Source organism: Variovorax sp. 10N412, assembly GCF_056394985.1.
On record NZ_JBFTIO010000010.1, the window covers coordinates 1 to 55010 of the forward strand.

Consider the following 55010-nt stretch of genomic DNA (forward strand, 5'->3'; position numbering starts at 1 on the left):
CCATGACGATCCACAACATCCAGCCCGGCCCGCAGGTGATGACCAGCAACCCCGAGCTGTTCTGGGGCCTGATCGCCTCGATGTGGATCGGCAACGCGATGCTGATCATCCTGAACCTGCCGCTCATCGGCATGTGGATCAAGCTGCTGACGGTGCCCTACAAGTTCCTGTTCCCGGCGATCGTGCTGTTCTGCGCCATCGGCGTGTACTCGACCAACAACAACACCTTCGACGTGTGGATGGTGGCGGCCTTCGGCTTCATCGGCTACCTGTTCATCAAGCTCAGGACGGAGCCCGCGCCGCTGCTGCTGGGCTTCATCCTCGGGCCGATGATGGAAGAGAACCTGCGGCGCGCCCTGCTGCTGTCGCGCGGTGCATGGAGCGTGTTCGTCACGCGGCCGCTGTCGGCGGGGCTGCTGGTGGCCGCGGTGATGCTGCTGGGCATCGTGCTGCTGCCGGCCATCAAGGCCAAGCGCGAGGAAGCCTTCGTCGAAGAATAGGCCCGCCACCGGGGGCAACACCCGAGGCCCGGCAAAGCGGTTCCTCGGTGTTTCTGGAAGAAGCCCCTGGCTCGGCGCCTGGGGCTTTTTTCATTTCAGGAACGCGTCGTACGCCGTCTTCAGGATCAGCGCGCTCACCACCACGATGAACACCCCCCGCACGAAGCCGGCGCCATGCTTGAGCGCCACGCGCGTGCCCAGCAGGCTGCCGGCCACGTTGGCCACCGCCATCACCAGCCCGTAGTGCCACCACACGTGGCCCTTGGCCGCCAGCAGGATCAGCGCGGCGCCGTTGGTCAGGGTGTTGATGATCTTGGCGGAGGCCGAGGCGTTGAGGAAGTCGTAGCCCATCCAGCGCACGAACAGGAACACCAGGAAGCTGCCCGCGCCCGGCCCGAAGAAGCCGTCGTACAGCCCGATCGACAGGCCGATGGTGCAGGCCGCCAGCGTTTCGGCGCGGCCGGTGAAACGCGGCGCGTGCAGCCGGCCCATGTCCTTGCGCGCCAGCGTGTACAGAAGCACGCCCAGCAAGATGACGGGCAGCGCCCGGCGCAGGAAGTCGCCGGGAAACATCGTGACACCCCAGGCGCCCAGCATCGCACCGGCGAAGCCGAGCAATGCGGCCGGCCAGAGGGCCCCCCAGCGCATCTGCACCCGCTGGCTGAACTGGGCCGCCGCGGCGGCCGTGCCCCAAATGGACGCGCTCTTGTTGGTGCCCAGCAGGGTCGCCGGTGGTGCGCTCGGAAACACGGCGAACAGCGCCGGCACCAGGACCAGCCCGCCTCCGCCCACGATCGAATCGACAAAACCCGCAAGCAGCGAGGCACCCGTGACCACCAGCATTTCCATGGCGGCGATTGTCTCACCCGGAATGCTATTAAAAAAGTAGCGTCACACGCAGGTATGACAAGCGTATGGGGTGCATTCAGCTTGAGAAAAAAGGCCGGGCCGCGCCCTTCGGAACAGGCAAAAAAAAGACGCCGACCAGCGGCGTCTTTCAAGTTCGAAACAGGCATCTCGTACGGAGCCTTTGAAGATTTTTCTTGTTGATCGGGAAGTTGTCTCCTCGGACCCTCGGCAGTACGAGCAGGGCCCGTTCGCGAGTGGGCAGACTTTAGAGCGTGCACCGCGTCAGTGCATTGGGAATTACCCGCTTTGACTCAGGTCCGACACACGATTTGCGAACGAAAGTGTGTCGATGAGTTAACAAGGTGGCACGACTTGTGCACGTAAGGCAACAGTCCACAACTCGAAGAAGACAACGGCCATGGCCTTGGCAACGCACGCCTCCATCAGCGCGGCAGACACCGCGTGGATGATGACTTCGACCGCGCTGGTGCTGCTGATGACGCTGCCCGGCATCGCGCTCTTCTACGCAGGCATGGTGCGCCGCAAGAACGTGCTGGCCACCATGGCGGCCGTGGTGGCGATTGCCGCGGTGGTCTCGCTGACCTGGTTCGCGCTGGGCTACTCGCTGGCCTTCACGCCCGGCTGGCCCTGGCTGGGCGGGCTCGGGCGGTGGGGCTTCTCGGGCTTCGAGTACCTGAAGGAAGCGGGCCAGGTGGCGGTGAGCCATGTCGCGCCCAACGTGCCCGAGTCGGTCTACGCGATGTTCCAGCTGACCTTCGCGATCATCACCACCGCCCTGGTGCTGGGCGCCTTCGTCGAACGCATGCGCTTCTCGGCCATCCTGTGGTTCGCGCTGCTGTGGAGCGTGCTGGTGTATGCGCCGGTGGCGCACTGGGTGTGGGAGCCGGGCGGCTGGCTCGCGCAGATGGGCGCGCTCGACTTCGCCGGCGGCTCGGTGGTTCACGTCAACGCGGGCATCGCGGGGCTGGTCTGCGCCTATGCGCTGGGTCCGCGCAAAGGCTACGGGCGCGAGGCCTTCGAGCCCTACAGCCTGGCAATGACGATGATGGGCGCCGGCCTGCTGTGGGTCGGCTGGTTCGGCTTCAATGCAGGCTCGGCCGTGGCAGCCGACGGGCGCGCGGGCCTGGCGATGCTGGTGACGCACATCGCGGCGGCGGCCGGCGCCATGAGCTGGATGATCGGCGAGTGGATCGTGCGGCGCAGCCCCTCTTTGCTGGGCCTGTGCTCGGGCCTGGTGGCCGGGCTGGTGGCGATCACGCCGGCGGCCGGTTTCGTCACGCCGCTGGCGGCGCTGGCCATCGGCACCATCGCGGGGCTGGCGTGCTACTGGGGCGCCACCGGGCTCAAGCACATGCTGGGGGCGGACGACTCGCTGGACGTGTTCGGCGTGCACGGCATCGGTGGCATCGTGGGTGCGCTGCTCACGGGGGTGTTCGCCGATGCGCGCATTTCGGGCGTCACGGGCGACGTGCTGACGCAGGCCGTCGCGGTGGGAAGCGTGGCCATCTACAGCGCGACGGGGACGGCGGTGGTGCTTTGGCTGGTGCATGTGCTGGTGGGCTTGCGCGTCGACGCAAACAGCGAGCTGCTGGGCCTCGATCTTGCACAGCACAAGGAACACCTGGGGAGTTGATCTACCGTCGGAGGAACCATGCCATCCATGTCCGAAAGCGAACGCATCGCCCTCGCCGCCCGCCTTCATGTGGCGCTGCGGCGAAAGCATGGGCGCGTGACCGACACCGAGTGGATGGCAACCAACGCGGAGTACGCCGCCGAGATCGTGCGCATGACGCGCGCGCACGCCGCCGAAACCAAGGACGAGGAGCTCGACCAACTGGCCACGCGGCTGGAGCAGGCGATGGAGCCGCTGGCGCGCGCTGCCCGGCTGGCGGCGCGGCAACCCGACGGGCAGCCGCCGACGCCGCCGCCGCGGTACGTGGGCGGGTTGCGCTGAACGAACCCCGCCCCCCGATGCCGATTCCCGAACTCAGCCCGCAGCCAACGCCGCCTTGCGAATCGACTGCAGCGTGCTCCCCGGGGTGATGGCCTCCGGGTCCAGCAGGCAATGCAGGATGGCCGGCTTGCCGCTCGCTCGCGCGCGGGCCAGCGCGGGGCCGAACTCTTCGGTGTTCGTCACGCGCTCGCCGTGGCCGCCGAACACCTCGGCATAGCCGCGGAAGTCGGGGTTCTTCAACTGCGTGGCGCTGATGCGGCCGGGGTAGTGCTTTTCCTGGTGCATGCGGATGGTCCCGTACATGGCGTTGTCGAGCAGCACCACGAGGATCGGCAGGCCGTACTGCACGGCGGTGGCGAACTCCTGGCCGTGCATCATGAAGTCGCCGTCACCGGCAAACACCACCACCTCGCGCTGCGGCCACAAGCGCTTGGCGCCGACACCGGCCGGCAGGCCGTAGCCCATCGAGCCGCTGGTGGGCGCCAGCTGGCTGGCGAACGCGCGGAACGGCCAGAAGCGGTGCACCCAGGTGGCGAAGTTGCCCGCGCCGTTGCAGAAGATGGTGTCGGCCGGCAGCACCTCGCGCAGGTGCTGCATGACCTCGCCCATCTGCAGCGGACCCGGAATGCGGATCGGCGCCGGGTCGCTCCAGCGCAGGAAGTCTTCGCGCGCGGTCTTGGTCTCGGCCTGCCACGCGGGCGTGGATGCGGGGCGCAGCGCGGTCACCGCTTCGGCAAAAGCCTGCGGCGTGGCGTGGATGCCCTGCGCCGGGCGGTAGAGCTTGCCGAGTTCGTCCGCATCGGCGTGCACGTGCACCAAGGCCTGCTTCGGCTGCGGAATCGCCAGCAGCTCGTAGCCTTGGGACGGCACTTCCGACAGGCGGCCACCGACCAGCAGCACCAGGTCGGCATGGCGGATGCGCTCCAGCATGCGCGGGTTGGCGCCCAGGCCCAGGTCGCCGGCGTAGCAAGGGTGCTCGGCGGACATCAGCATCTGGCGGCGGAACGAGCAGTACACGGGCAGCGAGAACGCCGCCGCGAATTCCGCGAACTGCAGCGCGGCCTTTTCGGACCAGCGGCTGCCGCCCAGGATGACGACCGGGCGCAGCGCCTGCGCCAGGCGCTGCTGCAGTTCGGCGACCTGCGACGCACCCGGATGGGTTTCGGTCACCGCGTAAGGCAGCGCGTTCGCCACCGTCGCGGCCTCGGTCAGCATGTCTTCCGGCAGCGCGATCACCACCGGGCCGGGCCGGCCCGAGGTGGCGACGTGGAAGGCGCGCGACACCAGCTCCGGCACGCGCGCCGGGTCGTCGATCTGCACGACCCACTTGGCCATGGTGCCGAACACGGCGCTGTAGTCGAGTTCCTGGAAGGCCTCGCGGCCCAGCGCCTCGCGCGCGACCTGGCCCACGAAGAGCAGCAGCGGCGTCGAGTCCTGGTGCGCGATGTGCACGCCGGCCGCCGCGTTGGTGGCGCCCGGGCCGCGCGTGACGAAGCAGATGCCGGGCTTGCCCGTGAGCTTGCCCTGCGCCTCGGCCATCATGGCCGCGCCGCCTTCCTGGCGGCACACGGTCACGTCGATCGATGCGTCATGCAGCGCGTCGAGCACGGCAAGAAAGCTTTCGCCGGGCACGCAGAAGAGTTGCTGCACGCCATGGGTGATGAGCTGGTCGACCAGGATCTGGCCGCCGGTGCGGGGTGAGGTCATGCTTGTTCCAAAGGGCTGAAGGTATGGGGTGTTGCTCCTTCCCCCTCTGGGGGAAGGCTGGGATGGGGGCAAGCGGCGTTGGTCAGGCCGACAGCAACTGACATGCCGCGAGCCCCCACCCCTRCCCTCCCCCAGCGGGGGAGGGAGAAATGCGGGCTTGACGAAACGAAGACGCAGGGTATTGCTCCTTCCCCCTTTGGGGGAAGGCTGGGATGGGGGCAAGCGGCGCTGGTCAAGCCGACAGCAACTGACATGCCGCGAGCCCCCACCCCTACCCTCCCCCAGCGGGGGAGGGAGAAATGCGGGCTCGACGAAACGAAGACGCAGGGTATTGCTCCTTCCCCCTTTGGGAGAAGGCTGGGATGGGGGCAAGCGGCGTTGGTTGAGCCGACGGCAATTGACATGCCGCGAGCCCCCACCCCTGCCCTCCCCCAGCGGGGGAGGGAGAAATGCGGGCTCGACGAAACGACGACGCAGGGTATTGCTCCTTCCCCCTTTGGGGGAAGGCTGGGATGGGGGCAAGCGGCGCTGGATGAGCCGGCAGCAATCGACATGCCGCGGGCCCCCACCCCTGCCCTCCCCCAGCGGGGGAGGGAGAAAGTCAAAGTCATTCGAGGGCGTTGCACGCGGCAATGATGCGACTGCACGCCTCTTCCAGCTGCGACATCGCCGTCGCATACGAAATCCGGAAATACGGCGCCAGCCCGAACACGCTGCCTGGCACCACCGCCACCTCGAAGTCCTGCAGCAGGTAGCCGCAGAAGTCGCTGTCGCTCTGCAGCAAGGTGCCGCCGGGTGTGCGCTTGCCGAGCACGCCCGCGCAACTCGCGAAGGTATAGAACGCGCCTTCGGGCACGCGGCAGTGCAGGCCGGGCGCGCGGTTCAGCGCGGCGACCACGAAGTCGCGGCGCGCCTGGAAGTCGGCGCAGCGCTCGGCCACGATGCCCTGCGGCCCGGTCAGCGCCTCGATGGCCGCGGCCTGGCTGATGGACGACGGGCACGAGGTCGTCTGGCTCTGCACCACGGCCATGGCCGCGATGAGCGCGCGCGGCCCTGCGCCGTAGCCCACGCGCCAGCCGGTCATGGCGTAGGCCTTCGACACGCCGTTGACGGTCAGCGTGCGTTCGCGCAGCCGCGGCTCGACCGCCACCGGCGTCGCAAAGGCGTGCCCGTCGTAGAGGATGTGTTCGTAGATGTCGTCCGCCAGCACCCACACCTGCGGATGCCGCAGCAGCACTTCGCACAGCGGCTTGAGTTGCGCCGCGCCGTAGGCCGCGCCGCTCGGGTTCGACGGCGAGTTGAGGAACAGCCAGCGTGTGCGCGGCGTGATGGCCGCGTCGAGTTGCGCCGCATCGAGCCGGAAGCCGTCGGCTTCGGAGCAGGCCACCACCACCGGCACGCCGCCGCAGATCCGCACGATGTCCGCGTACGAGGTCCAGTACGGCGCGGGCAGGATCACCTCGTCGCCCGGGTCCAGGCTGGCCATCAGCGCGTTGAAGATGACCTGCTTGGCGCCCGCGCTCACGCTGATCTCGTCGGGCGCGAAGTCCAGCGCGTTGTCGCGCCTGAACTTCAGCTGCACCGCGGCCTTCATCGCCGGGCTGCCGTCGAGCACCGTGTAGCGCGTCTCGCCGCGTTCGATGGCGCGCACCGCGGCGTCGCGCACGTTCGGCGGCGTGTCGAAATCGGGCTCGCCCGCACCCAGCACGATCACCGGCCGGCCCGCGCGCTTGAGCGCGTTGGCGTGGTCGGTGATGCGCAGGATTTCCGAGACGCCGATGGCGCGCACGCGCTGCGCCGGCAGGAAAGCAACCGTGTCCAGGCTCACTTGGCGTAGGCCTCCAGCGGCTTGTCGTTGGGCTCGGCCATCAGCTGCTTGAGCGCCGGGCTCATCGGCAGGTTCAGGCTGGTGTTCTTCGGCGGAATGGCGGCCACGAACCACTTGGTGTAGATCTTCTCGAGGTCGCCGCTCTTCATCATGCGGCGCAGCGAGTCGTCCACCGCCGCCTTGAAGGCGGGGTCGTCCTTGCGGAACAGCAGCGCGATCGGCTCGGAGCCCAGCGCCTCGCCGACGATGCGGTACGACGCGGGACTCTTCGAGTTCGCGATGATGCCGGCCAGCAGGTTGTCGTCGAGCACGAAGGCATCGGCGCGGCCCGACTCCAGCAGCAGAAAGCTTTCGAGGTGGTCCTTGCCCAGCATGGTGTTGTAAGACACGTTCTGCGCGCGCTCGCGCTTGCGCAGCAGCTGCACGGCGGTGGTGCCGGTGGAGGCCGACACGTTGCGTCCCGCCAGCTGGTCGAGCGTGGCGATGCCCGAGTCGACCTTGGTCGCCATGCGCACTTCGCTCACGTACGTGGTGAGCGCGAAGGCCACCTGCTGCTGGCGCGCGGTGTTGTTGGTGGTGGGGCCGCAGCCGATGTCCAGCGTGCCGTTCTGCACCAGCGGAATGGTGTTCTGCGCCGTCACGGCCATGTACTCCAGCCTGGCCTGCGGCGCGATGTCCTTCAGCACGCGCTCGCACAGCTCCACGTGGTAGCCCACGTACTTCTCGCCCGCGCCCAGCATGTAGGCCATGGGCGGCGAGGCTTCGCGCACGCCGAGCACGACCTTGCCGCTGCTCTTGATCTTGTCGAGCGTGCCGGGGGTGGTCTGCGCGGCGGCGCCGCACGCGAGCGCGAGCATTGCGGCTGCGATGGCGGTGGTTGTGGCGGTCTTGAAGGGAATGTTCATGGTCTCTGTCTCCTGCTTATGGTTGTGGTGAATGCATGCGGCCGCCCGCCTGCCACCGCAGCAGGGCTGCTGCGCGGCAGGTTCGAACGAACCGGGAAGGCGGTCAGTCGCCGATGTCGAAGGTCACGCCTTGTGCAAGGGGCAACGCGGTCGAGTAGTTGATGGTGTTGGTCGCGCGGCGCATGTACGCCTTCCAGCTGTCCGAGCCCGCCTCGCGCCCGCCGCCGGTTTCCTTCTCGCCGCCGAAGGCGCCGCCGATCTCCGCGCCGCTCGGGCCGATGTTGACGTTGGCAATGCCGCAGTCAGAGCCCGCGCTCGACATGAAGCGCTCTGCCTCGCGCACGTTGAGCGTGAAGATCGACGACGACAGGCCCGCGCCCACTTCGTTGTGCCATTCGATGGCCTCGTCGAGCGTGCCGTAGCGCACCACGTACAGGATGGGCGCGAAGGTCTCGCGCAGCACCGGGCCGGCGTGCGACTTGAGCTCCACCAGCGCGGGGCGCACGTAGTAGGCGTCCTGCGTGCCGATGCCGTCCACGCGCTGGCCGCCATGCACCGTGGCGCCGATCTCGCGGCTTTCGCCGAGCGCCTTCTGCATGCCGTCAAAGGCCGCGCGGTCGATCAGCGGCCCCACCAGCGTGCCGGCCTCGCGCGGGTCGCCGACCTGCACGTTGCCGTAGACCTTGGCCAGCTTGGGCACCAGCTGGTCGTACACGCTGTCGTGCACGAACAGGCGGCGCAGCGTGGTGCAGCGCTGGCCCGCCGTGCCCATGGCCGCGAAGGCGATGCCGCGCAGCGTGAGGTCCAGGTCGGCCGACGGCGTGACGATGGCGGCGTTGTTGCCGCCCAGCTCCAGGATGGCGCGGGCAAAGCGGGCAGCCAGCTTCGGCCCGACCTGGCGGCCCATGGCGGTGGAACCGGTGGCCGACAGAATGGGCACGCGGTGGTCGTCCACCAGCACCTCGCCGATGTCGCGCTGGCCCAGCAGCAGGCCCAGCAGGCCTTCGGGCGCGTCGCCGAAGCGCTCGACGGCGCGCTGCGCGATGGCATGCACGGCCAGCGCGGTCAGCGGTGTTTTCTCGGACGGCTTCCACACCACCGAGTCCCCGCACACCAGCGCCAGCGCCGCGTTCCACGACCACACGGCCACCGGAAAGTTGAAGGCCGAAATCACGCCGCACACGCCCAGCGGATGCCAGGTTTCCATCATGCGGTGCTCGGCGCGCTCGGTGGCCAGCGTGAGGCCGTAGAGCTGGCGCGACAGGCCCACCGCGAAGTCGCAGATGTCGATCATTTCCTGCACCTCGCCCGCGCCTTCGGACGGGATCTTGCCGGCCTCCAGCGTGACCAGGCGGCCCAGGTCGCGCTTGGCGACGCGCAGCTCTTCGCCCAGCAGGCGCACCAGTTCGCCGCGGCGCGGGGCCGGCACGTTGCGCCAGGCCTTGAAGGCGTCGTGCGCGCGGCCGATGGCGGCGGTGGCCTCCGCCGGCCTGGTCTGCCGCACCTGCGCGACCACCTCGCCGGACACCGGCGAGCGCACCGTCAGTTCGCCGCCGGTGTGGGCCTCGCGGGGCACGCCCAGGCGCTGCAGCAGTTGTTCGACTTCGGCGGCGACGGACGCCTGGGAAAGAGGGGGGTGGGCTTCGGACATGGACGCGCTCCGGGAGGGAGGAGAAAGAAGGAAGGCAGGAAGGCGGTACGGGGGTGGAACCCGGCCAATATCAGCGAACTGCGCGCGATTGGCTAGTGAAAAAATGGAAGGACCTGATGCGTTTCAGGAAGGATGATGGCGTGCGCCGCGCATCCGACGGGCTGCGCGCCTACGCACAAGGCGCAAGGCCGCATCCAAGATGCGCCACCCCCACTTGCCCGACCGCCATGAAGACGATCCTCTCCCTCTACGCCGCCCTCCACGCGCTGACGGCGTTCGCGTTCGCCGCAGCGGCCGTGGTGCTGATCGTGGTCGCGGGGCACGCGGGCTTTGTCGCCGTCATGCAGGGCATCGACATCTCGGCGGCCGAAGCGGTGATCGAGGCGGTCGGCCTGCTGGCGGCCGCGGTCGTGGCGTTGCAGATCTCCCAGACCGTGCTCGAAGAAGAAGTGGTGCGCGACGCCCACATCGGCGCGCCGACGCGGGTGCGCCGGTTCCTGTCGCGGTTCATGGTGGTGATCGTGGTGGCCGTGGCGGTCGAGGGCCTGGTCGCGATCTTCAAGGCCCGCGAGACGCCCGAGCTCATGCTGTACGGCGCCGCGCTGCTGAGCGCAGTGGGCCTGCTGATGGCGGGCTGGGGCGTGTTCATCCGCCTCAACCGCTACGCCGAAGAGCTGGAACCCGAAGCGATGCAGGAAGCCAAGAGCGAAGACATCAAGCTGAAGGAGTGAACATGCCTTTTTCGAGCTTCCTCAAGCCCACCCTGGCCGCGCTGGGCGTGGCCCTGCCGCTCGCGGCCGTCGCCGCGGACCGCAACCCGCTCGTGGCCGAGCGCTGGAAGACGCGCCCGGTGGTCGTGGTGGTGCCGGCAGAAGGTGACGCGCTGCTGCGCAAGGTCGAGTCCGCCCTGCGCCAGACGGCCACGCGCGAAGCCTTCATCGACCGCGAGATGGTGCTCTACACGGTGGTCGCGGGCCAGGGCCGCCGCAACGCGCAACCCCTCGACGCGGCGCAGACCCGCGCGCTGCTCGCCGCGCTGAAACTCGATGGGGCGGGCCCGCCCGCCTTCGTGCTGGTGGGCAAGGACGGCGGCGTGAAGATGACCGAAGGGCCCGACGTCGACCTGCAGGCGGTGTTCGCGGAGATCGACAGGATGCCGATGCGCCGGCGTTGAAGCTGGCGTTGTCGATGCGCTGGCGTTGAAGCCGGCGTTGTCGATGCGCTGGCGTTGAAGCCGGCGTTGTCGATGCGCCGGCGTTGAAGGCTCAGGCCTTCCCCGGCCCGGGCGGCTCCGGCAGCTCGATCTTCTGCCCCGCCGGCGAACTTGCCAGGCTCTGCGCCGGCCGCCGCAGCGTCGCGTCGAACGGGTTGATCTTCGGCCCGATGGCCGCGGCCTCGCGCTTGAGCAGTTCCACCACCGTCGGCATGCGGTCGGCATTGAGCCGGTCGGCGATGGTGCCCACGCTCAGCGCGGCCACCGCGCGCCCTTCGCGGTCGAGGATGGGCACCGCCACGCCCGCCATGCCTTCGAGCAGCCCGGTGTTGCGCCCCGCGTAGCCCTGCTGGCGCACGCGCTCGATCTCGGTGCGCAGGTACACCTCGTCGTACACGCCGTACTCGCGCACGCGCGACAGGTTGAAGCGGATCACCTCTTCACGCTCCGCCTCCGGCAAAAACGCCAGGATGGCCAGCGCCCCTTGCCCCACGCCCAGCGCAATGCGCCCGCCGATGTCGCCGGTGAACGAACGGATGGGAAACGGCCCTTCGCTGCGGTCCAGGCAGACGGCGTCGAAGCCGCTGCGCGCCAGCAGGAAGATGCTGTCCCCCAGGCTCGCGCACAGCCGCAGCAGCACCGGCCGGCAGATGGAGCGCAGGTCGCCGGGGTTGCCCGCACTGGCCGCGAGCGCAAAGAAATCGATGCCCAGGCGATAGAGCTTGGTGCGCTCGTCCTGCTCGACCATGCCTTCGGCCATGAGCGACTGCAGCAAACGGTGCGTGGTTCCCTGCGTGAGGCCCACGGAACGTGCGATCTGCGTCACACGCCCGCCCTCGGCCTGCACCGCGCCGAGCGCCCGGATCACCGAAAACACGCGCGGCACGCCGCCGCTGGACGGGGCGGTGGCCGGTGCGGCGTCCGAAGTGCTTTCCATACCTTGCTCCTGTGGAATTGTCTTGATTACTCCCGGCCATCATATTCCATTGAACGGAATAAATTGAAGAAAGATTCTGATTAATGGAATACCCGAGGCGATCTGGCGCAATCGTTGCAATAGAGTGAATCGAACGCAGCAAGCTGTCCATGGCCCGCACCAAGATGAATCCAGGTGCCCGGAGCCATCTTTTCGCTCCCGCAGAAAGGCAAGCCTCCATGTCATTCCTCCGGCTCACCGACGTCACCAAGTTCTATGGCGCCACCCGCGCGGTGTCGGCCATGAACCTCACGGTGGAAAAAGGCGAGTTCGTCTCGCTGCTCGGCCCCTCGGGCTGCGGCAAGACCACCACGCTGCAGATGATTGCGGGCTTCGAGGCGGTGAGCAGCGGGCGCATCGAGCTCGCGGGCAAGGACATCACGCATGCCAAGGCCAACACGCGCGGGCTGGGCATCGTGTTCCAGACCTATGCGCTGTTCCCGCACATGACGGTGGCCGACAACGTGAGCTTCGGCCTCGAGATGCGCAAGATGCCCAAGGCAGAGCGCAGCGAGCGCGTGAAGCAGGCGCTGGCGCTGGTGCACCTCGAAGCGCACGCCACGCGCTATCCGCGCGAGCTCTCGGGCGGCCAGCGGCAGCGCGTGGCGCTGGCCCGCGCGCTGGTCATCGAGCCGCCGGTGCTGCTGCTGGACGAGCCGCTGTCCAACCTGGACGCCAAGCTGCGCGAGGAGATGCAGTTCGAGCTGCGTCAGATCCAGCGCAAGGTGGGCACCACCACGGTGATGGTCACGCACGACCAGAGCGAGGCCATGTCCATCAGCGACCGCGTGGTGGTGATGGAAGCCGGCTGCGCCACGCAGATCGACCACCCGCAGCGCGTGTACGAGCATCCGAGCACGCGCTTCATCTCCACCTTCGTGGGCAAGGCCAACCTGCTGGACTGCCGCGTCTCGAGCAGCGGCGCCACGCGCACCTGCGTGGAAGTAGGCGCGCTCTCGCTCGACGTGGACGACACGGGCTTCCGCATCGACGCCGCGGCGCTGCTGAGCGTGCGGCCCGAAAAGCTGCAGCTGGTGCCGCCGGGGCAGGGCCGGCTCGACGGCGAAGTGCAGGAGCGCTTCTTCCTCGGCAGCCAGTGGCTCTACCGCGTGGCCACCGCCGTGGGCGACCTCACGGTGCTCAGCCCCAACGACGGGCGCGAGGCGCTCGAGGAAGGCGCCCGTACCGGCCTCGACTGGCCGGCGCACTGCATGCGGCTGCTGCCGGCGGAGAAAGCGGTCGCCGCATGAGCACCGCGCTGAAGCACAAGGCCACCCCGTGGTGGCTCAGCGCCCCCGCGCTGCTGCTGTTCACCGCGCTGCTGCTGGTGCCGCTGGCGCTCACGGCCGTGCTGTCGTTCAACGTGTACGACCCGGCCACCGGTCCCAAGGCGGGCGAGTTCACGCTCGCGCACTACGCGCTGGTGTTCTCCGACTCGTACTACCTGGGCATCTTCTGGCGCACCTTCTGGGTGTCGGGCCTGGTCACGCTGATCTGCGTGGTCGTCGGCGCGCCCGAGGCCTATGTGCTCAGCCGCATGCGCAACCCGTGGCGCTCGGTCCTTTTGCTGGTGGTGCTGGCGCCGCTGCTGGTGTCGGTGGTGGTGCGCGCCTTCGGCTGGAGCATGCTGCTCGGGCCCGAGGGCGCGGTCAACGGCCTGCTGGGGCTGCTGGGCATCGGCCCGGTGAAGATCCTGTACACCAGCACCGCCGTGGTCGTTGCGCTGGTGCACGTGATGCTGCCGTTCATGGTGATCCCGGTGTGGACCTCGCTGCAGAAGCTGGACCCGGGCGTGGAGAACGCAGCCCTGTCGCTCAACGCCACGCCCTTCACCACGCTGCGGCGCATCGTGCTGCCGCAGGTGATGCCGGGCATCCTCTCGGGCAGCCTGATCGTGTTCGGCCTGGCAGCGAGTTCGTTCGCCATTCCGGGTCTGCTGGGCGGGCGGCGCCTGAAGATGGTCGCGACCATCGTCTACGACGAGTACCTGAGCGAACTCAACTGGCCGCTCGGTGCCGCGGTAGCACTCGTGCTCCTGGTGGCCAACTTGGTGGTGATGCTCAGCTACAACCGCCTCGTAGAAGGCCGCTACAAGAAAGCGCTGGGCTGACATGACCCCCACGCTCCATCACTTCGTGTATTCGCTGCCCCCCGAGGGGGCGCAGGCCTCCCTTGGGGCGGCCCGGCGGGAGGCCTGAGCGATGAACAAGAACGGCCCCATCGCTCTCGCGTTCAACGCGCTCGTCATCACCTTCATGCTCGCGCCGCTGGTGGTGGTGTGCGTCGTGGCGTTCACGCCCGAGAACACGCTGACCATTCCGACCACGCACTTCTCGCTGCGCTGGTTCCGCGCGGTGTTCGCGCACCCCGACTTCATGCAGTCGTTCTGGAACAGCCTGTGGCTCGCGCTGAGTTCGGCCACCATCGCCACGCTGCTGGCGGTGCCGGCCGGCATGGCGATCACGCGCTACGCGTTTCCGGGGCGCAACTTCCTCAACGGCCTGTTCCTGTCGCCGCTGATCGTGCCGCACCTGGTGCTGGGCGTGGCGCTGCTGCGGCTGTTCTCGCTGGTCGGCGGCACGGGCAGCTTCGCCTGGCTGGTGATGGCGCATGCGCTCATCGTCACGCCCTACACGCTGCGCCTGGTGGTGGCGGCGCTGGTGGGCTTCGACCGCAGCGCCGAGCAGGCCGCGCTGTCGCTGGGCGCGAGCCAGGCCACGGTGTTCCGCCGCATCACGCTGCCGATGATCCTGCCGGGCGTCACGGGCGGCTGGATGCTGTCGTTCATCAACAGCTTCGACGAAGTGACGATGTCCATCTTCGTCACCTCGCCCAGCACGGTGACGCTGCCGGTGCGCATGTACATGTACGCCACCGAGTCGATCGACCCGCTGATGGCGGCGGTGTCGGCGCTGATGGTGGCCGTCACGGCCTTCGCGATGGTGCTGCTGGACCGCATCTACGGGCTGGACCGCGTGCTGGTGGGACGCAGCAAATGACGATCACTTCCCATGCATTGCTGCACCGCGTGGCCGAGACCACCGGCCGCGAGGCCGTGGCCTTCACGCTCGACGGCGCGCCCGCCAGCGCACTCGCCGGCGACACCGTGCTGACCGCCGTGCTCACGCAAGGCGAACAGCTGCGGCGCAACGAGTTCAGCGGCCTGCCGCGCGCGGGTTTCTGCATGATGGGCGCCTGCCAGGACTGCTGGATCGCCACCGGCGACGGTGACCGGCTGCGCGCGTGCTCGACCTTCATCGCGCCCGGCATGGCGCTGGTCACGGGAAAGATCGGCACATGACGGGCTCAGCCGACATCCGCCCCGTGATCGTCGGTGCCGGCCCGGCCGGCGTGCGCGCGGCGCAGACGCTGGTGGCCTACGGCCTGCGGCCCGTGGTGATCGACGAGGCCTCGCGCGCCGGCGGCCAGATCTACCGCCGCCCGCCCGCCAGCCTGGCGCAGCGCAGCACGCAAACGCTCTACGGCCTGGAGTCGAAGCGCGCCGAAGGCGTGCACGCCTCCTTCGACGCGCTGCAGGGCCGCATCGAGCACCGGCGCGACAGCCTGGTGTGGAACGCGCAGGACCGGCTGCTCGACGTGATGCACGGCCCCACGCACACCAACCACCGCGTGCCCTACAGCCACCTGATCGTGGCCACGGGCGCCACCGACCGCGTGCTGCCGGTGGCGGGCTGGACGCTGCCGGGCGTGTACACGCTGGGCGGCGCCCAGGTGGCGCTCAAGTTCCAGGGCTGCGCCATCGGGCAGCGCGTGGTGTTCATGGGCACCGGACCGCTGCTGTACCTGGTGGCATACCAATATGCGAAGGCCGGCGTGAAGGTGGCCGCGGTGCTGGACACCGCGCGCCTGTCCGACCAGCTGGCCGCCACCCCCGCCATGCTCGCGCAGCCCGCGGTGTTCGCCAAGGGCGTGTACTACGTCGGCTGGCTGCGCGCGCACGGGGTGGCGCTGCACAGCGGCGTGCGCCCGCTGCGCGTGCTCGGCGACGACACGCAAGGCCGCGTGACCGGCGTGGCCTGGCAGGACGGCCACGAGGAACGCACGCTGGCCTGCGACGCGGTGGGCTTCGGCTACGCGCTGCGCTCCGAGACGCAGCTGCCCGACCTGCTGGGCTGCCGCTTCGACTACGCGCCCATGCACCGCGCGCACCTGCCGGTGTGCGACGCGGCGGGCCGCTCCAGCGTGCAGTGCGTGTACCTCGCGGGCGACGGCGCCGGCATCATGGGTGCGGATGCGGCCGAGTGGGCCGGCGAGCGCGCGGCGCTGGCGCTGCTGGCGGACAACGGCATGCCCGTCGACACGGCCCGTGCATCGGCGCTGGAACGCAAGCTGGGCAAGCTCGTCGGCTTTCGCCGGGGGCTGGAGCGCGCCTTCCCCGTGCCGCAGGACTGGGCCGCGCACGCCAGCGACGACCTGGTGGTCTGCCGCTGCGAAAACATCACGGCCGGCACCTTGCGCCAGGCCGTCGCGATCAACGGCGCCGACGAAATGAACCGCCTGAAGGCCCTGTCGCGCGTCGGCATGGGCCGCTGCCAGGGCCGCATGTGCGGCGTGGCCGCGGCAGAAATCCTGGCGCACGCGACGCAGCAACCGCTGCAGCAGGTCGGGCGGCTGCGCGGGCAGGCGCCGATCAAGCCGATTCCGCTGCGGCTCGTGCCCGCCGAAGCGACCGCCGAAACAGTCGAAGAGGCCGGCAAGGCGACCGACGAAGGAACCGGCGAATGAGCGGCATCACCCCCCTGAAGACCGACGTCGCCATCGTCGGCGGCGGCATCGTCGGTGCGTCGGCCGCGCTCGCCTTGCGCCGCATGGGCCTGGGTGTGGTGCTGCTGGAGCGCGACCTGTGCGGCTCGCGTTCGAGCGGCGTGAACTTCGGCGGCGTGCGCCGCCAGGGCCGCCCGCTGAGCCAGCTGCCGCTGACGCAGCGAGCGCACCGCATCTGGGGCCAGCTGCCCGCGCTGCTGGGCACCGACGGCGAATACATCCGCTCGGGCCATTTCAAGATCGCGCGCAGCGAGGCCGACATGGCCTCGCTGGAGCGCTACCGCGCCATGAGCAGCGACTTCGACCTGGGCCTGGAGCTGATCTCCGCCGCGCGCCTGCGCACGCAATGCCCCTGGCTCGGCACGCGCGCCATGGGCGGCTCGCTGTGCCCGGAAGACGGGCAGGCCAACCCGCGGCTGGTGTCGCCGGCCTTCGCGCTGGCGGCACGGCGCGCGGGCGCGCAGGTGCTGGAGCGCCACAAGGTCGACGAGGTGGCGCACGACGGCGCCCTGTTCATGGTGCGCGCGACGCATGCCGAAGGCACGCTCGAAGTGCAGGCCCCGGTGCTGCTGAACTGCGCCGGCGCCTGGGCCGGCGCCATTGCCGCCCAGTTCGGCGAGACGCCACCCATGCGCGCACGCAGCCCCGTGATGGCGGTGACCGAGCCGGTGCCGCACTTCATGGCATGGAGCCTGGGCGTGGAGGGCGGCGGCATCTACTGCCGGCAGGTCGCGCGCGGCAACCTCGTGATGGGCGGCGGCACCGGCATCACGCTCGGCGCCGACCGCGCGCGCGCCGACCACGACGCCATCGCCATGCTCGCGATGCAGGCGGTCGAGTTGCTGCCCACGCTGCGCCACGCGCATTTCATCCGCACCTGGGGCGGCACCGAGGGCTACCTGCCCGACCGTGAACCGGTGCTCGGCCCGAGCCGCACCACGCCGGGCCTGTTCCACGGCTTCGGCTTCGCGGGCGCGGGCTTCCAGATCGGCCCGGCCGCCGGCGAGGTGCTGGCCGAACTGGCGCGCGACGGGCGCACCGACACACCCATCGACGCCTTCGCCATCGGGCGCTTCGACGAAGAACCCGTTTCAGTTTCCGTTTCCCACGCCTGACCCCTGCCCGAATTCCCACCCTGAACTTGATTGGAGAGCACACCATGTCCCGCACCGCCAAGTCCCCTTCCCTCCTTTGTGCGATCACCTTCGCGGCGCTGCTCGCCGCCGCCGGCACCGCCAGCGCGCAGAACAAGACGATCTACATCGGCATGAACGGCGGCACCATGGAGAAGGCGTACACGCAGTACGTGTTCCCGGCCTTCGAGAAGGCCTACGGCGCCAAGGTGGTGGTGGTGCCGGGCACTTCGTCCGACATCCTGGCCAAGGCCCAGGCCAACAAGGACAAGCCGCAGATGCACGTGATGTTCCTGGACGACGGCATCATGGTGCGCGCCATCGGCATGGGGCTGTGCCAGAAGCAGAAGCCCAACCCCTCGCTCAGCGAGATCTATCCGGCCGCGCGCTTCAAGGACGACATGGCCAGCGGCGTGAGCCTGGGCATGACGGGCCTGGCCTACAACGCGAAGATGTTCAAGGAAAAGGGCTGGGCGCCGCCCACCTCGTGGATGGACCTGGCCGACCCCAAGTTCAAGGGCAAGGTGGTGTTCCAGTCGATGTCGTCCTCGTCCTTCGGGCTGCACGGCTTCCTGATGTTCAACCGCATCCAGGGCGGCAACGACAAGAACGTGGAGCCGGGCTTCAAGGCCTGGCCCACCACGGTCGGCCCGAACGTGCTGGAGTACATCCCGAGTTCGGCCAAGCTCTCGGAGATGGTGCAGACCAACGAGGCGGCCATCTTCCCGCTGACGCCCACGGCCGTGGCCGCGCTCAAGACCAAGGGCATCCCGGTGGAGTACGCGCCGCCCAAGGAAGGCGCGGTGGTGCTCATGGTGGGCCAGTGCGTCATCGCCAACAACAGCGAGCCCGAGCTGTCGCAAAAGCTCGCCGAGTTCCTGCTGAGCCCGGTGGCGCAGGCCAATGTGCTGCAGTACGGCGCGCAGATTCCGACCAACCCCAAGGCGCCGGCCGAGGGCGAAGGCGCGGCGCAGGTGGCGGACATCAACAAGTGGATGAAGACGGCCGTCACCATCGACTGGGAGAGCATCAACGCCAATCGCCCGGCATGGAACGCGCGCTGGAACAAGACGATAGAGAAGTGATCCGTCAACCCTGCGCGCCGGTTCTCCGGGTTTTGCGCAGCAGCACCGGCAGGCACAGCAGATAGAGCGACGCCCCCGCCAGCCACACGATGCCCGGAAAGCGCGTGCGGAACGCGAAGTAGAGCGGGCTGATGAGCAGCGGGCCGAACACCGCCGCCAGGCTGGTGATGCTCGCGAGCACGCCCTGCAGCCGCCCCTGCTGCGCCTCGCCCACGCGCGCCGAGAGCGTCGCCTGCAGCGCCGGGGCGCAGACGCCGCCCATGCACAGGAGCGGCAGCATCGCGATGGCCATCCAGCCCTGCGTGGCGAAGGCAATCAGCGCATAGCCCGTGCCGTCGGCGATGGTGCCGATGGCAATGGCCGCGCGCTCGCCCCAGCGCTCGACCACCGGGCCGGCAACGAAGCCCTGCACCAGCGCGTGCAGCAGGCCAAAGACCGCGAGCGAGAGGCCGACCATGGTGCCGTTCCAGGCGTAGCGGTCCTGGCCGTAGATCACCCAGGTCGTTCCGGCGACCTCGCCCACCAGCACCAGCAGCAGGAAGACGCCGAGCAAGGGCAGCAGCGCCGGAAAGCTGCTGGCCCAGCGCAGCGGCGCGAGCGGATGCAGCACGCCGCGATCGAAGGGTTTCGTGGCGAGCGCCGGCGGGCGCGACTCGCGCAACACCAGCACACCGACGAGGAAGGTCACGCCGTTGAGCACCGCAGCCGCGACGAACGGCAGCCGCACGCCGTGGTCGCCGAGCACGCCGCCGATGGCCGGCCCGGCAATGAAGCCCAGCCCGAAGCAGGCGCCCATGCGGCCGAACCATCGCGCGCGCTGGTGCTCGGGCGTGAGGTCGGCAATGGCGGCGGAGGCCACGGCTGTGCTCGCGCCCGTCATGCCCGCGATCGCACGGCCCACGAAGAGCATCCACAGCGAGGGCGCGAAGGCCATGAAGAGCGCGTCGATGGCAGCGCCCGCCACCGAGATGAGCAGCACAGGCCGGCGGCCGAAGCGGTCGCTGAGCGCGCCGAGCACGGGTGCGCAGAGGAACTGCATCAGCGCGTAGAGCGAAAGGAAGGCGCCGAAGCGCCAGCCGAGGTTGCCGGTGTGGCCGACCTCGCGCAGCAGGCCCGGCACGATGGGCATGACCAGGCTGATGCCCACGGCGTCGAGCGTGACAATGGCCAGGATCACGGCATGCGCGCGGCCGGCGCCCGCCAGGGCGTCAGGGGAACGGTGGAAATTTATCATTGATAAGGAATTATCAGCGATAAATTCCTGGCCGTGAAGCGGCGGCGCGCGCCGGCCTGCGCATCAACATCTACATCGGTACACATCGGCATGAAACTGGACCGCGAAGCGATCCTCGAGGCAGCGCTCGCGCTGCTGGACGAGGTCGGCATGGACAAGCTCAGCACCCGGCTGCTGGCCGAGCGGCTGGGCGTGCAGCAGCCCGCGCTGTATTGGCATTTCAAGAACAAGCGCGCGCTGCTGGACGCAATGAACGGCCAGATCCTGCACGGCACGCACGAGCGCAAGCTGCCGCTGCCTGGGGAGACCTGGGACGCGTTCCTGCGCGAGAACGCGCACAGCTTCCGGCGCGCGCTGCTGGCACGGCGCGACGGTGCCCGGTTGCATGCGGGCTCGGAGCCCGACCCGGGCGACCTCGACATGGTCGAGGCCCAGATCGCCGCGGTCGTCGGCCTGGGCGTGCCGGTGGTGCAGGCGATGACGCTGCTGATCGCGCTGGGCCGCTACACCGTGGGTTGCGTGCTGGAGCAACAGGCGGCGCCGCCCGACGCGGCAGCGCAGCAGCAGGCGCTGGACGCCGCCGCGGCTTCGCGCCCGCTGCTGGCCGAGGCCTTCGCGAGCTACAGAAAGGCCGGGCCGGACGCGCTGTTCGAGATCGGCGTGGACTTGATGCTCGAAGGCGCGAAGGCACGCCTGGCCGACAGCGCCCGTGCGGACGTTGTGAAGGCCCCTGCGCCCAAACCTAGACCCAAAGCCAAACCCGTGCGCCGCGCCCCCGCCGGGCGCGGCTGAAGCCGCCTCAGCGCGCGGCGTCTTCCAGGATCCAGCCCGCCGCCTTCTCGGCCATCATCAACGTGGGGCTGTTGGTGTTGCCGCTGGTGATGGTGGGCATCGCGCCCGCGTCGACCACGCGCAGGCCCTGCACGCCGCGCACGCGCAGGCGCGCATCGAGCACGGCCATCGGGTCTGCGTCGGCACCCATCTTCGTGGTGCCCACCGGGTGGAAGATGGTGGTGGCGATGTCGCCGGCCAGCCGCGCCAGGTCTTCGTCGGTCTGGTACTGCACGCCGGGCTTCCACTCCTGCGGCTTGTACTTGGCCAGCGCGGGCTGCTCGGCGATGCGGCGCGTCACGCGCAGCGACTCGGCCGCCACTTGGCGGTCTTCGTCGGTGCTCAGGTAGTTGGGGGCGATGGCCGGTGCGTCCTCGAAGCGCTTGCTCTTGATGCGCACCGAGCCCCGGCTCGTCGGGTTGAGGTTGCACACGCTCGCGGTGAAGGCCGGAAAGCTGTGCAGCGGATCGCCGAAGGCGTCCAGCGACAGCGGCTGCACGTGGTACTGCAGGTTGGGCCATTCGCGCTCGGGCGAACTGCGCGTGAAGGCGCCGAGCTGCGAGGGCGCCATGCTCATCGGGCCGCTGCGCTTCATCAGGTATTCGAGGCCGATCCTGGCCTTGCCGACCATCGAGGATGCCATCACGTTGAGCGTGGGCGCACCGTCGATCTTGTAGACCGCGCGGATCTGCAGGTGGTCCTGCAGGTTGGCGCCGACGCCGGGCGCGTCGAGCACCACGTCGATGCCGTGCTGGCGCAGCAGGTCGGCCGGGCCGATGCCCGAGAGCTGCAGGATCTGCGGCGAGCCGATGGCGCCCGCGCTCAGCACCACCTCGCGCTCGGCGTACGCGGTGGTCATCTCGGTGCCGTTCCACACCTCGGCGCCGGTGCAGCGGCGCGTGCCGTCGGGCTGCGTCTCGAACAGCAGGCGCGAGACCTGCGCGCCGGTCCACAGCTCGAAGTTGGGCCGGCCGTAGCAGGTGGGGCGCAGGAAGGCCTTGGCGGTGTTCCAGCGCCAGCCGTTCTTCTGGTTGACCTGGAAGTAGCCCACGCCTTCATTGCTGCCGCGGTTGAAGTCGGTGGAGTGCGGCACGCCGGCCTGCTCGGCGGCGGCCGCGAAGGCGTCCAGGATGTCCCAGCGCAGGCGCTGCTTTTCCACGCGCCATTCGCCGCCCGCGCCGTGCATCTCGTCGGCGCCCAGGTAGTGGTCTTCGTGCTTCTTGAAGGCCGGCAGCACGTTCTGCCAGCGCCAGCCGTCGTCGCCGGTGAGGTCGGCCCAGTGCTCGTAGTCGCGCGACTGGCCGCGCATGTAGATCATGCCGTTGATGCTGGAGCTGCCGCCCAGCGTCTTGCCGCGCGGGTAGCGCAGGACGCGGCCGTTGAGGCCGGCGTCGGGCTCGGTGCTGTAGAGCCAGTCGGTGCGCGGGTTGCCGATGCAGTACAGGTAACCCACCGGAATGTGGATCCAGTGGTAGTCGTCCTTGCGGCCGGCCTCGATGAGCAGCACGCGCTTGCGCTTGTCGGCGCTCAGCCGGTTGGCCATGAGCGAGCCCGCGGTGCCCGCGCCGATGATGATGTAGTCGAAGGTGTGGTCGTTGTCTCTCATGGTCTTTTTGTTCCGTCTTCTTGCCGGGTGGCGTGCTGCGAGCGCAGGGTTGCGGCCCCTGCGTTCGCGCGCGCCGCTGGACGCATTTAACGCGAGCTTTGCCTTCGATGCCCTCGGTGCCCGGCCGCGCTCCCTCTCGCGGCCGGCCCGGCGCGGCTTACTTGGCCGTAGGCATCACGAACTCGGCGCCCTTGCCGATGCTTTCCGGCCAGCGCTGCATGACCGACTTCTGCTTGGTGTAGAAGCGCACGCCCTCTTCGCCGTAGGCATGCATGTCGCCGAACAGCGAGCGCTTCCAGCCGCCGAAGCCGTGCCAGGCCATGGGCACGGGAATGGGCACGTTGATGCCGACCATGCCCACCTGGATGCGGCGGCTGAATTCGCGCGCCACGTTGCCGTCGCGGGTGAAGCAGCTCACGCCGTTGCCGAATTCGTGGGCGTTGACGAGGTCGACCGCGTCCTTGAAGTTCGCCACGCGCACGCAGCTGAGCACCGGGCCGAAGATTTCTTCCTTGTAGATGCGCATCTCGGGCGTGACGTGGTCGAACAGCGTGCCGCCCATCCAGAAACCGTCGCCGCAACCCTCGCCGGCCTTGCTGCCGTCGAAGCCGCGGCCGTCGACCAGCAGCTTGGCGCCTTCCTTCTCGCCCAGGTCGATGTAGCCGGTGATGCGCTCGTGCGCGGCACGCGTGACGATCGGGCCCATTTCAGCGGCGAGGTTGGTGCCGTTGAGCACCTGCAGGGTCTTGGTGCGCTCGATGAGCTTGGGAATGATCTTGTCGGCCACGTCGCCCACCAGCACCGCCACGCTGATGGCCATGCAGCGTTCGCCGGCCGAGCCGTAGCCCGCGCCGATCAGCGCATCCACCGTCTGGTCGATGTCGGCATCGGGCATGACCACCATGTGGTTCTTGGCGCCGCCCAGCGCTTGCACGCGCTTGCCGTGGTGCGCGCCGGTTTCGTAGATGTAGTTGGCGATGGGCGTGGAGCCCACGAAGCTGATGGCCTTGACGTCGGGGTGCTCGAGCAGCGCGTCGACGGCGACCTTGTCGCCCTGCACCACGTTGAACACGCCGTCGGGCAGGCCGGCTTCTTTCAGCAGCTCGGCCATGCGCAGCGACGCGCTCGGGTCGGTCGGGCTGGGCTTGAGCACGAAGGTGTTGCCCGCGGCGATGGCCACCGGGAACATCCACATCGGCACCATCACCGGGAAGTTGAAGGGCGTGATGCCCGCGACCACGCCCAGGGGCTGGCGCAGGGTCCAGTTGTCGATGCCGGTGCTCACCTGGTCGGTGAAGTCGCCCTTGAGCAACTGCGGAATGCCGCAGGCGAACTCGACGATGTCGATGCCGCGGCTGACTTCGCCCTGCGCGTCGGTGAAGACCTTGCCGTGCTCGGCGGTGATGAGGTGGGCCAGCTCGTCCTTGTGCTCGTTGAGCAGCTGCAGGAACTTGAACATGACGCGCGCGCGGCGAATGGGCGGGGTGTCGGCCCAGGCCGGGAAGGCGGCCTGCGCGGCGGCCACGGCCGCCGCGACCTGGGCCGTGTCGGCCAGGCCGACCTTGCCGGTGACGGCGCCGGTGGCGGGGTTGGTCACGTCCTGCGTGCGGCCGGAGGTGTTGGCGGCGGGCTTGCCGGCGATGTAGTGGTCGAGGGAGGTGGTCATGGAGAAGGCTTTGCTGTCGGGAGGATGCAGGCAGTTTAGGCAGCGCCGTGTTCCGCGCCTAGCCATGAGGCTTGAACTTATTGTTCACTCTGCTGAACAATGTATCCATGAAACCCCAAAATATCGAGGCGCTCTGGACGCACCTGCATTGGCTCACGGTGCTGGCGCAACAGGGCAGCTTCACGGCCGCGGCGCTGCGCCTGGGCGTGAGCAAGGCGGCCATGAGCCAGCGCATCGCCGAGCTGGAGCGCGCGGCCGGCGCCCCCCTGGTGCAGCGCACCACGCGCAGCGTGCGGCTCACGGAGGCGGGCCAGCGGCTGGTGGAGGACATGCGCGGGCCCTTCGAGCAGATTGCGCACAGCTTCGCGGGCGTGCGCGACCTGGCCGGCGTGCCGCGCGGGCTGGTGCGCGTGACGGCGCCGGTGGCCTTTGCGCGCCAGCAGCTGGTGCCGCGGCTGGCCGAGTTCCTGCGCGCGCAGCCGGAGGTGCGCATCGAGCTGGACCTTTCGGACCGGCTCAGTTCGCTGGCGATGGAAGGCTTCGACCTGGCCATTCGCCACACGGCCGCGCCGCCCGACACGCACGTGGCCTGGACGCTGTGCGAAACCCGCTCGCTGCTGGTGGCCAGCCGCGCCTACCTGCGCCGCCGCGGCACGCCGCGCGAACCGCAGGCGCTGGCCGGCCACGACTGCCTGCACTACCCGCGCGCGCAGGACACGCCGACCTGGCATTTCGAGGCCCGAAAGCAGCCCAAGGGCAAGGCCGCGGCGCCGCGCATCACGGTGCCGGTCTCGGGGCCGCTGGTCGCGAACAACAGCGAAGCCTTGCGCGACGCGGCACTGACCGGGCTGGGCATTGCGCTGGTGCCGGACTTCAGCGCGCAGTCGGCACTGCAGGCGGGCAAGCTGGTGGAGGTGCTGCCGCAGTGGCGCTCGGTGGGCGCCTTCGGCGAGCGGCTGTATGCGATACGGCCGTACGCCACGCATGTGCCGCAGGCGGTGACGGCGTTCGTGGGGTGGCTGCGGGCGGCGTTGGCGGAAGGGTTTTCGGCGTGAACACGCGCCGAACGGCGTACCGAACCTGAAGAAAACCTGAACAAACGGCGTCCTGCCCTACGCAAACGAAGGGTCTGTGACATACGGCACACGGATGCACGCGGTTACGATGCGCCCTTTCCCCGCTTTTTGTCTACTTTCCCCCTCATTCGCCCTATGTCACCAGCCACTTCGCCTGCCGACGCTTCAGCCGCCGACAGCGCGTGGCCCCGCGTAGCGCAGCAGGCGCAGGACGGAAGGCAGTGGACGGTGGCCAGCGGCCGCTGGACCGCGCTGGGCATGTCGTCCAAGCCGGCCTGGCTGGGCCTGTCCAGGAGCCTGGAGGCCGCCCCGCCCGCCGACGATCGCGCCTGGGACCTGCGCCCGGTCCAGCAGCTGGACCACATCGGTGCGCAACTGCTGTGGGACCACTGGCGCCACGAATGGCCCGCCACGCTCGAAATGGCGCCGCAGCACAAGGCGGTGCTCGACCAGGTGGCGCAGTACACCGTCGCCACGCCCGAGGAGCCCCCGCCCACGCTGACCGACCGCATCCGCGCGTTCGCGCACAACGGGCCGCGCGCCATGGTCGTGATGCGCGACTTCACCGGGCTGATCGGCCAGCTCGCGATCGACGTGGGGCGCCTGATTCGCGCGCCGCACCGCGGGCCGTGGCGCGACTTCTCGGGGCACCTGTACCAGTTCGGCGCCACGGCGCTGCACATCACGGCGCTGGTCGGGCTGCTGATCGGCGTGGTGCTGGCCTACCTCATTTCTCAGCAGCTGCGCCAGTACGGCGCCGAGAGCTTCGTGGTCAACATCCTCGGGCTGTCGCTGGTGCGCGAGCTGGGGCCGGTGCTGGCGGCGGTGCTCATCGCCGGCCGCTCGGGCTCGGCCATCACGGCGCAGATCGGCGTGATGCGCGTCACGGAAGAACTCGACGCGATGCGCGTGATGGGCATTGCGCACGGCTTCCGGCTGGTGATGCCGCGGGTGCTGGCGCTGGCCATCGCGATGCCGCTGATCAGCCTGTGGACCTCGATGGCGGCGCTGGCAGGCGGCATGCTGGCGGCCGACGCGGCGCTCGACATTTCGCCGGCGTACTTCCTGTCGGCGCTGCCGCGCGCGGTGCCGATTTCGAACCTGTGGCTGGCCATGGCCAAGTCGGCGGTGTTCGGCGTGCTGATTGCGCTGATCGGCTGCTACTTCGGCATGAAGGTCAAGCCCAACACCGAGAGCCTGGGGCGCGGCACCACCTCGTCGGTGGTGACTTCCATCACCGCGGTGATTCTGGTGGACGCGCTGTTCGCCGTGCTCTTCAAGGGCATCGGGTTCCGGGGATGACGCGATGAGCATGCCCGTGCGCCCCGACACCGACACCACCGTGGTGGACATCCGCAACCTGTGGACGGTGTTCGAGAACACCGACGGCGACCAGGTGGTGCACCGCGACCTGCAGCTGCACATCGACCGCGGCGAGGTGCTCTCCCTGGTCGGCGGCTCGGGCACCGGCAAGACGGTGCTGCTGCGCCAGATCCTGGGGCTGGAGAAGCCCACGCGCGGCACGGTCGAGGTGCTGGGGCAGGAGCCCGGCGAGCTCAGCGCCTCGGGCGCGGCCAACGTGGGCATGCTGTTCCAGCACGGCGCGCTGTTCTCGGCCTTCAGCGTGCTGGAGAACATCGCCTTTCCGCTGCGCGAGCTGAAGCTGCTGCCCGACGAGCTGATCCGCCACGCGGCGCTGGTGAAGCTGCAGATGGTGGGGCTGGAGCCGCAGCACGCCAACAAGAGCCCGTCGGACCTGTCGGGCGGCATGATCAAGCGCGTGGCGCTGGCGCGCGCGCTCATCATGGACCCGCCGCTGCTGCTGCTGGACGAACCCACGGCCGGCCTGGACCCCGAGGCGTCGGACAGCTTCTGCAACCTGCTGCGCGGCCTGCACCGCGAGCTGGGCCTCACGGTGGTGATGGTCACGCACGACCTGGACACGCTGTTCGACCTGAGCACCCGCATCGCGGTGCTGGCCGACCAGAAGGTGATCGTCACCGGCGCGGCGCGCGACGTCATTGCGTACCCGCATCCCTTCATCCACGAATACTTTCTCGGCGGGCGCGGCCAGCGTGCCCTGGAAGCCCTGCATGACAAACCCGCCGAAGCATCCCCATCGCAGCCCGCCGCGCAGGCGGGCCGCTGAAAGGTAGGTAGCCCCCATGGAAAACAAGGCCCATGCCCTCGCCGCCGGCGCCTTCGTGCTCGGCCTCATTGCCGCGCTGGTCGCGCTGGTGATCTGGTTCACGCGCGACAACACCGTGCGCAACGTCTACGAACTGTCCACGCGCGAAGCCGTCAGCGGCCTGCAGCCGCAGGCCATGGTGCGCTACCGCGGCATCGCGGTGGGCAAGGTGACGTCGATCGACTTCGACCCCAAGGTGAAGGGCAACGTGCGCGTGCGCATCACGGTCGACGAGCGCGTGCCCCTCACCACCTCGAGCTATGCCACGCTGAGCTACCAAGGCGTGACCGGCCTGGCCTTCATTGCGCTGGACGACAAGGTCGGCTCCAACGTGATGCTCAAGCCCAACGACGACGACCCGCCGCGCATTCCGCTCAAGCCGTCGATGCTGGCGCAGCTGCAGGACCGCGGCGAAGCCATCATCAACCAGGTCGAAGAGGTGACCCAGCGCGCCAACAAGCTGCTGAGCGACCCCAACCAGAAACGCGCGGCCGATGCGCTGGAGAACATCGCCGCGGCCTCGGCGAGCGCCAACACGCTGCTCAAGACGTTGGACAACACGGTCAAGACCGGCCTGAACCCGGCCCTCACCAAGCTGCCCGACACCATGGCCTCGGTGAAGAAGGCGGCCGGCGACGTCTCGCGCGTGGCCAACAACTTCAACACCACCGTGAGCCGGCTGAACGCGCCCGACGGTCCGGTCGAACGCCTGAGCGACGGCACCAAGGCGCTGGCGCAGGCGGTCGATTCGTTCAACGCGGCCACGCTGCCGCGCGTGAACCGCGTGGCCGACGACACCTCGCACGCCGTGCGCCGGCTGGGCCGCGCGGCGGACAGCATCAACGATAACCCGCAATCGCTGCTGTTCGGCAACGGCGGCGCGGTCGCGGGCCCGGGCGAGCCGGGCTTCAGCGCGCCGGCCGCGGCGCGGCCTTGATGACACAGGCCGCAAGAACAGGTCGCGCGAACAGGCGCACAGGAGCACCGACCATGAACACCATCCGATCCCTGACCACCCCGCTGGCCCTCGGCCTCGTGCTGCTGGCCGCCGGCTGCGGTGCGCTGCCCGACAAGCCGGCGCGCGCCACGCTCTACGACTTCGGCCCGGGCATGACGGCCCCGGCCGCCGCGCCTGCAGTGGCCAGCCTGCCCACGCTGGCGCTGGCCGAGTTCGAGAGCAACTCGCGGCTCGACGGCACGCAGATCCTGTACCGCCTGGGCTATGCGGACGCCAACGAGCTGCGCCCCTACGGCCAGTCGCGCTGGAGCCAGCCGCCCGCGCAACTGCTGCGCCAGCGCCTGCGCGACGCGCTGGCCGCGCGCCGCATGGTGCTCGGCCCGGAAGAAAGCGCGACCATCGCGCGCGGCAAGGGCGAGGTGCCCGACACGCTGCGCATCTCGCTGGACGAGTTCAGCCACTACTTCGATTCGGCCAGCGCCAGCGTGGGCCTGGTGCGCCTGCGCGCCACGCTGATCCGCGGCACCGCCGGCGGCGACCGCGTGCTGGGCCAGCGCACCTTCACCGTGCGCAGCCCCGCGGCCAGCGCCGACGCGCCCGGCGGCGTGAAGGCGCTGGTCGCGGCCAGCGACAAGGCTTCGGCCGAGCTGGTGCAGTGGGTGGGCGAGCTGCAGCAACAGACGCCGCGGCAGTAAGCTGGCGCTCCCTGCCGCGCACGAAGGACCGCTCCCATGAACGCCACACGCATCGTCGGCATCCTGTTGATCGTGGCCGGCATCGCGGCCATCGGCCTGGGCAGCTTCAGCTTCACCAAGGAAACCCACCAGGCCAAGCTGGGCCCGCTGGAGTTCTCGGTGAAGGAGCAGCAGACCGTCAACATCCCCGCCTGGGCCGGCGTGGCCGCGATCGTGGTGGGCGGGGCGCTGCTGTTGCTGGGCGGCAGGAAGGGCTGAGCCTTCAGCCCAGGCCGGCCAGCAGCTGCGGCAACAACGCTTCGGCCGGGCCGCGCAGCACCACCGTGGCCGCCTCGTCCAGGTGCGGCAACGGCTCCAGGTTGAGCGTGACCAGCCGCGCACCGTGCGCCAGCGCGGTCTGCGGCAGCTCGGCGGCCGGGTAGACGATGGTGGTGCTGCCGACCACCATGAACAGATCGCACTCCTGCGCCGTCACCTGGGCGTCGAGCAGCACGCCCGCATTCAGCATCTCGCCGAACATCACCACGTCGGGCCGCGCGTGGGAGCCGCAGCGCAGGCAGCGGTGGAAGGGCCACGGCCCGCTGCGGTTGCCGCAGTGGTCGCAGCGCCAGCGGCGCAGCGAGCCGTGCAGTTCGAGCACGTCCTGCCCGCCCGCCAGCGTGAGCAGGCCGTCGACGTTCTGCGTGACCAGGCGCGTGGCCGGGCGCAGCCGCTGCAGTTGCGCCAGCGCGGCATGGCCCGGGTTGGGCTCCGCCGACTCGATCACCGACAGGCGCTGTGCCCAGAACCTGGTGAAGCCGGACGGGTCGCGCGCCAGGTCTTCGGCATGGGAAAACTGCAGCGCGCTCTGGCTCTTCCACAGGCCGTCGGCATCGCGGTAGGTCGGAATGCCCGAGGCGCGGGACAGGCCGGCGCCGGAGAAGACGACGATGCGCCGGGCGTTGGCCAGCAGTTCGGCGGCGGCGTGGACAGACGAAGGGATATCGGGTGCGGCAGGCGTCATCGCTCGGGTCTGGGGGAATTCGCTGCGGGCGGCGCGACGGTGGCGCCCAGGCGTTGCGACACGGTGTCCGCGCAGGCCTTGAGCGCGCGGGCAATCTCGCCGTCCCACGCGGTGTTGAAGATGCCGGCCGGGCCGATAGCGGTCACGGCCAGCACGATGGCGCCAGTGTGGTCGAACACGGGCGCGGCCATGGCGCTCACGCCCTCGATGACCTCGCCGTCGGAGCGGCTGATGCCGTGCTCGCGCACTTCTTGCAGCTGGCGCTCGAAGTCGCTCCACGAGGGCAAGGGCTGCACCGCGGGCATGCCGGCCGGCGGCGGCGGCTCGGCGCCCTTGCGCTGCTTCTGGCGCTGGCGCTCGTCGTCTAGCAGCTGGCGCACCACCCCAGCGTCGAGGTAGGTGGCGAAGACGCGGCCCGAGGCGGTGTGGGTCAGCGAGAACACGGTGCCGTGGCGCATGTTCACGTGCACCGGCGACGGCGACTCGGCCGTGCGCACGATGGTCGCGCCGCGCGCGCCCCACACGGCCAGCGCCACGGTGTGGCCGAGCTGCTGGGCCAGCTGGGCGATCAGCGGGGTGGCGATGTGCACCGGGTCGGCCTGCTGCAGGCTGATGAGCCCCAGTTGCAAGGCGAGCGGGCCGAGCAGATAGTGGCCGCTGGCGCGGTCCTGCTCGATCAGGCCCAGCCGCCCGAAGCTGACCATGTACGGATGCGCCTTGGCGGGCGTCATATCGGCCTCGCGCGCCAGGTCTTTCAGCGCCATCGGCCGGCCGTGGTGCACCAGCGCGCGCAGCAGCTGTCCGCCGACTTCGATGCTCTGGATGCCGCGCTGGGCGCGGTCGGTGTCATTGGCTGCCATCGCCCGCCGATCGTTCGTTCATGAAGAAGGGATTAGACATTAACTGATCCGACGCTTACACTGACAAAATTAGTTCACAGCAAATTCGTTCGCCTTAAACGAATTTCAAGATCCACCCCACCGACGGAGACAACCCGATGAGCCAAGCCAAGAAGTTCGCCAGCCAGGCCGACATGGAAGAGAAGAAGATCACCTTCAGCCAGATCTCGGAGCACGCCTGGGCCTACACCGCCGAGGGCGACCCCAACACCGGCATCGTCATCGGCGACGACTGCGTGCTGGTGGCCGACACCCAGGCCACGCCCGCCATGGCCGCCGACGTGGTGCGCCGCATCCGCGAAGTGACCGACAAGCCCATCAAGTACGTGGTGCTCACGCACTACCACGCGGTGCGCGTGCTGGGCGCGGCCGGCTACTTCGAGAAGGGCGCCGGCCACATCCTGGCCAGCCAGGACACGCGCGACCTGATCGTGGAGCGCGGCGAGGAAGACAAGGCCAGCGAAATCGGCCGCTTCCCGCGCCTCTTCCAGAACGTCGAAACGGTGCCCCCGGGCCTGACCTGGCCGACCATGACCTTCACCGGCAAGATGACGCTGTGGCTGGGCAAGCTCGAGGTGCAGCTCATCCAGCTGGGCCGCGGCCACACCAAGGGCGACACCGTGGTGTGGCTGCCGCAGGAGCGCACGCTGCTGTCGGGCGACCTGGTCGAGTTCGGCGCCACGCCGTACGCCGGCGACGCCTACTTCAAGGACTGGCCGCAGACGCTGGACAACATCGCCGCGCTGAAGCCCGCCGCGCTGGTGCCGGGCCGCGGCGCCGCGCTCACCACGCCCGAAGCCGTGGCCGAGGGCCTGACGGGCACGCGCAACTTCATCTCCGACGTGTATGCCAGTGTGCAAGAGGGCGTGAAGGCCGGGCGCGACCTGAACGCGGTCTACAAGGACACCTACGAGAAGCTCAAGCCCAAGTACAGCCAGTGGGTGATCTTCGACCACTGCATGCCCTTCGACGTGAGCCGCGCGTACGACGAGGCCTCGGGCCATGCGGACCCGCGCGTGTGGACGGCGCAGCGCGACATCGACATGTGGAAGGCCCTCGAGGGCTGATCCCGCATTGCTCCCTCCCCCGCTGGGGGAGGGCTGGGGTGGGGGCAGGCAGAGCGCCGGTTTCGAGCGCCGTCGAGCCCCCATCCCGACCTTCCCCAAAGGGGGAAGGAGCAAGACAAAGACATAAGACACGGAGACAAGTACGTGATCGACTATCAGAGCCTGCGCTTCGACTACAAACGCCACGCCGATCAGGACGCGGCGGCACCGGCGCACCACCCCGTCGTGATCGTCGGCGCCGGCCCCGTGGGCCTCACGCTGGCCATCGACCTCGCGCTGCGCCAGGTCCCAGTCGTGCTGCTGGACAACGACAACACGCTGTCCAGCGGCTCGCGCGCCATCTGCTTCGCCAAGCGCACGCTGGAGGTGTTCGACCGCCTCGGCTGCGGCGACCGCATGGTCGACAAGGGCGTGTCGTGGAACGTGGGCAAGGTGTTCTTCCACGACGAACAGGTCTATCGCTTCGACCTGCTGCCCGAGCCCGGCCACGAGCGCCCGGCCTTCATCAACCTGCAGCAGTACTACGTCGAGGGCTATCTCGTGGAACGCGCCGCGGCGCTGTCGCTGATCGACCTGCGCTGGAACCACAAGGTGACGGGCATCGAGCAGGACGACGACGGCGCGGTGCTGACCGTGGAGACGCCCGACGGCAGCCACCGGTTGCAGGCCGGCTACGTCGCCGCCTGCGACGGCTCGCGCTCCAACCTGCGCCAGCTGCTGGGCCAGGAAGCCAAGGGCCGCACCTTTCGCGACCGCTTCCTGATCGCCGACATCACCATGGACGCGCAGTTGCCGACCGAGCGCCGCTTCTGGTTCGACCCTTCGTTCCACCCCGGCCAGAGCGTGCTGCTGCACAAGCAGGCCGACGGCATGTGGCGCATCGACTTCCAGCTCGGCTGGGACGCCGACCCGGTGGAAGAGCGCAAGCCCGAGAACATCACGCCGCGCGTGCGTGCGCTGCTCGACAGCATCGGCTTTGCCGACGTGCAGTTCCAGATCGGCTGGGCCAGCGTCTACACCTTCGCCTGCCAGCGCATGGAGCGCTTTCGCCACGGCCGCGTGCTGTTCGCGGGCGACTCGGCGCACGGCGTGTCGCCCTTCGGCGCGCGCGGCGCCAATTCGGGCGTGCAGGACGCGGACAACCTCGCCTGGAAGCTCGCGGCGGTGGTGCAGGGCCAGGCGCCCGACGCCCTGCTCGACAGCTATGCCAGCGAGCGCGAATTCGCGGCCGACGAGAACATCCGCAACTCCACCCGCGCAACCGACTTCATCACGCCCAAGAGCGAGGTGAGCCGCCTGTTCCGCGACGCGGTGCTGGAGCTGACCAAGCGCCACGCCTTCGCACGCACGCTGGTCAACAGCGGGCGCCTGTCGGTGGCCACGGTGCTGCGCGACTCGCCGCTGAACACGGCCGATGCCGACAGCTTCGCGGGTGCGATGGTGCCGGGCGCCGCGGCGGCCGACGCGCCGGTGGTGCGTGCCGACGGCGGCAGCGGCTGGCTGCTGCGCGAGTGCCATGTCGAACGCTTCACCGCGCTCGTCTTCGGCCAGGGCGAAGCCGCCGAGCGAAGCCTGCAGGCACTGAAGGCCGCCGACTTGCCGCTGCACGTCGTGCGCGTGGAAGGCGACGGCACCGGCGCGGAACTCGCCACGCAGCGCTACGACGCGCAACCCGGTACCGTCTACCTGCTGCGGCCCGACCAGCACGTGTGTGCGCGCTGGCGTCAACCCGCGGCAGCGGACATCCGCGCGGCGCTGGCCCGCGCACTGGCCAAGGCATGAACACGATGCAACTGATCACCACGCCCCACCTCGACGCGCCCGACGATTTCTACGAGGCGCTCATCGAGGCCCACCAGGGCCTTTCCACCGACGAGAGCCACGCCTTCAACGCGCGCCTCGTGCTGGTGCTGGCGAACCATGTCGGCTCGCTGGCCGTGCTGCGCGAGGCCTTCGACGCGGCACGCGCCGGCTGAGCCCCTCCGAAGATTCTTCAGATCCCAACCTCATCGCGATTTTCGAAAGAGAAAGCACATGACCCAAGCACCCCCCGCCTCCGAGCGGCGCTACCAGAGCGGCTTCGGCAACGAGTACGCCTCCGAGGCCGTGCCCGGCGCCCTGCCCCAGGGCCGCAACAACCCGCAGCGCGGGCCGCTCGACCTGTACACCGAGCTGATCTCGGGCACCGCCTTCACCGCGCCGCGCCACGAGAACCGCCGCTCCTGGCTGTACCGCCGCCAGCCCTCGGTGGTGTCGGGCCGCTACCAGCCCTATGCGCAGGCGCACTGGACCACCGGCGCCGACCGCGAGATCGCGCTGCCACCCGAGCCCCTGCGCTGGCACCCGCAGCCGCTGGACGGCGCGGGCGAGGTCGACTTCATCGACGGCATGCACACCATCGCGGCCAACGGCGATGCCGAGTCGCAGGTCGGCATCGGCTCGCTGATGTACCTGGCCGGCCGCTCGATGGAACGCCGCGCCTTCGTGAACGCCGACGGCGAGATGCTGGTGGTGCCGCAGCAGGGCCGCCTGGTCATCACCACCGAGCTCGGCGTGCTCGACGTGAAGCCCGGCGAAATCGCGCTGCTGCCGCGCGGCATGGCCTTCAAGGTGGCATTGCCCGACGGTCTTTCGCGCGGCTACGTCTGCGAGAACTACGGCGCGCATTTCCGCCTGCCCGAGCTGGGCCCGATCGGCTCGAACGGCCTGGCCAATGCGCGCGACTTTCAGGCACCGGTGGCGGCCTTCGAATCGGAAGAAGGCGCCTACGAGATCGTCAAGAAATTCGGCGGCCGCTTCTGGAAGGCGCCTGCCAAGCAGTCGCCCTTCAACGTGGTCGCCTGGCACGGCAACCTGGCGCCAGTGAAGTACGACACGGCGCATTTCATGGTGATCGGCTCGATCAGCTTCGACCACCCCGACCCGTCGATCTTCACCGTGCTGACCGCGCCCAGCGACACGCCGGGCACCGCCAACTGCGACTTCGTGATCTTCCCGCCGCGCTGGATGGTGATGGAAAACACCTTCCGCCCGCCATGGTTCCACCGCAACCTGATGAGCGAGTTCATGGGCCTGGTGCTGGGCGAGTACGACGCCAAGCCGGGCGGCTTCAAGCCCGGTGGCGCGAGCCTGCACAACTGCATGGTGCCGCACGGGCCGGACGAGGAAGCCTTCGACAAGGCGACGAACGCCGACCTGAAGCCGCACAAGCTGGACAACACGCTGGCCTTCATGTTCGAGAGCCGCTACCGCTTCATTCCCACCAATTTCGCGCTGCAGAGCAGCGCACTCGACACCGACTACGCCGACTGCTGGGCCGGCCTGAAAGACCAATTCAAAGCATGAACAAGACAACCGCCTTCGTCATCACCCGCCGCGCCGCGGCCGTCGCCCTGCTGGCCGCGCCCTTCCTCACGCACGCGGCCGACTTTCCGACCAAGCCCATCCGCTTCGTCGTGCCCTACTCGCCCGGCGGCACCACCGACCTGGTGGCGCGCACGGTGGGCCAGAAGGTGTCGGAGAAGCTGGGCCAGCCGGTGCTGATCGACAACCGCGGCGGCGCGGGCGGCAACATCGGCATGGACGCCGTGGCCAAGGCCGCGCCCGACGGCTACACCATCGGCTTCGGCGCCATCTCGACCAATGCGCTGAACCCGCACATCTACAAGTCGATGGCCTTCGATCCGCGCAAGGACTTCACCGCCATCAGCCTGCTGGGCACCTCGACCATCGTGCTGGAAGTGCCTGCGGTCTCGCCGATCAAGTCGGTGCCCGAGCTGATCGCCGCGGCCAAAAAGAACCCCGGCATGCCCTACGCCACCGCGGGCGCCGGCACCTCGATGAACCTGGCCGGCGTGATGTTCGCGCAGATGACCGGCACCGAGCTCGTGCACGTGGCCTACAAGGGCAGCGGCCCGGCCATCACCGACATGCTGGGCAACAACATCGGCGTGATGTTCGACAACCTGCCGGCGTCGCTGCCGCACATCCAGGCCGGCAAGCTGCGCGCGCTGGCCGTGGCGGGCCCCACGCGCTCGCCCTCGCTGCCCGACGTGCCGACGATGGCCGAGGCCGGCCTGAAGGGCTATGCGCTGGACCCGTGGTTCGGTGTGTACGGCCCGGCGAAGCTGCCGGCGCCGATCGTGAAGGCGCTGAACGAAGCCTTCGTCGAAGCGCTGGCCATGCCGGACGTGAAGGCCAAGCTGCAGCAGGCCGGCTTCTCGCCGCGCGGCTCTACGGCGCAGGAGCTGACTACGCTCACCGAGACCGAATACAAGCGCCTGGGCGACGTGGCTCGCAAAGCCGGCATGACCGCAGACTGATCAGACACACAGAAAGACATCCATGACCGCACTCAACGCCACCCATGACCCGAAGCTGCGCAGCTGGGTCGCCTCGGCCAACGCAGCCGGCACCGACTTCCCGGTGCAGAACCTGCCTTTCGGCCGCTTTCGCACCGCGGGCAGCGCAGAGGCCTTTCGCATCGGCGTGGCCATCGGCGACCAGGTGCTCGACCTGAAGGCCGCCGGCCTGATCGACACCGACGACATGAACGTGCTGATGAACGCCCCCGTGAAGGACCGCCAGGCCCTGCGCGCCGCGATCTCCGCGGGCCTGGCCGAAGGCAGCGACAAGCAGTCCGCCTGGGCCAAGGCGCTGCTGCCGCAAGCCAAGGCCGAGATGACCGTGCCCTGCCGCATCGGCGACTACACCGACTTCTACACCGGCATCCATCACGCGACGACCATCGGCAAGCTGTTCCGCCCCGACCAGCCGCTGATGCCCAACTACAAGTGGGTGCCCATCGGCTACCACGGCCGTGCCTCGTCCATCGGCGTGAGCGGCCAGGTCTTCAAGCGCCCGCAGGGCCAGACCAAGGCGCCCGACGCGACCGCGCCGAGCTTCGGCCCGTCGAAGCGGCTCGACTACGAGCTGGAGCTGGGCTTTTTGGTGGGCCAGGGCAATGCGCTGGGCGAACCCATTGCCATCGGCGAGGCAGAAGACCATCTGTTCGGCGTGACGCTGCTCAACGACTGGTCGGCGCGCGACCTGCAGGCCTGGGAATACCAGCCGCTCGGCCCGTTCCTGGCGAAGAACTTCGCCAGCACGCTGTCGCCGTGGATCGTGACGATGGAAGCGCTGGCGCCGTTCCGCGCGAAGTTCGAGCGGCCCGCCGAAGATCCGCAGCCGCTGCCCTACCTCGACTCGGCCGCGAACCGCGAGAGCGGCGCGCTCGACATCACGCTCGAAGTGCTGCTGCAGACCGCGAAGATGCGCGCCGAAGGCGTTGCGCCCGTGCGCCTCACGCGCGGCAACACGACCGAAGCCGCGTACTGGACGGCCGCGCAGCTCGTCACGCACCACACGGTGAACGGCTGCAACCTGCAGCCGGGCGACCTGCTGGGCTCGGGCACGCTGTCGGGGCCCAAGCCCGACGAGGCGGGTTCGCTGATGGAACTGACGCTGGGCGGCAAGCAGCCGATCACGCTGCCGAACGGCGAGAAGCGCACCTTCCTGGAAGACGGCGACACGCTGGTGATGCGCGGTTACTGCGAGCGTGCCGGCGCGGTGCGTATCGGGTTGGGCGAGGTCAGCGGCACGGTGGTCTGAGGCATCGCGCGGACTTGATTGCCGCGAGCCCCCACCCCAACCCTCCCCCGGAAGGGGAGGGAGAAAGACCTCGGAGCATTCGCAGTCGGTGCGTTGTCTTGCTCCTTCCCCTCCCGGGGGAAGGCTGGGATGGGGGCACACGGCCTTCGAAAAGCCGCCGGTCTGCGATACGCCGCTTGCCCTCACCCCAACCCTCTCCCCAAGGGGAGAGGGAGCAAGGCATCAGGGCGCCGTTGCAGGCGTTGCCACGGGCGCCGGCCACGCCACTTCGCTCGCCACGCGCGGCTTGCCCACCGGCGCGGTCGCCTTGCCGATCTTCACGGCGGCCAGGTCGGCCTCGCTCGGGTACTGGTTCGCAAGCCAGTAGTCGAACACGCGGCGCGCAATGGGCGCCGCGGCACCCGCGCCCCAGCCGGCGTTTTCCACGATCACCGCGATGGCGATCTTCGGGTCGCTCACCGGCGCAAAGCCCATGAACAGGGCGTGGTCGCGCTGGTGCTCCTCGAGCGCGCGGGCGTTGTACTTGGTGTTCTGCGCCTGCGTCACGGCCTGCGCGGTGCCGGTCTTGCCGGCCGCCTGGTAGAGCGCGCCCGCGAACACACCGCGCGCCGTGCCGCTGGTGACCACGCTGGTCAGGCCTTCGCGGATCACCGAAATCGCCGCCGGCGTGTAGCCGAGGTTTTCCGCCGGCATCTGCGGCAGCGGCACCACCTGCCCGCTCACGGTGTTGCGCGTGGCCAGCACGAGGTGCGGCTTGTGCTTGATGCCGCCGTCGGCCACGATGGACGTGGCCTGCGCCAGCTGCAGCATGGTGAAGGCGTTGTAGCCCTGGCCGATGCCCAGCGAAATGGTCTCGCCCGCGTACCACTTCTTCTGCTCGGGACGCTTGTAGGTGTTGCGCTTCCACTCGGTGCTCGGCAGCACGCCGCGCACCTCGCCGCCCAGGTCGATGCCGGTGATCTGGCCGAAGCCCAGGGGCTTCATGGCGTCGTGGATCATGTCCACGCCCATCTCGTTGGCCAGCGAATAGAAGTAGATGTTGCTCGACAGCTGGATCGCGCGGCGCATGTCCACGCCGCCCAGGTTGCCTTCGGGGCTGCCGAAGCGATGGCCGCCGAAGTTGAAGTAGCCGGGGTCGTTCACCACCACGCTGGGGCCGCGCTTGCCGGTCTGCAGCGCGGCCAGCGCCATGAAGGGCTTGTAGGTGGAGCCGGGCGGGTAGGTGCCGCGCAGGGCCCGGTTGAGCAAGGGCTTGTCGAGCGACTCGGTCAGCGCCGCCCAGCTTTCGTTGTCGATGCCCTCGACGAACAGGTTGGGGTCGAAGGTGGGCTTGCTCACGAAGGCCAGCACCTCGCCGGTCTTGGGGTCGATGGCCACCACTGCGCCGCGGCGCTCGCCGAACATGTCTTCCACCAGCTTCTGCAGCTTGATGTCCAGCGACAGCATCACGGTGTTGCCGGGCGTGGCCGGGTGGCTGGCCAGGCGTCGCACGGCGCGCCCGCCGGCCGAGGTTTCCATCTGCTCGACGCCGGTCTGGCCGTGCAGCGTCTTCTCGTAGCTCTGCTCGATGCCCAGCTTGCCGATGTAATCGGTGCCCTTGTAGTTGGCCTGGTCTTCCTCGGCCCAGTCTTCCATCGCGACCTTCTCGCGCTGGTTGATGCGCCCGATGTAGCCGAGCACGTGCGCGGCCAGCTCGCCCTGCGGGTAGTTGCGGAACAGGCGCGCCTTGATCTCCACGCCCGGAAAGCGGTAGCGCTGCGCCGCGAAGCGCGCCACCTCTTCGTCGCTCAGGCGGGTGCGGATCGGAATGGAGTCGAAGCTGCGCGAGTCCTCGCGCAGGCGCTTGAAGCGGCGGCGGTCGCGCGGCGAGACCTCGAGCACCTGCGTGAGGCTGTCGATGGTTTCGTCGACGTCGCCCACCTTCGAGGGCGTGATCTCCAGCGTGTAGGCCGAGTAGTTCGAGGCCAGCACGATGCCGTTGCGGTCGAGGATGAGGCCCCGGTTGGGCACCACCGGCACCACCGCCGTGCGGTTGCTCTCGGCCTGCTCGGCCAGGTCTTCGTGCCGCGTGACCTGCAGGTAGATCAGCCGCGCGCACAGCAGGCCGAACGCGAACAGCACAGCCATGCCGATGACGATCACACGGCGCTTGAAGCGCGCGAGGTCGACGGCAACGTTGCGGATTTCGGTCATGGCGGTGCGAGCTTAGGCGCGTGCAGGTGCGATGGCAAATGCGGGGGCGTGCGGCCGCCGCCGGGCCGCGCCTCCCCCTCGGGGGGTGGAGCTGCACGCAGCGAAGCGAAGTGAAAAGCCGGGGGGCGCCATGACTAGAGCGGGCGGTTCTCGTCCCGGTCGGGGGTGCGGCGCTGGGGCGCGAGCAGCAGGGCCGAGGCCAGCGGCCACAGCGCGGCCTCGATGCCGGGCGAGACCAGCACCGTCCAGCCCGGGAACACGCCGCCGCCGATCAGGCGCGTGACCACCTCGATCAGCTGCGACAGCGCAAACAGCGGCAGCACCTGCAGCGCCTGCGACAGCACCGGGTACCACAGCAGGCGCCGGTGGATGGTGATCGCGAAGAAGCCCAGCGTGGTGTAGGACAGCGCATGCTGGCCCAGCATCGACGACTGGTGCACGTCCATGAACAGCCCGAACACGAAGGCCGCGCCGATGCCCACGCGCATGGGCTGGTGCACGCCCCAGAACACGATCACCAGCGCCAGCAGGTCGGGCATCCAGACGGCGCGACCGATCGGGATCATGTTGACCAGCGCCGCCACGATGAGGCTGGTCCACATGAACACCGGGCTGACGGGCAGCAGCAGCTGCTGTTGGCCGGGACGCTTGATCATCGGCGTTCCCCCTGCTTCTTCTCGTTCTTGCCCGCGCCGGGCTTGCCGTCGGGGCGCTTGCGCTGCGTGGCGGCGGGCGCGGCCGCGGGCGGCGCGGACGGCGTGCCGGTGGGCGCCAGCACCAGCACATAGCGCGCGGCTGTCACATGGGACAACGGCACGCAGTAGATGCGGGCGAAGGCCGAGTCGGCGCGCCGCTCGATGCGCTCGATCTTCGCCACCGGCAGGCCGGCGGGGTAGATGCCGTCGACACCGCTGGTGGACAGCAGGTCGCCTTCCTGCAGGTCGGCATTGGCGGCCATGAAGCGCAGCTCCAGCCCGCCGCCGTGCGCCGAGGCGTCGCCGAAGGCCACGCTGCGCACGCCGGTGCGGGTGTTCTGCACGGGAATGGAGAGGTCGCGGTCGATCACCAGCGTGACCTCGCTCGTGAAGGGCAGCACCTGCGTGACCTGGCCCAGCACGCCGCGCGAATCGATCACCGGCGAGCCGGGCGCCACGCCCTGGGCCATGCCCTGGTCGATGACGATCTTGCGGGTGTAGGGGTCGGCCGCGTCGTAGAGCACCTCGGCCGCGCGGCCCGGGGTCTGCGTGGTCTGGCGCAGTTCGAGCAGTTCGCGCAGGCGGACGTTGTCCTGCGCCAGCGTGTCGGCCTGGGCGGCGCGCTCGGCCTGCATCATGAGCGCCTTGCGCGCTTCGTCCTCGTTGCGCTGCGCGGTCTGCAGGTCTTCGAGGTAGCGCCCGCCGCCCATCACGGCCTGCACCGGCTTCAGCGCCACCCATTGCACCGGATAGAGCACCGCGCCGATGGCCGCGCGAACCGGCTGCACGATGTGAAAGCGTGCATCGGCCACCATGAGGAACAGGGAGAGTGCGCCGAAGAAGATCAGCTTGCTGAGCGCCGACTGCCCCTGGTTGAACAGGGGGGGCGCTGTGCGATCGAGCGTGCCCAGAGGCATGGGTTCAGACCTGGCGGTAGTGCTGCTGCATCAAATAACAAAAGGCCGGCCTGCGCAAGCAGAGGCCGGCCGATGAGGGCTGGTGCGCCTTCACTCGCTCGTGAAGATGCTTCCGAGCCGGTCCATGCGCTCCAGCGCAATGCCGCAACCGCGCACCACGCAGGTCAGCGGGTCTTCGGCCACCAGCACCGGCAAGCCGGTTTCCTCGGCCAGCAGGCGGTCGAGGTCGCGCAGCAGGGCACCGCCGCCGGTGAGCATCATGCCGCGGTCGGCAATGTCGGCGCCCAGCTCGGGCGGCGTCTGCTCCAGCGCGTTCTTCACGGCCGAGACGATGTTGTTGAGCGGATCGGTCAGGGCTTCCAGCACTTCGTTGCTGCTGATGGTGAAGCTGCGCGGCACGCCTTCGGAGAGGTTGCGGCCCTTGACTTCCATTTCCTTGACTTCGGAGCCCGGGAAGGCCGAGCCGATGGTCTTCTTGATGACTTCGGCCGTCGGCTCGCCGATCAGCATGCCGTAGTTGCGGCGGATGTAGTTGATGATGGCTTCGTCGAAGCGGTCGCCGCCCACGCGGACCGAGCCCTTGTAGACCATGCCGCCCAGGCTGATGACGCCCACTTCGGTGGTGCCGCCGCCGATGTCCACCACCATCGAGCCCGAGGCTTCGCTGACGGGCAGGCCGGCGCCGATGGCCGCGGCCATGGGTTCTTCGATGAGGTAGACCGACGTGGCGCCGGCGGCTTCGGCCGCGTCCTTGATGGCGCGGCGCTCGACCTGGGTCGAGCCGCAGGGCACGCAGATGATGATGCGCGGGCTCGGCGTGAGCAGCGTGCGCGGGTGCACCATCTTGATGAACTGCTTGATCATCTGCTCGGTGATCACGAAGTCGGCGATCACGCCGTCCTTCATCGGGCGGATCGCCTCGATGTTGCCGGGCACCTTGCCCAGCATGGCCTTGGCCTCGCGGCCGACGGCCTGGATCACCTTCTTGCCGTGGGGACCGCCTTCATGGCGGATGGCAACCACGGAAGGCTCGTCCAGCACGATGCCCTTGTTGCGGGCAAATATCAGGGTGTTGGCGGTGCCGAGGTCGATCGCAAGGTCGGTGGAAAAGTACCGACGGAAAGCTCCAAACATGTGCGGAATCCTCTGAGCACGGCCTGCGCATCGACAGGTCGTCGCTCTATTTTTTGGGTCGTTTGACGGGGTGAATTGATCGTTTTTGGCGCAAAAGCCGGCGCGTTCGCGGGGGTTGCGGCAAAGGCGGGATAATACCCGAATCCCCTCTGATTCCTGTATTAGCACCGGCCTCGCGGTGCGATTACCTTCGCTTTTTGGCGTCTAGCCCCTATGTCACTTTCCGCTTCCGATATCGCGCGCATTGCCTCACTGGCAAGGCTGCAGCTGGCCTCCGACGAAAGCGAGCGCATGCTCAGCCAGATCAATGGCTTTTTCGACCTCGTCGAGCGCATGCGTTCCGTGGACACCACCGGCGTCGAGCCGCTGGCCCATCCCGTGGCCGCCATTGAAGACATCACGCTGCGCCTGCGCGACGACGTGGTGAGCGAGCCGAACAACCGCGAAGCCAACCAGAAGAGCGCCCCGGCCGTCGAAGCCGGCCTGTTCCTCGTGCCCAAGGTGATCGAATGATGAGCAGCGGTGAATTGCACCAGATGAGCGTGGTCGCGCTGGCAAAAGCGCTGGCCGACCGCAAGGTTTCGGCCGTCGAGGCCTCGCAGGTTTTCCTGGGCCGCATGAAGGCCCACGAATCGCTCGGCACCTTCGTCGCCGTGAATGAGGAAGTCACGCTGGCCCAGGCCCGCGCGGCCGACGCCCTGATCGCCAAGGGCAACGCCCCGGCGCTGGCCGGCGTGCCGATCGCGCACAAGGACATCTTCGTCACCACCGATTTCGCCACCACCGCCGGCTCGAAGATGCTCGCGGGCTACCGCTCGCCCTTCGACGCCACCGTGGTGCGCCGCCTGGCCGAGGCCGGCGCGGTCACGCTGGGCAAGCTGAGCTGCGACGAGTTCGCGATGGGCTCGGCCAACGAGAACGTCGCCGTGCCCGCCGTGGGCCACGACCAGCCCGTGCCCGTGCGCAACCCCTGGAACCGCGCGCACATTCCGGGCGGCTCGTCCGGCGCCAGCGCGGCGGCCGTGGCGGCCCGCTTGGCCCCCGCAGCCACCGGCACCGACACCGGCGGCTCGATCCGCCAGCCCGCCTCGTTCTGCGGCGTGACCGGCATCAAGCCGACCTACGGCCGCGCCTCGCGCTACGGCATGGTGGCCTTCGCCTCCAGCCTCGACCAGGCCGGCCCGATGGCCCGCTCGGCCGAAGACTGCGCGCTGCTGCTGTCGGCCTTCTGCGGCCCCGACCTCGACCGCGACTCCACCTCGCTCGACAAGCCCGCCGAAGACTTCGGCCGCTCGCTGAACGATTCGCTCGAAGGCCTGCGCATCGGCGTGCCCAAGGAGTTCTTCGGCGAAGGCGTGGCGCCCGGCGTGCGCGCGGCCATCGACGCCGCACTGCGCGAATACGAGAAGCTGGGCGCCAGGCGCGTCGAGGTCTCGCTGCCGCGCACCGAGCTGTCGATTCCCGTGTACTACATCCTGGCCGCGGCCGAGGCCTCGAGCAACCTGAGCCGCTTCGACGGCGTGAAGTTCGGCCACCGCGCCAGGCAGTACAAGGACCTGGCCGAGATGTACGAGCGCACGCGCGCCGAAGGCTTCGGCGACGAGGTGAAGCGCCGCATCATGATCGGCACCTACGTGCTCTCCCATGGCTACTACGACGCGTACTACCTGCAGGCGCAGAAGGTGCGCCGCATGATCGCCGACGACTTCCAGCAGGCCTTCAAGCAGTGCGACGTGATCGCCGGCCCCGCCGCGCCGACCACCGCATGGAAGCTCGGCGAGCACGGCGACGACCCCGTGGCCGACTACCTCGCCGACATCTTCACCCTGCCCGCCTCGCTGGCCGGCCTCCCAGGCATGAGCGTGCCGGCGGGCTTCGACGCCGGCCTGCCCGTGGGCCTGCAGCTCGTCGGCAACTACTTCGGCGAAGCAAGGCTGCTCAACGCAGGCCATCGTTTCCAGCAAGCCACCGACTGGCACGCACGCACGCCGGAGGGCTTCTGAAATGAGCGAAACCGTGAACACATTCGAAGCACAACAACAAGGCCGCCCGACCGGCCCGCTGGTGCGCGGCTATGAAGTCATCATCGGCTTCGAGACGCACGCCCAGCTGTCGACCGCCAGCAAGATCTTCAGCCGCGCCTCCACCGCCTTCGGCGCCGAGCCCAACACGCAGGCCTGCGCGGTCGACCTGGCGCTGCCCGGCACGCTGCCCGTCATGAACAAGGGCGCGGTCGAACGCGCCATCAAGCTCGGCCTGGCGCTGGGCTCGCACATCGCGCCGCGCAGCGTGTTCGCGCGCAAGAACTACTTCTACCCCGACCTGCCCAAGGGCTACCAGATCAGCCAGTTCGAGATCCCGGTGGTGCAAGGCGGTTCGGTGTCGTTCTTTCTCGGCGAAGAAAAGAAGACCGTGCGCCTGGTGCGCGCCCACCTCGAGGAAGACGCGGGCAAGTCGCTGCACGAGGACTTCATCGGCCAGAGCGGCATCGACCTGAACCGCGCCGGCACGCCGCTGCTCGAGATCGTGACCGAGCCCGACATGCGCTCCACCGCCGAGGCCGTGGCCTATGCGCGCGAGCTGCACAAGATCGTCACCTGGATCGGCATCTGCGACGGCAACATGCAGGAAGGGAGCTTCCGCTGCGACGCCAACGTGTCGGTGCGCAAGCCCGGCGACAAGCTCGGCACGCGCCGCGAGATCAAGAACCTGAACAGCTTCAAGTTCATGCAGCAGGCGATCGACTACGAGATCAACTCGCAGATCGACGAGCTCGAAGACGGCCGCGCGATCGAGCAGGCCACCGTGCTGTTCGACCCCGCCACCGGCGAGACGCGCACCATGCGCACCAAGGAAGACGCGGCCGACTACCGCTACTTTCCAGATCCCGACCTGCCGCCGCTGAGCATCGCGCCCGAGTGGATCGAGCGCGTGAGGGCCACCATGCCCGAGCTGCCGCGCGCCACCGCCGAGCGCTACGTCCGCGACCACGGCCTGTCGGAATACGACGCCGCGCAGCTCACGCAGAGCGCGGCGCTGGCCGGCTACTTCGACGATGCCGTGAACGCAGGCGCCACGCCCAAGCTGGCGAGCAACTGGATCACCGGCGAGATGGCGCGCCGCCTGAACGCCGCGGAAATCGGCATCGAGGCCGCGCCCGTGAAGGCGCAACAACTGGCACAGCTGGTCAAGCGCATCGCCGAAGGCACGCTGCCCAACAACGCGGCGCGCCAGGTGTTCGATGCGCTGTGGACCGGCGAAGGCAGCGATGTGGACGCGATCATCGAGGCGAAAGACCTCAAGCCCATGGCCGACACCGGCGCGCTCGACAAGATCCTCGACGAGGTGATCGCGAAGAACGCGAAGAACGTCGAGGAGTACCGCGGCGGCAAGGAGAAGGCGCTCAACGCCCTCGTGGGTCAGGTCATGAAGGCCAGCGGGGGCAAGGCGAACCCCGCGCAGGTGACCGAGCTGCTTAAGGCCAAGCTGGGCTGACCGCCCCTGCCGCTTCCAGAAACACCGAGGAACCGGCTTTGCCGGGCCTCAGGTGTTGCCCCCGGCAGGGGGTGGGAGCAGCGACACGCAGTGCCGCAGCTTGGAAGGTTACTTGTTCGTTCCGCCGTTTTGAGGCGACCAGAGCGCCTTCAGGCGCACGCGCTCCTCGTCGAAGCGCGCATTCACCCGCTTCTTCTCGTCTTCCTGCTCCGCGATGAAGCGGTTCTGCACCGCCACGCTCTGCGTGTTGTCCTCGATCTTGCGGCGCACCGAGCCGGGCGCCTTGCTCGGGTCCAGCTTGTAGAACTCCATCTCCTCGTCGATCTTCTTGCGGTCTTCGGCCAGCTCGGCAATGCGCTTGCGCGCCGCCTGGGTCACCGCATCGACCTGCGCCAGCGCCTCGTTGCGCTCGCGGTCGTGCGTGGCGGCGTTCGGATAGCGCACCAGCAACGCACGCTCGCGGCGGCGCTCGTCGGTGATGCGCGCGGCCTGGATGGCGGCTTCGCGGGCGCGGTCTTCGCGCTCCTGCAGTTCGCGCGCCGTGTAGGTCGGCTCGACCTTGCGGCGCACCGAGCCGCTCGGGTTCAGCTCGCGCTGCTCGCGGTCGCTGCACTCGGCAATCGGCCGGTCGGCCGTGAGCGTGCGGCCGCGGGCGTCGGTGCAGGTGAAGATGCCGGGCCCAGCGCCTTCAAGCTTCTGCGGCTGCGCATGCAACGCGCCGCAGAACGATGAAGCCAGGACGAAGAAAAATGCCGCTGCCCGCAGGCGAGTCGGCTGGCCGTGATCGCGGGCGTGCATGCGGGCCTTGCCTCAGCTGGCGCCGTAGCGCGTGCGGTAGGCCAGCACGCGTTCGCGGTGCGCGCCCAGGTCGGCCGCGGCATTGCCGGAGAGGTAGCTCAACAGGTCGTCCAGCGTGGCGATGGCGATCACCGACAGGCCCAGCTGGTTGCGCACGTACTGCACGGCGCTGTGGTCCACATCGACGCCGTTCTCGGTGGCTTTTTCCTGCCGGTCGAGGGCGATGGCCACGGCATGCGGCGTGGCGCCCGCGGCCTGGATCGCGGCAATCGACTCGCGCACCGCCGTGCCGGCAGACATGACGTCGTCCACGATCAGCACGCGGCCCTGGAGCGGCGCGCCCACCAGGTTGCCGCCCTCGCCGTGCGCCTTGGCTTCCTTGCGGTTGTAGGCAAAGGGGTAGTTGCGACCGCGCCGCGCGAGCTCCGCGGCCACCGTGGCGCCCAGCGGAATGCCCTTGTACGCGGGGCCGAAGATCATGTCGAATTCGAGCCCGCTTTCGATCAGCCGGTCTGCATAGAATCCGGCGAGACGGGCGATCTTGCCGCCGTCGTCGAAGAGCCCCGAATTGAAGAAATAAGGACTCATTCGGCCGGCTTTGGTCTTGAATTCGCCGAAGCGCAGCACACCGGCATCCAACGCGAACTGGACGAAGTCCTGTGCGACCGCGCTGCTTTTCTCACCATCTACAGCCATCGGAAATTCCTTGTGTTCAAACTGACCAGTCTCAATCTCAATGGCCTGCGTTCGGCCGCTACCAAAGGCGTGGCCGACTGGGTGGCCGAACTTGCGCCGGATTGTATTTGCATGCAGGAGATCCGGGTCCAGGCCAGCGACATCGAAGGCCGCTTCGAGGAGATGGGCGGCCTGAAGGGCCACTTTCACTTTGCCGAGAAGAAAGGCTACGCCGGCACCGCCATCTACACCAAGCACGCACCGAGCCAGGTGGTGGTGGGCTGGGGCGACGCCGAGTTCGACGCCGAGGGCCGCTACCTCGAACTGCGCTTCGACACGCCCAGCCGCAAGTTCTCCGTCATCAGCTGCTACTTTCCGAGCGGCAGCTCGGGCGAGGAACGGCAGGAGGCCAAGTTCCGCTTTCTGAAGGGCTTCTTTCCGTACCTGATCGCGCTGAAGAAGGAGCGCGACTTCGTGCTGTGCGGCGACATCAACATCGCGCACAAGGAGATCGACCTGAAGAACTGGCGCGGCAACCGCAAGAACAGCGGCTTCCTGCCCGAGGAGCGCGCCTGGATGACGAAGCTGCTGGACGCCGGCGCCGACGGCGCGGGCCTGGTGGACGTGTACCGCATGCTCAAGCCCGACACCACCGACGAGGCCTACACCTGGTGGAGCAACCGCGGCCAGGCCTATGCCAACAACGTGGGGTGGCGGCTGGACTACCACCTGGCCACGCCGGCCATCGGCGCGCTGGCACGCACCGAGCAGATCTACAAGACCGTCAAGTTCAGCGACCACGCGCCGATCACGGTGGAGTACGACTTCACGCTCTGACCGGCAGGCTGCTCAGCGCGACAACGCCGGCAGCGCCTTCACCAGCGTCGCCACGAAGGCCTGCATCGCCTCGGTCTCGTGCGCGCCGCGCTTGGTGATGCGGTAGAAGTCCATGCCCACCTTGGGCTTGACCAGCACGTCGGTGCGCACGCGGTGGCGCCGGCAGGCCGCGAGCGCGAAGGTCGGCATCACGGCAGTGCCGAAGCCGGCCTCCACCATCGAGATCAACGTGCCGAAGAAATTGAACGCGGGCCGCTGCGCGTCGGCGCAGCCGATGGCGCTCAGTTGCTGGTCGATCACCTTCTGGATCGGGTTGCCCGGCGGCAGGCCGACCAGTTCGGCGCTGCGCAGGGCCGACCAGGGCGCGGTGCCGATGGGCGGTGCTTCTTCGTCATCGGCGCAGGGCGCCACCCGCATCAGGTGAAAACGCCCGACCGGCGTGCGCTCCAGCCCGGCCGCGGCCTTGAAGAAGAAGCCCAGGCCCATGTCGGCGTCGCCGGCCGCCACCATCGCCTCCACGTCGCGCAGGTCGGCGTCGAACAGGCGCAGGCTCACCTGCGGGTGCGCCGTGCGGAAGGTGGTGAACACCCGCGGCAGCAGGTGCGAGGACACCAGCGGCGTGGCCGCGATGCGCAGCGTGCGGCGCGCCGCGTCGCCCGCCGCGCCGAGCTCGGCCGCCACGTCGTCCAGGTCGGTCAGCAGCCGCTCGACCACCGGCAGCAGCCGCCGGCCTTCGGGCGTGAGGCTCACCACGCGCGTGGTGCGCTCGAACAGGCGGCAGCCCAGCTGCTTTTCCATCTCGCGCACAAGGATGCTCAGGCCCGCCTGCGTGATGTGCGCCTGCTCGGCCGCGCGCGTGAAGTTGCCGATGCGCGCCACCTGCAGGAAGGCACGCATCTGGCGGGTGGAGAGGTTCATAAGGATTCATGATAAATCCATAGCACATCTAAATTTCCCAAATGGTTGATGTGCGTTCCTAATGCGGCCGGAGACAACGAACCGGGCGCGCAAAGCGAAAAGCCATTCACCATGAGCAACGAAGTCATCATCCTGGGCGCCGGCATCGGCGGCCTGACCCTGGCGCTGAGCCTGCACCAGGCCGGCATCCCCTGCCGCGTGTACGAGGCCGTGCCCGAGTTGAAGCCGCTGGGCGTGGGCATCAACCTGCTGCCGCATGCGGTGCGCGAACTGACCGAACTGGGCCTGCTGCCGGCCCTCGACAAGGTGGGCGTGCGCACGCAGGAGGCCGTGTTCTTCACCGAGCACGGCCAGCTGATCTTCCGCGAAGCCGCCGGCCAGCATGCGGGCTACGACTGGCCGCAGTTCTCCATTCACCGCGGCGACCTGCAGACCTTGCTGTACGAGGAGACGCTGAAACGCCTGGGCCCCGACAGCGTGGTGTGCGGCCATCGCTGCATCGGCGCCACGCAGGACGTGCAGGGCGTGACCGTGCACTTCGCCGACGCGCCCTCGGTGCGCGGCGCGGTGGCGGTGGGCTGCGACGGCATCCACTCGGCGCTGCGCAAGCAGTTCTATCCCGACGAAGGCGCGCCGCGCTACTCGGGCGTCAACATGTGGCGCGGCACCACGCGCTGGAAACCGTTTCTCTCGGGCGGCAGCATGGTGCGCGCGGGCTGGCTCGCGGTCGGCAAGATGGTGATCTACCCGATCCGCAACGACATCGACGCCGAAGGCCACCAACTCGTCAACTGGGTCGCCGAGATCCACGCGCCGCAGCCCGCGCTGCGCGACTGGAGCCGCGCGGGCCGGCTCGAAGACTTCCTGCCGGCCTTTGCCGACTGGCACTTCGACTGGCTCGACGTGCCGGCGCTGATCCGCGCGTCGGACACCATCCTGGAGTACCCGATGGTCGACCAGGACCCGCTGCCGCGCTGGACGCATGGGCGCCTCACGCTGCTGGGCGACGCCGCGCACCCGATGGTGCCGCGCGGCTCCAACGGCGCGGGCCAGGCGATCATCGACGCGCGCTTCCTGGCCGGCGCATTGAAAGACCTGGGCGTGGGCACCGCCGCGCTGGAAGACTACGACCGCGTGCGCGTGAAGGCCACCACCGAGGTGGTGCTGACCAACCGCAGCAACCCGCCCGACGCCATCCTGCGCGAGGTGTTCCAGCGCTCGGGCGGCAAGCCCTTCGACAAGATCGACGACGTGGTGCCCACCGCCGAGCTGCAGGCCATCTCGGACAACTACAAGCGCGTGGCCGGCTACGACCCGGTCGCGTTGAAGGCCCGGCCTTCGTTCCTCTGAAACCGCTTTGAACCCGCGCATCCCACACAAGAACTACGGAGACACGACACCATGCGTTCACTGACAAAGACCTTCGCCGCCCTGTTCGCCGCGCTCGGCGTGGCCACCGCCGCCCATGCCTGGCCCGACCAGCCCATCACGCTGGTGGTGCCCTACACGCCCGGCACCGGCATTGACCTGGTGGCGCGCCAGCTCTCGGCCCGCCTGCCGGCCCTGCTGGGCCAGCCGGTGGTCGTGGAGAACATTGCCGGCGCCAGCGGCAACATCGGCAGCGAGCGGGTGGCGCGCGCCAAGCCCGACGGCTACACGCTGATGGTGCAGGTCAACACGCTGGTGATGAACCGCAGCCTGTACAAGTCGCTGAGCTACGACCCGGTGGCCGACTTCGCGCCCGTGTCGCTCACATCGTGGGGCACACTGCTGCTGGTGACCAACCCGAACGTGCAGAAGGCGGCCTCGGTGCAGCAGATGGTGAGCGCCGCCAAGGCCGCGCCGGGCAAGCTGACCTACGCCACGCCCGGCGTGGGCACGCCGCACCACCTGTCGATGGCCCTGCTGATGCAGGGCACCGGCACCGAGATGCTGCACGTGCCCTACAAGGGCACGGCCGGCGCGGTGACCGACCTGCTGGGCGGGCGCATCGACTACATGTTCCTGCCGGTGCACGTGGCGCTGCAGCACATCCAGGTCGGCAAGCTCAAGGCCATCGCCACCGGCAGCAGCAAGCGCCTGGCGCAACTGCCCGACGTGCCCACGCTGGCCGAGGCCGGCGTGACCGCCGACAACGTGGACATGTGGTACGGCGTGCTCGCGCCAAAGGGCACGCCGCCGGAGGTGGTGGCGCGGCTGAACACGGAGATCGCGAAGGTGCTGAAGCAGCCCGAGGTGGCGAAGTCGTTCGAGTCGCAGGGCATGGTGCCGGCGAGCTCGACGCCGGCGGAGTTCGGCGCGCTGATGAAGAAGGATGCGGACCGCTGGGCGTCCGTGGTCAAGCGCGGGAACATCACGGCGGACTGAGTTGTGTTTTTTCTCCCTCCCCCTCTGGGGGAGGGTCGGGGTGGGGGCAAGCGGCCTTTGAACGGGTCGCTCCCCTTGCGAAGGCTGCGTGCCCCCATCCCAGCCTTCCCCCAGAGGGGGAAGACGCAACACCGCAATTCAGCGCGGCGTCTTTCCCGCGTGCCGCGCCAGGTGCACCTGGTGCAGCGTGATCTTGCGCACCTCCGCCTGGCTGGTCTCGATGTGCGCCCGCAGCAGCATCGCCGCCTGGTCGCCGCGGTTCGCGCGCACGGCCTTCAGGATCTTGGCGTGCTCCTCGTAGGTGGCGTCGATGCGCGGCTGCTTGGTGAAGTCGAGCCGGCGAATGATGCGGATGCGGTCGGTCACGTCGCCGTGCACGCGCGCCATCTCGGCATTGCCGGCCGCCGCCACCAAGGCACAGTGAAAGCCTTCGTCCCACTGCGCCACCTGGGCCATGTCGCTGCTGCGCTGCGCCGCCGGCGCCAGCCAGATGTCGGCCAGCGTGTCGAGCAGGGCGCGGTCGATGTGGCGGTCGGTTTCGCACAGCCGGTGCACGGCCGTGGTCTCCAGCACCATGCGCAGGTCGTAGAGCTGTTCGAACTGTTCGAAGTCGAAGGGCAGCACGCGCCAGCCGCTGCGAAACAGCACCTCCACGAAGCCTTCCTGCTGCAGACGGAACAGGGCCTGGCGCACGGGCGTGCGCGACACGCCGAGCCGGTCGCTGATCTCGTTCTCGGTGAAGCGGTCGCCGGGCACGAGGATGAACTCGGCCACGTCGCGCTTGAGCTGCGCATACACCTCGTCGGCCCGCGTACGGAACGCGGCCGCCTGGACGGGCGGGGCGGCGGGGATTGAAGCTTCGGGGCGGGGACGGACGGTGGACACGGGGGGAATGTTAGTCGCTGGCGCAGGCGTCACGAGGGGCGGTTCAGTGCGGCCAGCAAAGCGGCGCTCGGCGCGGTCCAACCGACGATGCCGCCCTGCGCGCGCACCATGTCGAGCGTCGCGGCCTTGAAGGCGGGGAAGTAGCTTTCGGTGCAGTCTTCGAGCAGCAGGCTGTCGTAGCCGCGGTCGTTGGCTTCGCGCATGCTGGTCTGCACGCACACCTCGGTCGTCACGCCGCCGAACAGCAGGTGCGTGATGCCGCGTTGCTGCAGCAGTTCGTGCAGGCCGGTCGCGTAGAACGCGCCCTTGCCAGGCTTGTCGATGACGAGCTCGCCGTCGACGGGCGCCAGCGCGTCGATGATCTGGTTGCCGGGCTCGCCCGCCACGAGGATGCGGCCCATGGGACCTGGGTCGCCGATGCGCAGCGTCGGGTTGCCGCGGTTGCGCTTGGCGGGCGGGCAGTCGGAAAGGTCGGCCATGTGCGCCTCGCGGGTGTGCACGACCAGGCCACCGGCCTCTCTCCAGGCCGCCAACGTCTTTCTGGTGGCAGGAACGATCGCTTCCAGCAGCGACACGTCGTTGCCCAGCGTCTCGCCGAAGCCGCCGGGTTCGATGAAGTCGCGCTGCATGTCGATGAGGACGAGCGCTGTGTTTGCGACTTCGAATTCGTAGGCGAATGGGTTGGCTTGTTCTATGCGCATGTTTTTTCTCGCTGATTCCGAGTACGGGGGTGCGGCGATGGGGCGCATCGACGGCGAACACGCCACCTCGCAGCCCGGTGTGTGGCGCGGGGTGGGCGCCCCCTCTGCGCCGCCGAGGAGCGCAGCGTTTCGCGGATCAGGGCTCGCAGCTGTTTGAGCGAAGCGAGTTCTGCGAGACCCCGCGAAACGCGAGCACCGCAGGGGAGCCGCGCAGCGGCCGGCGCAGTGGGGGCGACCGCACCGTGCCGCACACCGGGCGGCCTCCCAAAGAAAAGCAGGGCGCTCATGCCACCGCCTTCGAAGGCTCGTGATGCCCACCACCCATGTGCGCCCCGATCACATGCCGCTCGGCCCCTGCAGCAGGCGTCTCGAACACGATCTGTCCTTCGCTCATCACGACGATGCGGTCCGCCAGTTCCAGCAGCTCGTCGAGGTCTTCGCTGATCAGCAGGACCGCACCGCCCTTCTCGCGCACCTGCACGATGCGCGAGTGGATCTCCGCGACCGCGGCGAAGTCGAGGCCGAACACGGGGTTCGCGGCGATCAGCACGTTGATGTCGCCGGCCAGCTCGCGCGCCAGCACGGCGCGCTGCACATTGCCACCGGAGAGACTGCGAATCGGCGCGCCTTCGCCTTGTGTCTTCACGCCGTATTCCGCAATCCATTCACGCGCGCGGCTGCGCCAGTACGGAAAGCTCAGCACGCCGCCGCGAGACAAAGGCGGCTGGTCGAAGTCGCGCAGCGCCATGTTCTCCGCGACGCTCAGGTCGCCCACGCAGGCATTGCGCAACGGCTCCTCCGGCAGGCTGCGCACCTTGAGGTTGCGGTTCTCCGCGCGGTGCGCGCCGTAGGGCTGGCCCATCACCGTGACCTTGCCCGCAAGGCGCGGGCGCTGGCCCACGAGCGCCTCGACGAGTTCGCGCTGCCCGTTGCCCGACACCCCGGCCACGCCGAGGATTTCTCCGGCACGCACCGACAGGCTCAGGTCATGCAACGCCAGCGTGCCGCGGTCGCCCTGCGCCTTCAGCCCTTCGACCTTCAGTGCAATCGGCGCATGGGCGGGCATGGGCTTGCGGGTGAAGGGCGCCTGTGCCGCTGCCGCCTGCTCGCCCCCCATCATGGCCTGCGCCAATTGCGCCGGGCTTGTGTCCGCCACGCGGCAGTGGTGCACCGCCTTGCCGCGGCGCAGCACCGTCACGCTGTCGGCATACGCCATCACCTCGCGGAACTTGTGCGTGATGATGAGCACCGTGCACATGCCGCTGCGCGCGAACTCGCGCACATGGCCCAGCACCTCGTCGGCCTCCTGCGGCGTGAGCACCGAGGTCGGCTCGTCGAGGATCAGCAGGCGCGGCTTCAGGTACAGCTGCTTCAACAGTTCGAGCTTCTGCTTCTCGCCGGCCGCGAGCTCCGAAGGCCGCACATCGAGGTCGAGGCTGAACGGCGTGGTCGCCAAGAACGCCTTCAGCTCCGCGCGCTTGGTCTTCCAGTCGATCAACGCCGGCGTCTTGCCTCCGGCGAGCAACAGGTTCTCCGCCACCGTCATGCCGGGTGCCAGCGTGAAGTGCTGGTAGACCATGCCGATGCCCAGCGCGCGCGCCACGATCGGGTTGGCGATGTCCTGCTCGCGCCCGTCGATCAGGATGCTGCCTTCTTCCGCGCGCTGGAAGCCCGCCACGCACTTCACCAGCGTGCTCTTGCCCGCGCCGTTCTCGCCCAGCAGCGCGTGCACCGTGCCGGGCTCGACGCGCATGGTCACGCTGTCCATCGCGGTGAAGGCGCCGAAGCGCTTGGTCAGTTGGTAGGTGTCGAGCGCGAGCGCGCCGCTGCCCGCAGGCAGGCCACCGATGGCGCGGGGTGATGCGGCACTCATGTCAGTTCTCCACCTTTTGGGTATGGTCCTGCTTCTGCCCGCTTTGCTTGCGGCGCTGTTGTTCAGGGCGCGTGCACAGGCC

General features: G+C 69.0%; 52 protein-coding genes. 31 read left to right on the forward strand and 21 right to left on the reverse strand.

Annotated elements, in window-relative coordinates; genetic code table 11:
- Window positions 1–500, forward strand: a 500-nt coding sequence (locus tag AC1DJH_RS21745; RefSeq protein WP_478187124.1) for a tripartite tricarboxylate transporter permease, incomplete at its 5' end; no start/stop codon positions are given.
- A gap of 90 nt (window positions 501–590) precedes the next feature.
- On the opposite strand, the gene AC1DJH_RS21750 is transcribed toward AC1DJH_RS21745, so the two are convergent.
- On the reverse strand, window positions 591–1349 hold the full coding sequence (locus AC1DJH_RS21750) for a TSUP family transporter (protein WP_478187125.1): 759 nt from the start codon (window positions 1347–1349) through the stop codon (window positions 591–593).
- A gap of 418 nt (window positions 1350–1767) precedes the next feature.
- Between AC1DJH_RS21750 and AC1DJH_RS21755 the strand changes: the two genes are divergently transcribed.
- Window positions 1768–3003 (forward strand): ammonium transporter, encoded by a 1236-nt coding sequence (locus AC1DJH_RS21755; protein WP_472113829.1) that lies wholly within the window; start codon window positions 1768–1770, stop codon window positions 3001–3003.
- Between the two features lie 18 nt (window positions 3004–3021).
- Window positions 3022–3324 carry a hypothetical protein gene (locus tag AC1DJH_RS21760; protein ID WP_472113832.1) on the forward strand — a complete coding sequence of 101 codons (303 nt, stop codon included), beginning with the start codon at window positions 3022–3024 and terminating at the stop codon, window positions 3322–3324.
- 33 nt (window positions 3325–3357) lie between these two features.
- On the opposite strand, the gene AC1DJH_RS21765 is transcribed toward AC1DJH_RS21760, so the two are convergent.
- From AC1DJH_RS21765 to amaB, 4 genes are all read right to left on the reverse strand, one after another.
- Window positions 3358–5031 carry a thiamine pyrophosphate-binding protein gene (locus AC1DJH_RS21765; RefSeq protein ID WP_478187126.1) on the reverse strand — a complete coding sequence of 558 codons (1674 nt, stop codon included), beginning with the start codon at window positions 5029–5031 and terminating at the stop codon, window positions 3358–3360.
- 607 nt (window positions 5032–5638) lie between these two features.
- Window positions 5639–6859: a pyridoxal phosphate-dependent aminotransferase gene (locus AC1DJH_RS21770; protein ID WP_478187127.1), complete on the reverse strand. Its 1221-nt coding sequence runs from the start codon at window positions 6857–6859 to the stop codon at window positions 5639–5641.
- Window positions 6856–7764 carry an amino acid ABC transporter substrate-binding protein gene (locus AC1DJH_RS21775; protein WP_478187128.1) on the reverse strand — a complete coding sequence of 303 codons (909 nt, stop codon included), beginning with the start codon at window positions 7762–7764 and terminating at the stop codon, window positions 6856–6858. Before AC1DJH_RS21775 ends, AC1DJH_RS21770 begins: the two co-directional genes overlap by 4 nt.
- 103 nt (window positions 7765–7867) lie before the next feature.
- Complete coding sequence (gene amaB, locus AC1DJH_RS21780; RefSeq protein WP_478187129.1) at window positions 7868–9415, reverse strand: L-piperidine-6-carboxylate dehydrogenase; 1548 nt, start codon at window positions 9413–9415, stop codon at window positions 7868–7870.
- A 227-nt stretch (window positions 9416–9642) separates the two neighbouring features.
- On the opposite strand from amaB, the gene AC1DJH_RS21785 reads away from it, so the two are divergent.
- Entirely contained in the window at window positions 9643–10146 is a 504-nt protein-coding gene (locus tag AC1DJH_RS21785) for a hypothetical protein (protein WP_478187130.1), read from the forward strand.
- Window positions 10147–10148: 2 nt separating this feature from the next.
- Complete coding sequence (locus AC1DJH_RS21790; protein WP_478187131.1) at window positions 10149–10589, forward strand: DUF4174 domain-containing protein; 441 nt, start codon at window positions 10149–10151, stop codon at window positions 10587–10589.
- Between the two features lie 91 nt (window positions 10590–10680).
- Here the strand turns inward: AC1DJH_RS21790 and AC1DJH_RS21795 are convergent, their stop codons facing one another.
- On the reverse strand, window positions 10681–11565 hold the full coding sequence (locus tag AC1DJH_RS21795; RefSeq protein ID WP_478187132.1) for an IclR family transcriptional regulator: 885 nt from the start codon (window positions 11563–11565) through the stop codon (window positions 10681–10683).
- A 218-nt stretch (window positions 11566–11783) separates the two neighbouring features.
- Between AC1DJH_RS21795 and AC1DJH_RS21800 the strand changes: the two genes are divergently transcribed.
- The 7 genes from AC1DJH_RS21800 (at window position 11784) to AC1DJH_RS21830 (ending at window position 18607) form a co-directional block, all read left to right on the forward strand.
- A complete protein-coding gene (locus AC1DJH_RS21800; RefSeq protein ID WP_478187133.1) occupies window positions 11784–12854 on the forward strand; it encodes an ABC transporter ATP-binding protein in 1071 nt (356 codons plus the stop codon).
- Window positions 12851–13714 (forward strand): ABC transporter permease, encoded by an 864-nt coding sequence (locus AC1DJH_RS21805; RefSeq protein WP_478187134.1) that lies wholly within the window; start codon window positions 12851–12853, stop codon window positions 13712–13714. The genes AC1DJH_RS21800 and AC1DJH_RS21805 overlap by 4 nt, the downstream gene beginning before the upstream one ends.
- 91 nt (window positions 13715–13805) lie before the next feature.
- Window positions 13806–14603 carry an ABC transporter permease gene (locus tag AC1DJH_RS21810; protein ID WP_478187135.1) on the forward strand — a complete coding sequence of 266 codons (798 nt, stop codon included), beginning with the start codon at window positions 13806–13808 and terminating at the stop codon, window positions 14601–14603.
- Window positions 14600–14905 carry a (2Fe-2S)-binding protein gene (locus AC1DJH_RS21815; protein WP_478187136.1) on the forward strand — a complete coding sequence of 102 codons (306 nt, stop codon included), beginning with the start codon at window positions 14600–14602 and terminating at the stop codon, window positions 14903–14905. Before AC1DJH_RS21810 ends, AC1DJH_RS21815 begins: the two co-directional genes overlap by 4 nt.
- Entirely contained in the window at window positions 14902–16350 is a 1449-nt protein-coding gene (locus AC1DJH_RS21820; protein ID WP_478187137.1) for an FAD/NAD(P)-dependent oxidoreductase, read from the forward strand. The genes AC1DJH_RS21815 and AC1DJH_RS21820 overlap by 4 nt, the downstream gene beginning before the upstream one ends.
- Window positions 16347–17504, forward strand: coding sequence for an NAD(P)/FAD-dependent oxidoreductase (locus AC1DJH_RS21825; protein WP_478187138.1), 1158 nt, complete (start codon window positions 16347–16349; stop codon window positions 17502–17504). The genes AC1DJH_RS21820 and AC1DJH_RS21825 overlap by 4 nt, the downstream gene beginning before the upstream one ends.
- A gap of 44 nt (window positions 17505–17548) precedes the next feature.
- Entirely contained in the window at window positions 17549–18607 is a 1059-nt protein-coding gene (locus AC1DJH_RS21830) for an ABC transporter substrate-binding protein (RefSeq protein ID WP_478187139.1), read from the forward strand.
- Window positions 18608–18611: 4 nt separating this feature from the next.
- Here the strand turns inward: AC1DJH_RS21830 and tet are convergent, their stop codons facing one another.
- Window positions 18612–19841: a Tet(A)/Tet(B)/Tet(C) family tetracycline efflux MFS transporter gene (gene tet / locus AC1DJH_RS21835; RefSeq protein WP_478187140.1), complete on the reverse strand. Its 1230-nt coding sequence runs from the start codon at window positions 19839–19841 to the stop codon at window positions 18612–18614.
- A gap of 90 nt (window positions 19842–19931) precedes the next feature.
- Here tet and tetR point away from each other — a divergent pair, with 90 nt between their 5' ends.
- Window positions 19932–20633 carry a tetracycline resistance transcriptional repressor TetR gene (gene tetR / locus AC1DJH_RS21840; RefSeq protein WP_478187141.1) on the forward strand — a complete coding sequence of 234 codons (702 nt, stop codon included), beginning with the start codon at window positions 19932–19934 and terminating at the stop codon, window positions 20631–20633.
- A 7-nt stretch (window positions 20634–20640) separates the two neighbouring features.
- Here the strand turns inward: tetR and AC1DJH_RS21845 are convergent, their stop codons facing one another.
- Both AC1DJH_RS21845 and AC1DJH_RS21850 read right to left on the reverse strand, forming a co-directional pair.
- Entirely contained in the window at window positions 20641–22278 is a 1638-nt protein-coding gene (locus AC1DJH_RS21845) for a GMC family oxidoreductase (RefSeq protein WP_478187142.1), read from the reverse strand.
- A 157-nt stretch (window positions 22279–22435) separates the two neighbouring features.
- Complete coding sequence (locus AC1DJH_RS21850) at window positions 22436–23944, reverse strand: CoA-acylating methylmalonate-semialdehyde dehydrogenase (RefSeq protein ID WP_478187143.1); 1509 nt, start codon at window positions 23942–23944, stop codon at window positions 22436–22438.
- A 107-nt stretch (window positions 23945–24051) separates the two neighbouring features.
- On the opposite strand from AC1DJH_RS21850, the gene AC1DJH_RS21855 reads away from it, so the two are divergent.
- The 6 genes from AC1DJH_RS21855 (at window position 24052) to AC1DJH_RS21880 (ending at window position 29119) form a co-directional block, all read left to right on the forward strand.
- On the forward strand, window positions 24052–24999 hold the full coding sequence (locus AC1DJH_RS21855) for a LysR family transcriptional regulator (protein ID WP_478187144.1): 948 nt from the start codon (window positions 24052–24054) through the stop codon (window positions 24997–24999).
- A gap of 156 nt (window positions 25000–25155) precedes the next feature.
- Window positions 25156–26322 (forward strand): MlaE family ABC transporter permease, encoded by a 1167-nt coding sequence (locus AC1DJH_RS21860; RefSeq protein WP_472113885.1) that lies wholly within the window; start codon window positions 25156–25158, stop codon window positions 26320–26322.
- Between the two features lie 4 nt (window positions 26323–26326).
- Entirely contained in the window at window positions 26327–27169 is an 843-nt protein-coding gene (locus AC1DJH_RS21865) for an ABC transporter ATP-binding protein (protein WP_435487213.1), read from the forward strand.
- A gap of 16 nt (window positions 27170–27185) precedes the next feature.
- Window positions 27186–28145 carry an MlaD family protein gene (locus AC1DJH_RS21870; protein WP_472113891.1) on the forward strand — a complete coding sequence of 320 codons (960 nt, stop codon included), beginning with the start codon at window positions 27186–27188 and terminating at the stop codon, window positions 28143–28145.
- Between the two features lie 53 nt (window positions 28146–28198).
- Window positions 28199–28861 carry an ABC-type transport auxiliary lipoprotein family protein gene (locus AC1DJH_RS21875; protein WP_472113893.1) on the forward strand — a complete coding sequence of 221 codons (663 nt, stop codon included), beginning with the start codon at window positions 28199–28201 and terminating at the stop codon, window positions 28859–28861.
- 36 nt (window positions 28862–28897) lie between these two features.
- Window positions 28898–29119, forward strand: coding sequence for a hypothetical protein (locus AC1DJH_RS21880; protein WP_435487216.1), 222 nt, complete (start codon window positions 28898–28900; stop codon window positions 29117–29119).
- 4 nt (window positions 29120–29123) lie between these two features.
- Here AC1DJH_RS21880 and AC1DJH_RS21885 read toward each other — a convergent pair whose 3' ends face one another.
- Window positions 29124–29864 carry an SIR2 family NAD-dependent protein deacylase gene (locus AC1DJH_RS21885; protein ID WP_478187145.1) on the reverse strand — a complete coding sequence of 247 codons (741 nt, stop codon included), beginning with the start codon at window positions 29862–29864 and terminating at the stop codon, window positions 29124–29126.
- Window positions 29861–30724, reverse strand: coding sequence for an IclR family transcriptional regulator (locus tag AC1DJH_RS21890; protein ID WP_478187146.1), 864 nt, complete (start codon window positions 30722–30724; stop codon window positions 29861–29863). The genes AC1DJH_RS21885 and AC1DJH_RS21890 overlap by 4 nt, the downstream gene beginning before the upstream one ends.
- A gap of 137 nt (window positions 30725–30861) precedes the next feature.
- Between AC1DJH_RS21890 and AC1DJH_RS21895 the strand changes: the two genes are divergently transcribed.
- The 6 genes from AC1DJH_RS21895 (at window position 30862) to fahA (ending at window position 37440) form a co-directional block, all read left to right on the forward strand.
- Window positions 30862–31830, forward strand: a complete 969-nt coding sequence (locus AC1DJH_RS21895) for an MBL fold metallo-hydrolase (RefSeq protein ID WP_435438827.1) — start codon at window positions 30862–30864, stop codon at window positions 31828–31830.
- 144 nt (window positions 31831–31974) lie between these two features.
- The gene (locus AC1DJH_RS21900) at window positions 31975–33612 is read left to right on the forward strand and encodes an FAD-dependent oxidoreductase (RefSeq protein ID WP_478187147.1); all 1638 of its coding nucleotides are present in this window, start codon (window positions 31975–31977) and stop codon (window positions 33610–33612) included.
- 5 nt (window positions 33613–33617) lie between these two features.
- Window positions 33618–33806, forward strand: coding sequence for a DUF2783 domain-containing protein (locus AC1DJH_RS21905; RefSeq protein WP_435438825.1), 189 nt, complete (start codon window positions 33618–33620; stop codon window positions 33804–33806).
- A 58-nt stretch (window positions 33807–33864) separates the two neighbouring features.
- Entirely contained in the window at window positions 33865–35175 is a 1311-nt protein-coding gene (gene hmgA / locus AC1DJH_RS21910) for a homogentisate 1,2-dioxygenase (RefSeq protein WP_478187148.1), read from the forward strand.
- The gene (locus AC1DJH_RS21915) at window positions 35172–36152 is read left to right on the forward strand and encodes a Bug family tripartite tricarboxylate transporter substrate binding protein (RefSeq protein WP_478187149.1); all 981 of its coding nucleotides are present in this window, start codon (window positions 35172–35174) and stop codon (window positions 36150–36152) included. The genes hmgA and AC1DJH_RS21915 overlap by 4 nt, the downstream gene beginning before the upstream one ends.
- Before the next feature lie 22 nt (window positions 36153–36174).
- On the forward strand, window positions 36175–37440 hold the full coding sequence (fahA, locus tag AC1DJH_RS21920; RefSeq protein ID WP_478187150.1) for a fumarylacetoacetase: 1266 nt from the start codon (window positions 36175–36177) through the stop codon (window positions 37438–37440).
- Between the two features lie 222 nt (window positions 37441–37662).
- Here the strand turns inward: fahA and mrdA are convergent, their stop codons facing one another.
- The 4 genes from mrdA to AC1DJH_RS21940 all read right to left on the reverse strand — a co-directional run bounded on the left by mrdA (window position 37663) and on the right by AC1DJH_RS21940 (window position 42379).
- On the reverse strand, window positions 37663–39633 hold the full coding sequence (gene mrdA, locus AC1DJH_RS21925; RefSeq protein WP_472113912.1) for a penicillin-binding protein 2: 1971 nt from the start codon (window positions 39631–39633) through the stop codon (window positions 37663–37665).
- Between the two features lie 134 nt (window positions 39634–39767).
- A complete protein-coding gene (gene mreD, locus AC1DJH_RS21930) occupies window positions 39768–40289 on the reverse strand; it encodes a rod shape-determining protein MreD (protein ID WP_478187151.1) in 522 nt (173 codons plus the stop codon).
- Window positions 40286–41245, reverse strand: coding sequence for a rod shape-determining protein MreC (mreC, locus tag AC1DJH_RS21935; protein ID WP_478187152.1), 960 nt, complete (start codon window positions 41243–41245; stop codon window positions 40286–40288). The genes mreD and mreC overlap by 4 nt, the downstream gene beginning before the upstream one ends.
- Window positions 41246–41335: 90 nt before the next feature.
- Window positions 41336–42379: a rod shape-determining protein gene (locus AC1DJH_RS21940; RefSeq protein WP_013538761.1), complete on the reverse strand. Its 1044-nt coding sequence runs from the start codon at window positions 42377–42379 to the stop codon at window positions 41336–41338.
- Window positions 42380–42592: 213 nt separating this feature from the next.
- Between AC1DJH_RS21940 and gatC the strand changes: the two genes are divergently transcribed.
- Genes gatC through gatB form a run of 3 tightly spaced genes read left to right on the forward strand, consistent with a single transcriptional unit; the run spans window position 42593 to window position 45874 of the window.
- On the forward strand, window positions 42593–42892 hold the full coding sequence (gene gatC, locus AC1DJH_RS21945) for an Asp-tRNA(Asn)/Glu-tRNA(Gln) amidotransferase subunit GatC (RefSeq protein ID WP_337296593.1): 300 nt from the start codon (window positions 42593–42595) through the stop codon (window positions 42890–42892).
- A complete protein-coding gene (gene gatA, locus AC1DJH_RS21950) occupies window positions 42892–44382 on the forward strand; it encodes an Asp-tRNA(Asn)/Glu-tRNA(Gln) amidotransferase subunit GatA (RefSeq protein WP_478187153.1) in 1491 nt (496 codons plus the stop codon). The genes gatC and gatA overlap by 1 nt, the downstream gene beginning before the upstream one ends.
- Window position 44383: 1 nt before the next feature.
- Window positions 44384–45874, forward strand: coding sequence for an Asp-tRNA(Asn)/Glu-tRNA(Gln) amidotransferase subunit GatB (gatB, locus tag AC1DJH_RS21955; RefSeq protein WP_478187154.1), 1491 nt, complete (start codon window positions 44384–44386; stop codon window positions 45872–45874).
- 108 nt (window positions 45875–45982) lie between these two features.
- Here the strand turns inward: gatB and AC1DJH_RS21960 are convergent, their stop codons facing one another.
- The gene (locus AC1DJH_RS21960) at window positions 45983–46672 is read right to left on the reverse strand and encodes a DUF4124 domain-containing protein (RefSeq protein WP_472113924.1); all 690 of its coding nucleotides are present in this window, start codon (window positions 46670–46672) and stop codon (window positions 45983–45985) included.
- 12 nt (window positions 46673–46684) lie between these two features.
- Window positions 46685–47368: an orotate phosphoribosyltransferase gene (pyrE, locus tag AC1DJH_RS21965; RefSeq protein ID WP_472113926.1), complete on the reverse strand. Its 684-nt coding sequence runs from the start codon at window positions 47366–47368 to the stop codon at window positions 46685–46687.
- A 12-nt stretch (window positions 47369–47380) separates the two neighbouring features.
- On the opposite strand from pyrE, the gene AC1DJH_RS21970 reads away from it, so the two are divergent.
- Entirely contained in the window at window positions 47381–48184 is an 804-nt protein-coding gene (locus AC1DJH_RS21970; RefSeq protein ID WP_478187155.1) for an exodeoxyribonuclease III, read from the forward strand.
- A 12-nt stretch (window positions 48185–48196) separates the two neighbouring features.
- Here AC1DJH_RS21970 and AC1DJH_RS21975 read toward each other — a convergent pair whose 3' ends face one another.
- Window positions 48197–49102: a LysR family transcriptional regulator gene (locus AC1DJH_RS21975; protein ID WP_478187156.1), complete on the reverse strand. Its 906-nt coding sequence runs from the start codon at window positions 49100–49102 to the stop codon at window positions 48197–48199.
- 111 nt (window positions 49103–49213) lie between these two features.
- Here AC1DJH_RS21975 and AC1DJH_RS21980 point away from each other — a divergent pair, with 111 nt between their 5' ends.
- Together AC1DJH_RS21980 and AC1DJH_RS21985 are read left to right on the forward strand one after the other, a co-directional pair.
- Window positions 49214–50452 carry a flavin-dependent oxidoreductase gene (locus AC1DJH_RS21980; protein ID WP_478187157.1) on the forward strand — a complete coding sequence of 413 codons (1239 nt, stop codon included), beginning with the start codon at window positions 49214–49216 and terminating at the stop codon, window positions 50450–50452.
- 51 nt (window positions 50453–50503) lie between these two features.
- Window positions 50504–51469, forward strand: a complete 966-nt coding sequence (locus tag AC1DJH_RS21985; RefSeq protein WP_472113938.1) for a Bug family tripartite tricarboxylate transporter substrate binding protein — start codon at window positions 50504–50506, stop codon at window positions 51467–51469.
- A 138-nt stretch (window positions 51470–51607) separates the two neighbouring features.
- Here the strand turns inward: AC1DJH_RS21985 and AC1DJH_RS21990 are convergent, their stop codons facing one another.
- From AC1DJH_RS21990 to AC1DJH_RS22000, 3 genes are all read right to left on the reverse strand, one after another.
- Window positions 51608–52354 (reverse strand): GntR family transcriptional regulator, encoded by a 747-nt coding sequence (locus AC1DJH_RS21990; RefSeq protein ID WP_472113941.1) that lies wholly within the window; start codon window positions 52352–52354, stop codon window positions 51608–51610.
- 29 nt (window positions 52355–52383) lie between these two features.
- Complete coding sequence (locus AC1DJH_RS21995) at window positions 52384–53055, reverse strand: cysteine hydrolase family protein (RefSeq protein ID WP_478187158.1); 672 nt, start codon at window positions 53053–53055, stop codon at window positions 52384–52386.
- Window positions 53056–53338: 283 nt separating this feature from the next.
- The gene (locus AC1DJH_RS22000; protein WP_478187159.1) at window positions 53339–54928 is read right to left on the reverse strand and encodes an ABC transporter ATP-binding protein; all 1590 of its coding nucleotides are present in this window, start codon (window positions 54926–54928) and stop codon (window positions 53339–53341) included.
- Window positions 54929–55010 lie beyond the last annotated feature (82 nt).

What these genes read in the sequence shown, in the direction of transcription:
- AC1DJH_RS21775 (WP_478187128.1), bottom strand. Translation starts at nt 7,764, where the DNA reads ATGAACATTCCCTTCAAGACCGCCACAACCACCGCCATCGCAGCCGCA.
- AC1DJH_RS21880 (WP_435487216.1), top strand. Translation starts at nt 28,898, where the DNA reads ATGAACGCCACACGCATCGTCGGCATCCTGTTGATCGTGGCCGGCATC.
- gatC (WP_337296593.1), top strand. Translation starts at nt 42,593, where the DNA reads ATGTCACTTTCCGCTTCCGATATCGCGCGCATTGCCTCACTGGCAAGG.
- AC1DJH_RS21980 (WP_478187157.1), top strand. Translation starts at nt 49,214, where the DNA reads ATGAGCAACGAAGTCATCATCCTGGGCGCCGGCATCGGCGGCCTGACC.
- AC1DJH_RS21785 (WP_478187130.1), top strand. Translation starts at nt 9,643, where the DNA reads ATGAAGACGATCCTCTCCCTCTACGCCGCCCTCCACGCGCTGACGGCG.
- AC1DJH_RS21860 (WP_472113885.1), top strand. Translation starts at nt 25,156, where the DNA reads ATGTCACCAGCCACTTCGCCTGCCGACGCTTCAGCCGCCGACAGCGCG.
- tet (WP_478187140.1), bottom strand. Translation starts at nt 19,841, where the DNA reads ATGATAAATTTCCACCGTTCCCCTGACGCCCTGGCGGGCGCCGGCCGC.
- mreC (WP_478187152.1), bottom strand. Translation starts at nt 41,245, where the DNA reads ATGCCTCTGGGCACGCTCGATCGCACAGCGCCCCCCCTGTTCAACCAG.
- AC1DJH_RS21755 (WP_472113829.1), top strand. Translation starts at nt 1,768, where the DNA reads ATGGCCTTGGCAACGCACGCCTCCATCAGCGCGGCAGACACCGCGTGG.
- AC1DJH_RS21845 (WP_478187142.1), bottom strand. Translation starts at nt 22,278, where the DNA reads ATGAGAGACAACGACCACACCTTCGACTACATCATCATCGGCGCGGGC.
- AC1DJH_RS21915 (WP_478187149.1), top strand. Translation starts at nt 35,172, where the DNA reads ATGAACAAGACAACCGCCTTCGTCATCACCCGCCGCGCCGCGGCCGTC.
- AC1DJH_RS21765 (WP_478187126.1), bottom strand. Translation starts at nt 5,031, where the DNA reads ATGACCTCACCCCGCACCGGCGGCCAGATCCTGGTCGACCAGCTCATC.
- AC1DJH_RS21805 (WP_478187134.1), top strand. Translation starts at nt 12,851, where the DNA reads ATGAGCACCGCGCTGAAGCACAAGGCCACCCCGTGGTGGCTCAGCGCC.
- AC1DJH_RS22000 (WP_478187159.1), bottom strand. Translation starts at nt 54,928, where the DNA reads ATGAGTGCCGCATCACCCCGCGCCATCGGTGGCCTGCCTGCGGGCAGC.
- AC1DJH_RS21795 (WP_478187132.1), bottom strand. Translation starts at nt 11,565, where the DNA reads ATGGAAAGCACTTCGGACGCCGCACCGGCCACCGCCCCGTCCAGCGGC.
- AC1DJH_RS21800 (WP_478187133.1), top strand. Translation starts at nt 11,784, where the DNA reads ATGTCATTCCTCCGGCTCACCGACGTCACCAAGTTCTATGGCGCCACC.
- AC1DJH_RS21825 (WP_478187138.1), top strand. Translation starts at nt 16,347, where the DNA reads ATGAGCGGCATCACCCCCCTGAAGACCGACGTCGCCATCGTCGGCGGC.
- AC1DJH_RS21940 (WP_013538761.1), bottom strand. Translation starts at nt 42,379, where the DNA reads ATGTTTGGAGCTTTCCGTCGGTACTTTTCCACCGACCTTGCGATCGAC.
- AC1DJH_RS21885 (WP_478187145.1), bottom strand. Translation starts at nt 29,864, where the DNA reads ATGACGCCTGCCGCACCCGATATCCCTTCGTCTGTCCACGCCGCCGCC.
- AC1DJH_RS21830 (WP_478187139.1), top strand. Translation starts at nt 17,549, where the DNA reads ATGTCCCGCACCGCCAAGTCCCCTTCCCTCCTTTGTGCGATCACCTTC.
- pyrE (WP_472113926.1), bottom strand. Translation starts at nt 47,368, where the DNA reads ATGGCTGTAGATGGTGAGAAAAGCAGCGCGGTCGCACAGGACTTCGTC.
- AC1DJH_RS21750 (WP_478187125.1), bottom strand. Translation starts at nt 1,349, where the DNA reads ATGGAAATGCTGGTGGTCACGGGTGCCTCGCTGCTTGCGGGTTTTGTC.
- AC1DJH_RS21995 (WP_478187158.1), bottom strand. Translation starts at nt 53,055, where the DNA reads ATGCGCATAGAACAAGCCAACCCATTCGCCTACGAATTCGAAGTCGCA.
- AC1DJH_RS21865 (WP_435487213.1), top strand. Translation starts at nt 26,327, where the DNA reads ATGAGCATGCCCGTGCGCCCCGACACCGACACCACCGTGGTGGACATC.
- gatB (WP_478187154.1), top strand. Translation starts at nt 44,384, where the DNA reads ATGAGCGAAACCGTGAACACATTCGAAGCACAACAACAAGGCCGCCCG.
- AC1DJH_RS21855 (WP_478187144.1), top strand. Translation starts at nt 24,052, where the DNA reads ATGAAACCCCAAAATATCGAGGCGCTCTGGACGCACCTGCATTGGCTC.
- mreD (WP_478187151.1), bottom strand. Translation starts at nt 40,289, where the DNA reads ATGATCAAGCGTCCCGGCCAACAGCAGCTGCTGCTGCCCGTCAGCCCG.
- AC1DJH_RS21760 (WP_472113832.1), top strand. Translation starts at nt 3,022, where the DNA reads ATGCCATCCATGTCCGAAAGCGAACGCATCGCCCTCGCCGCCCGCCTT.
- AC1DJH_RS21870 (WP_472113891.1), top strand. Translation starts at nt 27,186, where the DNA reads ATGGAAAACAAGGCCCATGCCCTCGCCGCCGGCGCCTTCGTGCTCGGC.
- AC1DJH_RS21905 (WP_435438825.1), top strand. Translation starts at nt 33,618, where the DNA reads ATGCAACTGATCACCACGCCCCACCTCGACGCGCCCGACGATTTCTAC.
- amaB (WP_478187129.1), bottom strand. Translation starts at nt 9,415, where the DNA reads ATGTCCGAAGCCCACCCCCCTCTTTCCCAGGCGTCCGTCGCCGCCGAA.
- AC1DJH_RS21790 (WP_478187131.1), top strand. Translation starts at nt 10,149, where the DNA reads ATGCCTTTTTCGAGCTTCCTCAAGCCCACCCTGGCCGCGCTGGGCGTG.
- AC1DJH_RS21820 (WP_478187137.1), top strand. Translation starts at nt 14,902, where the DNA reads ATGACGGGCTCAGCCGACATCCGCCCCGTGATCGTCGGTGCCGGCCCG.
- fahA (WP_478187150.1), top strand. Translation starts at nt 36,175, where the DNA reads ATGACCGCACTCAACGCCACCCATGACCCGAAGCTGCGCAGCTGGGTC.
- AC1DJH_RS21815 (WP_478187136.1), top strand. Translation starts at nt 14,600, where the DNA reads ATGACGATCACTTCCCATGCATTGCTGCACCGCGTGGCCGAGACCACC.
- mrdA (WP_472113912.1), bottom strand. Translation starts at nt 39,633, where the DNA reads ATGACCGAAATCCGCAACGTTGCCGTCGACCTCGCGCGCTTCAAGCGC.
- AC1DJH_RS21850 (WP_478187143.1), bottom strand. Translation starts at nt 23,944, where the DNA reads ATGACCACCTCCCTCGACCACTACATCGCCGGCAAGCCCGCCGCCAAC.
- AC1DJH_RS21890 (WP_478187146.1), bottom strand. Translation starts at nt 30,724, where the DNA reads ATGGCAGCCAATGACACCGACCGCGCCCAGCGCGGCATCCAGAGCATC.
- AC1DJH_RS21985 (WP_472113938.1), top strand. Translation starts at nt 50,504, where the DNA reads ATGCGTTCACTGACAAAGACCTTCGCCGCCCTGTTCGCCGCGCTCGGC.
- AC1DJH_RS21975 (WP_478187156.1), bottom strand. Translation starts at nt 49,102, where the DNA reads ATGAACCTCTCCACCCGCCAGATGCGTGCCTTCCTGCAGGTGGCGCGC.
- AC1DJH_RS21960 (WP_472113924.1), bottom strand. Translation starts at nt 46,672, where the DNA reads ATGCACGCCCGCGATCACGGCCAGCCGACTCGCCTGCGGGCAGCGGCA.
- AC1DJH_RS21875 (WP_472113893.1), top strand. Translation starts at nt 28,199, where the DNA reads ATGAACACCATCCGATCCCTGACCACCCCGCTGGCCCTCGGCCTCGTG.
- hmgA (WP_478187148.1), top strand. Translation starts at nt 33,865, where the DNA reads ATGACCCAAGCACCCCCCGCCTCCGAGCGGCGCTACCAGAGCGGCTTC.
- AC1DJH_RS21895 (WP_435438827.1), top strand. Translation starts at nt 30,862, where the DNA reads ATGAGCCAAGCCAAGAAGTTCGCCAGCCAGGCCGACATGGAAGAGAAG.
- tetR (WP_478187141.1), top strand. Translation starts at nt 19,932, where the DNA reads ATGAAACTGGACCGCGAAGCGATCCTCGAGGCAGCGCTCGCGCTGCTG.
- gatA (WP_478187153.1), top strand. Translation starts at nt 42,892, where the DNA reads ATGAGCAGCGGTGAATTGCACCAGATGAGCGTGGTCGCGCTGGCAAAA.
- AC1DJH_RS21810 (WP_478187135.1), top strand. Translation starts at nt 13,806, where the DNA reads ATGAACAAGAACGGCCCCATCGCTCTCGCGTTCAACGCGCTCGTCATC.